Raw genomic sequence first — 50,162 nt, 5'->3', positions numbered from 1 at the left:
TGGGGTGGGTGGGAGGTTTGGGGGTGAGCGTGACCAGTTATGTTCCTATATCAGTGGGCACAGTCACGTGGTGCGCGTTGGGGGTGGCTCCGTCGACGACGGAGCCACCGCCAGTGATCTTGTGGACGGGGACGTTCGCCGGGTCGGTGCCTTCATAGGCAGCCGCACCCTGTTGCGTCAGCATCGGGTACAGGGCGCTTATCCACGTGGTCGCGTCGAGCTGCGGCTGCGCGAATGCCGTCATGAACTTCTCCGCGAGCTTCACGGCCGCGGCTTGGCTGGTGGAGTCAGCCGGCGCTGGCGTGGGGGCGTTCGGGCCGTCGTCGAGCCCATCGGTCGGGGTCGAGCGCGGCGTCTTGGTGGTGCCGTCCGGGAACGTCGCGACCGGCGTTGACACGGGCGACATCACCGGTGCGCAGCCGGTCAGGATGAGCGCAGTGAGGGCGACGCCGGCAACGCCGGCGGCGCGCTTCACAGGCCCTCCGCCACCGCGGCTGCTGCAGCGAGCCAGGCGCGGCGCGTGATCGGGTTGAGGGCGTCGTAGCGGATCTTGCCACTGTGCAGCGCCTCATCGAACGGAATGGTGACCACCCGACGCGCGATCGACGCGAACCCGTTGGCGATCTGCTGGGCGTCGCCCTTGTCCGCGCTTTTCTCCGACTGGGAGACGATCACCACGGCGTTGTCCGCGAGAGCGGCGGAGCGCTCGTCGCGCTGGGCCAGGCCATCGAGTAGGAGCGCACCTGCTTCGGCGTGCTCTCCGAGAGCGGTGGTGGCGATGACGAGCTGGTCGCTGCGGTCGATCATCTGCTGCCAGCGCTCGGCGGACTCGTCGTTGCCGGAATCAATGAAGATCAGGCGGAAGTATTTGCTCGCGACCTGGTGCAGCGCGTCGAACTCGACGCGGCTGATGCGCTGGTCGGCGGAGAGCGCCTGCGGGTTCGAGCGCAGCACGTCGTACTTGTCACCGGTCTGGTGGTGCACGAAGTGCGCCAGATCGGAGGACTGGGCGGCGGGGGAGAGTAGCCGTTCGGTCTGGGGGAGCAGGTTGTGCACAGTGGCTTCGTGCGGTCCCTGCTCGGTACGCCAGCCCAGCGTGCCTCGCGTTTCGTTGTTATCCCACGCCAGCACACCGGAGCCGCCGTAGCGGGCGAATACGGCCGACAGCAGGGCCGTCGTCGGGGTCTTGTTGGCCCCGCCCTTGCCGTTGACGATCGCGATCGTGCGCGGGCCGGGCCAGTGCTGGCTCACGGCGTGCACGTCGCGACGTTCGGCAAGCTCGGTCTCAGAGGGGGCGACCTGGACGCCGACGCGGGCGAGGACTCCGCGCCATCCCTGTGTCGCGGGCTGCTCGGGTGCTTCCTTCTCGAGGAAGGACGCGCGCGCAGCTCGCCGCTCGCTGATGGTGGCCTGCGGTACCGCTGCCTGCTGCGGCTCGGTCGCCTGCGGCGCGACAACAGTTGGCGCGGGAAACACTGCAGGAGGCGGAGGTACGCGCTCGACGTCGTATGTCGGCGGTAGCTCCGCCCGTTGCACGGTCTCCTCTGGGACTGCTGCTGGCTCAGCGGGGATGAACTCTCCGACAGCCTCAACGCTGCCGTCCGGCGAGATGATCAGCTGTCCTTGGCCCATTGCGTCCTCCGTGATGAGCATCACGGGGCGGCCGTACATGCGTGCGCGGCCGGTGACTTGGGTGAGGATCTGTTCGCGGACGTGGGTGTCGTTGTTGCCGGCGACCTCATGGTGAGTCCCCTCGATCACCAGCACACCGGTCGCATCCGGGTTCACGATCGCCCGAATGGTGGGATGAGAGGTTTCCTGCTGAGCCATGTCGCTGCCTTCCTAGTTGTCGCTGTGCCCGCTGTATCGCGCCCGTGCCCACGCGCCGAAGTCGGCCGTGAGGATCGTGTAGCCGCGGCCGATTCGCAGCGCGGGTAGGCGTTCTTCTGGGTTGTCTGAGCCGATCGCGCCGCGGATCACGTCCTCGCTGACGTTGAACACTTTGGCGGCCTCGCTCACGCTGAGCGTCGGCGGCAGGCCCTTTAGGAGGTCGTCGAGCGCGCTCATGTCAAAGTCCGACCATCTGTCCACGCGACACAGTTTAGGCGTATAGTTCGAGTTATCGGCAAGGTTCGGCAATATTCGGGTCTATCGGGCAACATCGCTGACGCTCCATCCTCGGGGGTGTGGGTGGTGATGTTTCCAGTATCCCGTTTCGTGTCACCCTTGCGGGTGATACTGGGTAGACAACTCAGTCGAGACCGAAGAAGGGGGCTCTCCGGTGACGGACTCCCAACACCCGTGGCTAGCAGGACCGGCGGTGCCTCAACACGCCCCGCCACCCGTCCGGGCTCGTCGCGAACTCCCACGCCCGGCCGCTCCTCAGCCGGGCGTTCCCGCGCCTGATCACGCTGACCGGCTCCCACGCCGGGATGTCAACCGTCCCGCACCGCTGTGGTGGCTCGGCGTTCACGGCGGCGCGGGGGAGTCCACCCTGGCCAACTTGGTCGCTGGTTCTCGCACGGCGGGCCATGCCTGGCCAATCGGTTACGACGGGGCGACGACAAACGTTGTCCTTGTCGCCCGGTCGAATGCATCGGGCCTCGCGGCCGCACAACGGGCCGCGATCGAATGGGCATCAGGAGTGATCCCGTCCGTGAATCTCGTCGGCCTCGTGATCATGGCTGACGCGCCCGGCAGGCTGCCCAAGCCGCTGAGGGAGCTGGCGCACCTGGTTTCCGGGGGAGTGCCGCACACCTGGCACATCCCCTGGGTAGAGGCATGGCGGCTTGGAGAGCCGCCCGACCTCGAGCACGCACCCAAAGACGTTCGGACGCTCATCGCCTCGGTGAGCGAACTGACCAACACGACCAGCGCCTAACCCCGGCCTGACCGAAAGGAAGCACAATGCACACGCTCCACACCGTTCTCGACACCGTGAACTCCTTCGTCCCACTCGACGTTCCCGACCCCGGGAACGGCTCGGCCCCTCCTGGATCCGAGAAGTTCATCGCCGTTATGGGCTGGGTGAAGTGGCTCGCTCTCGGCGTCGTGATCATCGGTCTGATGATCATCGGCGCGAAGCTCGCCATCGAGAGCCGCCGCGGAGAGGGCGGAGCGCACCTCGGCTCCCTCGGCATGGCAATGGCCGGCGTGATCGTCATCGCCGGCGCCGCCAGCCTCGTCGGCTTCCTCGTCAGCTGATCGAAGGGAAAAGACGCATGTCCGACAACCAGCCATCCGAGCCGAACCCGTTCACCAGCCGGCGATTCATCCTCGCTGCGGTCATTGTCGGGGTCGTCTTGCTGTGCGCGGTCGTCCTCATCGTGAGCTCAGTGATCGGCGGGCAGGCCAAGCCGAATGCGAACTCGTCGACGGCGCCGACCAGCACACCGTCACAGTCGAGCGTCAATGAGGCGGATCGCAGCGTCTGTGGACTGCCAGGCTTTGAGAAGTCGGGGACGATCACTCAAGCGCCCAAGAGCAAGTGGGAATTGGTCGGGACGGTGGCTGCCCCCACAGATCCAAAGGGGGCGGGTCCTGGAAATGTCGAGTCCTCCGGTTTCCGGAGTTGCTACGCGCACACGCCAACAGGCGCACTTTACTCGGCGGCCAACATCATTGCGATGGGTTCGGATTCGAGTCTCCGCCACGAGGTAAGCGACAAGTTGGTTCTGCCTGGGCCGGGCCGCGACGCTGCGCTGGCTTCGGAGGGCAGCACCAGCGAAACGACCGTCCGTTACCAGATCGCCGGCTTCCGGGTTTTGTCGTATGACGGTTCCCAAGCGAAGGTCGATATTGCTGTGAACGCGGCGACAGGCCAACTCGTGAGTTTCGTCGAGAACCTCGAGTGGAGCGACGGGGACTGGAAAGTCACCCTCGACAAGAACGGCAATATGCCGATCCCGCCGTCGCCGTTGCAGAGCCTCGGCGGCTACATCCCGTGGTCGGGAGCATAAATGGCTGGCTGCGACTGGCTCGACGTCGGCTGTCAGCTCGGCGGTGTCGTTTCAAAAGCCACGAATGACAGTCTCCAGCAGCTCGTGAACAACGTGCTCGAGGGCGTCGGAAAAGCGTTTGCCGCCCTTGGGTCGGTTTGGGTTCTCGTTCCCACGCCAAACCTCACAGGTGGAGGGTCAACGTCGGCGAACCACTCCGCAGAGGGCGCTGCGGGCGCGTCCGGGTTCCTGACGATCCTCCAGTGGTCGGTGTGGATCTCCCTCGCGATCTGCGTTCTATCGCTCATCGCCGGCGGTGCGCTCCTGGCAGTGAATCGGCGTCGTGGCGACGGTGAGCGGCATTTGGGCCGCCTGGGCGTAATCCTCGGCGCGGTCATCCTGATTTCCGGAGCCTCCGCGATCGTTGCGGCTCTCCTGCCCGGGATGGGATCCTCGAACGCCTCTGATGCGGTCGGCTACATCCAAGACTCGCTCTGGTGGTACACCGGCGGTCTTGCGGTGCTCTCGGTGATCATCGCGGGCGCCCGCATGGCGTGGACTCAACGTGCGCAGGCAGGCAAGGACCTGCTGCAGTCGCTGTTCACTCTCGTCGTAGTGTCGGCCGCCGGCCTGACTGGTATCGGCCTTGCCGTAGCGGCGGCCGATGGCTTCTCGACCTGGATACTCGACGGGGCGACCGGAAAGGATTTCGGCCAGAACATCACCGCAATGATCGGCATCAGCGCAACAAGCGGCATCGGTCTGATCGCCCTGCTGATCGTCGGTATCGTCGCCACCTTCTTCACCTACATTCAAGTGATCCTGATGGTGATCCGCGGCGGCATGCTCGTGCTGCTCGCCGGGATCTTCCCCATCTCTGCCGCGTTCACAAACACGGAAACGGGCCGTTCCTGGTTCAAGAAGTGCACCGGCTGGCTGATCGCGTTCATTCTCTACAAGCCGGCCGCGGCGATCGTCTACGCGGCCGCGTTCAAGCTAACCGGCGCCGACTTGTTTAAGGATGACGGCACCGGTCTGATCAAGATCCTCACCGGTCTCGCACTCATGGCGATGGCCCTCGTGGCTCTGCCCGCTCTTATGCGGTTCGTCGCGCCAATGGTGTCTCAGGTTGGCGGTGGCGGCGGTGCCGGTATGGCTCTCGCTGCGGGTGCGGGCGCAGCGGGGGCAGAGCTCGCCACCGGCGCGATCCGCAAGGCCAACACAGGCGGCGGCTCGGGCGGCGGTGGAGGCTCGACCAGCGATCCGAAAGCCACGGGCGCATCCAACACCCCCGCTTTGAAGCCCGCGCCGGCACCGACAGGTGGCGGTAGCTCGGCTGGGACGGCGGCCACTGCAGGGAAGGCGGCGGGCGCTTCCAGCGCCGGTGGCGGAGCCGCAGCGGCAGGCCCGGTCGGTGTCGGCGTGATGGCAGCCCAAAAGGGCCTCGAGGCGGGACAGAAGGCGGTCGGTGCTGTGCGCACCGCTGCAGCAGACGCGGCCGGTGACGGCGCATCAGGAAGTAACTAGGAGTGAGCATGGCGAACACGCAACCTCAGGTCCGCACCTACGGCAACTGGCGTCGGCCGACAACCCCCGGCCTTTTGGGGCTTGGGATGGTCGGAACGATCGTGCTCTTGGCGGGCTTGGTCGCGACGGTCATCACTGTCATGTTCGGCGGTCTGGTCAACGGCGTGGTCGTGTTCGCCGTCATGGCCGGCTTCCTGCTCACCGTCGCGGTGAAGGACAAGCACGGGCAGAGTGCGCTGACCCGCACGACGAACCGTCTGAACTGGATGCGCGCCCGCTCTTCCGGGTCCAACCTGTACCGCTCGGGGCCGCTGGGCCGGACCGACTGGGGCACGGCGCAGCTGCCCGGGCTTGCAGCACAATCCCGGCTGAGCGAGTACACGGACTCTTACGGACGTCCGTTCGCGATGATCTACGTGCCCTCGGCCGGTGACTACACCGTCGTGATCGGCACGGAGCCGGACGGGGCTGCTCTCGTCGATCAGGAACAGATCGACAGCTGGGTAGCCGACTGGGGCCACTGGCTGGCGAATCTGGGGGATGAGGCGGGCATCGTCGCCGCAGCTGTGACGATCGAGACGGCTCCCGACACCGGGCGTCGTCTCCGCGGCGAGGTCAACCTGAACATCGACCCGGAGGCACCGGCCTTCGCGCAAGCGATGCTCCGCGAGGTCGTGGCGAGCTACCCGTCCGGATCGGCCACCGTCCGCGCGTACGTCTCGATCACCTTCGCCGCGGCCACTCGCGCGAACGGTCGACGTCGCGACGCCGACGAGATGGGGCGCGAACTCGCCGCCCGCCTGCCCGGACTGACTCAGGCGCTGTCGGCAACCGGTGCGGGTGCTGCGCGTCCTCTGGGTGCGCAGCAGCTGTGCGAGGTCATTCGGACCGCGTATGACCCGGAGATTGCCGAGTTGATCGACGATGCGCACCAGTCGGGTGAGCCGTTCGAGCTGCGCTGGTCGGACGTAGGACCATCCGGTGCTCAGGCGAATTGGGACAGCTACCGGCACGACTCTGCTCTGTCGGTGACTTGGCAGATGACGGAAGCTCCCCGCGGCATCGTGCAGGCGAACATCCTCACTCGGTTCCTGGCGCCGCACCGCGATATCGCCCGTAAGCGGGTGACGTGGCTGTACCGCCCGATCGACGTCGCCAGGGCCGCTGCGATCGTTCAGTCCGACTTGCGGGCAGCGAGCTTCAACATGACGTCCAGCGACCGGCCCACCGCTCGCGACGTCGTGGGAACGCGCGCCGCGATGGCGACGGCCGAGGAAGAGGCGAACGGTGCCGGCCTGGTGAACTTCGGCATGGTCGTTACCGCTACGGTGACTGACCCGACGCGGGCCGCGGACGCTAAAGCGGCGATCGAGAACCTGTCAGCCACGGCCCGCCTCCGTTTGCGGGTCGTCACCGGTGCTCAGGATTCTGCGTTCGCGGCGGCGCTGCCGCTGGGAATCGTGCTTCCCAAGCACCTGAAGTTGCCGGCCGAGTTGCGAGGGGCGCTCTGATGACCACCTGGTTCAAGAAGCTCTCCCGCTCGAGCAACCGCATCGAGCGGGCCGCTGCGCAAGCTGCGGCACCGTCGCCGGTGACGCCGCGGCGTCCACCGGCTCGGGGCTACCCGGGACGCGGCCGCGGCGAGACGATGGTGATTTCCGCCGCACCGGAATGGCGCGGCACCACCGTTCAGGTGTGCGGGCTCTGGCCGTTCGGTGTCGGCACGGGTGCGCCGATGATCGGTGTGCCGCTTGGCCGGCACCTGGTCAATCGGGGCACCGTCTGCTGCGACCCGATTTCGTGGTTCCAGCGGGCGAACCTGATTTCGAACCCGTCAGCGTTCGTGCTCGGAAAGCCGGGACTCGGCAAGTCCACGATCGTGCGCCGGATGGCGACCGGCCTCGCCGGGTACGGCGTCCAGCCGCTCGTGCTGGGCGACTTGAAGCCGGACTACGTGGATCTGATCGAAGCTCTCGGCGGCCAGGTGATCCGCCTCGGCCGCGGCCGCGGGTTCTTGAACATCCTGGACCCGGGCGAAGCAAAGGAGGCCGCGCAGCTGCTCCGCGATGCGGCTCACGCCGAGCGTGAGGCTGCCGCGGAGGAAGAGACGGAGCTCGCGCAGCTGCGCGCGCTCCAAACGCCGGAAGATCCCGACCGTGCACAGCTGATCCGCGAGCGGATCGCTGCCCTGGTCGGCTCCATCACGACCCGTGCGGAGCGTGCCAAGCGCGACGACGAGCTCGCGGCGGAGGTGCTGCAGGATGCTCACGGCCGCCGCCTCACGATGGTGTCGGCGCTGCTTACGATCATGCGCAAGACGCCTCCCACGGATCGTGAGGAGACGATCGTCGACCGGGCGTTGAAGCTGCTCGACGAGCATCACGAGGGCGTTCCGGTGCTCAAGGATCTCCTTGAGCTGATCCGTCAGGCACCGCCCGAGCTGCGCGCCGTCGCGCTCGACCGTGGCGACCGCGCCCGCTATGACGCGATCACGGAGGACCTGGAAGCCTCGCTCATCGGCCTAACGACCGGCGGCCGTCTGGGTGAGCTGTTCTCCAGGCAGACCTCGACGCCGATGCGCCGTGACCGCCCCGTGGTCTACGACGTCTCGACGATCGACGACTCCGAAACGGACCTGCAGGCGGCCGTGCTGTTGGCCTGCTGGTCAGCAGGATTCGGCACCGTCAACGTGTCGAACGCTCTGGCGGATGCCGGTCTGGAACCGCGCCGCCACTACTTCGTGATCCTCGACGAGCTGTGGCGTGCACTGCGCGCTGGACGCGGCATGGTCGACCGCGTAGACGCGCTGACCCGCCTGAACCGTCAGCGCGGCGTTGGCATGGCGATGATTTCGCACACGATGAGTGACCTCATGTCGCTACCCACCGAGGAAGACCGGATGAAAGCCGCCGGGTTCGTCGAGCGATCCGGCATGGTCATCTGCGGCGGGCTTCCATCCAAGGAAATGCCGCTGCTCAACAGCGCGATCAGCATGTCCCGCGCCGAGCAAGAGATGCTTCAGGGCTGGCAGGACCCGCCCGCCTGGGACCCGATCACCGGGCAGGAGGCCGACCCTCCCGGCCGCGGCAAGTTTCTGATCAAAGTCGGTGGCCGCCCGGGCATCCCGTTGACCGTGGAGCTCACCGACGCCGAGCTTCACATCAACGACACGAACAAGCTGTGGCACGCCGTCTCCCGCACGGGCACGGTCGGCCGGGGGGTACCAGCGTGAGCCCAACGAACCGGATGAAGGAGCCGTCAGCCGCGGGTGACGGCGCCCTGGTCTGGGTGTTCATCGGAATCGTCGTGGTCCTCGTCGGCGGCCTCTGGGCGTCCGTCACGCTCGGCTCGAAGCTCGACGGAGTGAACCCCGGGCTGCCGCTGAACCCGTTCACAGTGTTCTTCGGCACGTTGAAGGGCACGTACGTGTGGCCGCCATCGGCCACCTGGATCCTCATCGTCGCCGCCGTGATCGTCGTCGCGTTCGCGATCGTCGTCATAGTGGCGATCGCCAAGCGCCGGCGGCGCCGCTCACGCGTCGACCACGCGGCCGGCCACATGGGCCGCGGCCGCGACCTCGCGGCCCTGTCGACCAAGGGCGCCAAGAGCACCGCGCAGCGGCTCGGAGTCGCTGGCTGGCTCGGTGTACCGATCGGCATCACCGTCGCCGGCCGTCGGTGGCTCTACGGCTCCCCAGAGGACATGCACGTCGACGTGTGGGGCCCACGTACCGGTAAGACGACCTCCCGGGCAATCCCTGCGATTCTCAGCGCCCCCGGCGCGGTCATCGTCACCTCGAACAAGCGTGACGTGCTTGACGCGACCCGCGACGTTCGCGCGTCGAAGGGCACCGTGTGGGCGTTCGATCCTCAGGGGATCGCCCTAGAAGCACCGTCATGGTGGTGGAATCCGCTGTCCTATGTCACCGATGAAGAACAGGCAGCGAAGTTGGCCAACCACTTCGCCTCCGGCTCCCGCGCGGGCGACGCCCGCGCGGATGCCTACTTCGACCCCGCGGGGCAGGATCTCCTGGCCGGCCTGCTCCTGGCGGCCGCGCTGGACAATCTGCCGATCACTCAGGTGTTCACCTGGACCACCAGGCCGAGCGACGAGAAGGCGATCGACATTCTCCGCGACCACGGCTACGACCAGGTGGCCGATGCGGTGGCCGGCTACGTGTTCGCTGCGCCCGATCAGCGCTCCGGCGTGTTCGGCACGGCGCAGCAGATGGCGTCGTGCTTAAAGAGTCGGAAGATCGCCGCCTGGGTAACGCCGACTGGCGGGAACTTCGGCGGCGATCGGCGGCCGCACTTCGATCCGCACGTGTTCGTGCGCAGCTCGGACACCCTCTACAGCCTCTCCAAGGAAGGGAAGGGCACCGCGGGCCCTCTCGTGACCGCGCTCACCGCTGCGACGATCGAGGCCGCGGAGCAGCTGGCAACCACGCAAGCGGGCGGCCGCCTGGCCACGCCGATGCTGGGCGTGCTCGATGAGGCGGCGAACGTCTGCCGGTGGGAGGCCCTGCCGGATCTGTACTCGCACTATGGGTCGCGCGGCATCGTCCTGATGACCATCCTGCAGTCCTGGTCTCAGGGCGTGGAGGTGTGGGGCCGCAACGGTATGCGCAAGCTGTGGTCCGCCTCGAACGTGAAGGTCTACGGCGGCGGCGTGGCCGAGACCGATTTCCTGGGCGAAATGTCGCAGCTGATCGGTGACCACGACAGGCGCACCGCCTCCGTGAGCGTTGGCCGTGGCGGACGCTCGACGTCCAACTCGATTCGTCGTGAACGCACGATGGATGTTGCCGACCTGGCCGCGCTTCCGCGCGGCCGCGCCGTGGTGTTCGCCTCGGGTGCTCCGGCGACGTTGGTTGAGACGGTCCCGTGGATGCGCGGTGACCAGGCCGACGCGGTACGCGCGTCGATCGCCGCCCATGACCCCGCCAACGGCGCTGCTGTGGATCCTAGCGCCGCCCTCAGCACGTCTGATGGTTCGGCTGGCGCGCAGGCCTGGCTCGACGCGGCTGCGTCACGAGAGGACCGGCTGTGAGCTACGAGGACGAGATGCGCGACGACGAGTTCGACGATCAAGGCACTGCGGTCAACGATGCCGGCGATGGGCCAGAGCCGGACCTGTTCTACGGCTCGGTCGACGAGTTCGTGCGCGAGTACCTGATCAAGGTGTACCGGCGTCCTGTGGGCGCTCAGGGCGGAATGAAGTGGGCTGCGCGCTGGTGGGAGTACCCCGAAGCGCTCAGCCGCCTCGACGCGCTCTGGCGCTCCTGGGAGCATCTACGGCTCGACCCTGCAACAGGGATGAGCGTCTGGTGGCGTGATCACGCCGACCACCACATGCCCGCGCTACTCAGCCCGAACGGGCCATTCGCTGCATCGGACGATCAGAACAAGCGCGGCGAGCCGCTGCCCTACGAGGCTCCGCCCGCGGGCTTGTTCCCGGACATGCGCCGATCCCACTGACCACCTTCCTGCGTGGCGGCCCGTTTGATGAGTCCGGCCTCTGTCAACAAAGTCACAGTTGCCAAGGGCGAGGTCCACAGGTGCGAGTCCCAGCCCTGGATAGTGGCGCTCTCTACACTGGCCCGGCTGTCGTCGATGTACAGAATGGAGGCGGCGGGAAGCTCGAGTTCCTGGGTGACGCGGTGGTAAATGGCTGGATCGGGCTTGGCTAGACCGAGTTCGGCTGAGAAGAACCAGTCGGTTACCCAGGGCGCCCATTCGCCCTGTCTGCAAGCGGCTGCCATCTCGATGGTCGCGTTGGAGAGGATCCCGATGCGTGTGCCAGCCTCGTGGAGTCCACGGAGTAATTCTCTCGCGTCGGCTCTGATCGTGGTCCATGATTCGGTGTCGATACGAATTAGGTCTTCGAGCGCGTCGCCGGTTGCCGGCACACCCAGGCTCTCGAGCACGTCGGTCCAGTAGGTAATTGTGTCCAGGCCGAGGTCGTACTCAAGTCGCCTCAGCCAATATGCCCGCTCGAATGACTCGGGTTCGTGCGCGACTCGCGCGGCCAGCCGCTCGATCATGCCGGTGGGGGTGGAAAGAACTTCCCCCAGGTCGAACACAACGATCCGCGGGCTCCTCTCGCCGGCTCGTTGGTCGCCAGCGGTCGGTTCAGTCATGGAACCCTCCTTCGATGCCCGCGCCGACGAGTTCCAGCGGCCGCATCGGCGTAGCTGGTGTACCGATTCCCAGCCAATAGAAGCTCTGCGTCGCGAGGGTAAGTGTGAGCTCACCGTCCGCTTCGACGGAGGGGAATTCGCCACCTCCGAAGAGATCGATCACCGGCGCCTCCTGGTCTTCGACCGGCAGATTGATGCGGACCGTGACTGGGTTGTGGGAGAAGGAGAACACGCAAAGGATGCGATCGGCATGTTCGCGATCAGCACGGGGATTCGATCGGATGAAGGCGAGAACAGAGCTGTGGTCGGTTTCGAGTACCTGGATCGAGCCCAGGCTGAATGTCGGGTGCGCTTTGCGGATGTGGATCATGTTCCGAATCCAGTGCAGGAGCGACCGTGACTGCGCGAGCTGCGATTCCACGTTGACGAGCGCGTAGTTGTAGACCAGCGATTGCACGACAGGCAGATAGAGCTTGCCGGGGTCGGTGGTGGAGAAGCCTGCGTTGCGGTCGGGGGTCCATTGCATCGGCGTGCGCGAGGAATCGCGGTCGGGCAGCCAGATGTTGTCGCCCATTCCGATTTCATCGCCGTAGTACAGGAATGGTGACCCGGGAAGGGAGAACAACAGCGCGTGGGCTAGTTCCAGTTCGGCGCGGGAGTTGTCCAGCAGCGGCGCGAGGCGTCGTCGGATGCCGACATTGACGCGCATGCGAGGGTCGTAGGCGTACCAGCCGTACATGGCGTGCCGGTACTCCTCGCTGACCATTTCGAGCGTCAGCTCGTCGTGGTTGCGCAGGAAGATCCCCCAGGCGGCACCTTCCGGCTTCGGTGTGACGTCGGACAGCACTCGTTCCAGCTCCGCTGCGGACTGCGATCGCAGTGCATAGAAGATGCGCGGCATGATCGGGAAATCGAACGCCATATGGCACTCGGGTTCTTCCTCCGAGCCGAAGTATTCAGCGACTTCGGCTGGCCATTGGTTAGCTTCCGCGATGAGCACTCGCCCTGGCTATTCCTGGTCGATCATCGCCCGTAACCGGCGCAGAACGTCGTGGGTCTCGGGTTCGCTCTCGCCGGTTCCTTCGTCGGATTCGTAGAGGTAGGGGATGGCGTCGAGTCGGAACCCGTCCACGCCGAGGTCGGCCCAGAAGCGGACCACGTCGAGTAGGGCGTCGATGACGCGTGGGTTGTCGAAGTTGAGGTCGGGTTGGTGCGAGAAGAAGCGGTGCCAGTAGAACTGCCGGCGAACGGGGTCGAAGGCCCAGTTGGAGTCTTCGTAGTCGGGGAAGATGAGCCGCACCTGACTGCGCGATTCGTCGGTGTCGCGCCAGACGTAGAAGTCGCCGTAGGGCCCGTCGGGGTCGGAACGGGATTGCTGGAACCATTCGTGTTGGTCGCTGGTGTGGTTCATCACCAGGTCGATGACGATGCGCATATTGCGTGCGTGCGCCCGGGCGATCAGCTCGCGGACATCGTCGACGGTGCCGAAGTCAGGGTGGACGGACAAGTAGTCGGAGACGTCGTAGCCGCCGTCGCGAAGCGGTGAAGGGAAGAACGGGGGAAGCCAGAGGGCGTCGATTCCGAGCCATTGGAGGTAGTCGAGTTTCGAGATGAGCCCGGCGAAGTCGCCTGTCCCGTCGCCATTGGCATCGACGAATGACCGGACCATCACTTCGTAGAAGACGGCCGATCGGTACCACTGCAGGTCGTGCTCGACGCCGGGAACGTGGGGCAGGCTCATGATGACTCCTCGCGGGTGCGACAAGACAGTCGTCTTCCAGATGGAGACGAGGTGATCGGGGGAGAGCAGATGCGGATGCCGCGCAGAGGTGCGCAGTCGCTCGCCTGCTTGTTAGAGCTGGAGGGTGCGGTGCCGGGTCGTTAGATGCGTCCGGCGATGGACCGTGCGGGCACTGGTCCGGTGGTGCGGCCGACGATCAGCTCGCCGCGCAGCAGGATGCCGCCGGCGTCGACGTGGTTGTCGTGGAGGCGGTCGTCGAGAAGCTTGACGGCCGCGGCCGCCATCGCGTCAACCGGAATCCGGTACGTCGTCAAGCCAAAGACCTCGTGGTCGAACGGTGGGACGCCGTCGTAACCGGTGATGGAGATGTCTTCAGGGACAGACAGCCCAAGCCGCCCGGCAGCCGCGATCGCGTCGAAGGCCACCCAGTCACTTGGGCACAGGATCGCGGTGACACCAGCAGTGTGCAGCGCACCGACCACTTCGGTGAGGTCCTGGTCGACTTCGATCCTCTCGAACCCGGAAAGCAGCCCTTGATGCTCGAGTTCGTCTCGCATCCAGGAGATGCGCGCCCATTGCGTTGGTGACTGTTCAGGAGACAGGGCCAACAAAGCGATGGAGCGATGGCCGAGGCTGACAACGTGGTCGATAAGGGTGCCCGCCGCTCGGGGATCCGGGACGATATATGGAACTCCCGGGTTGGAGGGCTGGCCCATCTGCCCGACGAGTACCAGCGGGACACGCGAGGCCACCTGGCGAATCGTGCGCGGATCGACGTTCGGCGCCGCTACGGCAAGGCCCGCGGTGTGCAGATCAGCCATCAGGTTCAACGAGCGCAAGTTCGCTTCGTCCGGCTGATCACCGGAGGCGAGGGACATCACCTGGTAGCCCCGCTCGCCGGCGCTCTCTTCGAACGCTCCGGCGAGGTGGGCGTAGAACGGCGAACGGGTGTGTCGCAGAAACAGTCCGAGGATTGTCGAGGAGCTCGCATTGAGACTGCGCGCGAGCTGGTTTGGCACGAAATCGAGTTGCTCGATCGCGTGCATAACCTTGTCGAGATTCTCTGGGCTCACCCCGCCCTGCCCCAATACAGCCCGCGAGGCGGTGGACTTCGAGACTCCAGCCAGAGCGGCAACGTCCCGGATCGTACTCGACCGGCGACCACGCTGCATGTCGAGGCCGGATGGCATGGACGTCATACTACCAACCCCTCTTTCCGTCCTGCGGCTGCTGCTTCATGCGTTACGCCGTTTCTGCCAGGTTGGTAGCGAATGTCGGGAACCGGGCCATGAATTCGGCATTCGATTCAAGGAGTTCGCGGGCGTACGCCGGCGAGTTGGAGGCCGTGGCGTCCACGTCGACCTCCACGATCCGGCGGACATCGCCGGGGCCTTCGATCAGGGATGCGGCGACGCGGCGGCCGCTGGCGTGTAGCTCGTCGACGAGCTCGGTAGTGAGCTGGGGCACGGGGATGTAAACGGTCGTGACCTGGAGCCGGTCTGCGTGATCGCGCCAGTTCTCGGTGACATCCGGTACATGGAGGGCGAGTCCCCGCGCCCCGCCGATCCACTCGTCGCGGAAGTCGGCCAGCGACAAGGGATCGAAGCTCGTGATCAGACACCGGTCGCGGTCCCCTACGGGTCGGTTACGGAGGAACCTGGCCAACGGACGGGCGGCGGCGGGTGCTTTGATTTCGACCTGCAACAGGGCGCTTGTCGAGTCGAGGGTCTCAGCGAACGTCGGAATGGTCTGCCCGTGGCCGAGGTCAATGCTTCGCAGCTGGTCGAAGGTGAGCCGCTCGATCGGTGTGTCGAGGAATGGTGTTTGGGCGGCGGCGGTTCGACGCACGGTGTGGTCGTGCAGGATCACGAGTTCACCGTCGACGGTTGTGCGGACGTCCAGCTCGATCTCGTCGACGCCGATTCGTTCGGCGCTGGCGAATGAGATGAGTGTGTTCTCCGGCGCGGCGGCCATGTTGCCTCGGTGTCCGCAGAGTACGAACCTACGTTCGTCAGTCATGGTGGGTTCCTTCATCGTTGAGCAAGGGTTCGAGGGCGTCGGCGAGCGGGGCGTCGGCGACGAGCAGCAGTCCGAGGCTGGGCGGTCCGCCTCGAGCACCGCGGAGGACAGCGCCGGCTTGCTTGGCGATGAGGCCAGCGGCGGCGTAGTCCCAGATCGGTAGTCGGCGCCCGGCGTGGGCGTCTGTGCGGCCTTCCGCAACGCCGCAGACGTCCAGCGCGGCCGATCCGACGAGCCGGAGATCTCGGATGCGTGGGGCGAGAGCGGCGAAATCGCGCAGGACCCGCTCACGAATTTCGAGGTCGTACGGAATGCCGGCCGAGACCAACGCTTTGTGGAGCGGCACGTCGGTGTTGACGTGCAGCTCCTGGTCGTTGCGGTGAGCGGGGTGACCGGCGGCCGCCGTGTACACGGTGCCGAGCATGGGTGCGTGAACGCAGCCAGCGAGCGAGACGCGTCGACCGTTGTCGGCTTTCACGGTGGCGGCGATCGAGACGGCATAGCTTGGCGACCCGTAGAGGTAGTTCACGGTCCCGTCGATCGGGTCGACGATCCAGGTGACGCCGCTGATTCCTTCGGCTTCTCCACCCTCTTCACCGAGCACACCGTCGTCAGGTCGTGCATCGGCAAGGCGGCGGCGGATCAGCGCCTCGACTGCGGTGTCAGCCTGGGTGACGATGTCCAGGTCGTTCGACTTCGTCGCCTGCACCTTGATGCCGCCGGCTCGCATGTCCGCTGCGAGTGCGGCCGCTTCGCCGGCGATCCCCTGGGCGAGGCCGAGGAGCTCCAGAACGTCCACGTCGCTCACTTCAGCCCACTCGTGGCGAAGCTGGAGACGAAGTTCCGTTGCAGGAGCAGGAAGATCAGGATCATCGGGAGGGCGGCCATGACGCCGGCCGACATGAGGACGTTCCAGTCGGTGACGGCGGTTCCGCGGAGCAGGGCGATGCCCGGGCCGAGGGTGAGCTGGTCGACGTCGCGGTTGACGACGATCGGCCACAGCAGTTCTTTCCATTCATTCAGGACGGTCAAGATCGCCAGAGCAATGAGCCCGCTGCGACTGACCGGCACGACGATGGTGAACAGAATGCGGGCGTGTGAGGCGCCGTCGATCCGGGCGGCCTCAATCAGTTCGCGAGGGATGCCCCGGAAGAACTGGTAGAGCAGGAACACTCCGAACACGTCGAAGATGTTCGGTAGGACGAGCGCCGCGAGCGTGTTCGTCAGGTGCAGCGCGGAAACGATCGAGAAGCTCGGGATGATGAAGATGTCGCTCGGCACCATGATCAGCGTGAGGACCACCAGGAGGATGATCCGGGCGCCGCGCACTTTGATGATGGCCAGGGCGTAGGCGGCGAGTGAGCAGATGATGAGGGTAAGGAGTGCCCGCCCGATCGATACCACGACGGTGTTTCCCAGCAGACGCAGGAACGGCAGTTTCTCGAGCACCTGCTGTACGCCGTCCAGGGTCGGCGGAGTCGGGATCACCGACGGCGGAATCTGGAGGGTTTGCGCGGTCGTCATCAGGGCAGTGATGACCATCCACGCGAACGGCGCGAGGATCACCAGCCCCACGACGACGACCATGAGGTAGGTCCACCAACGGACGCGAAGCTGCATCAGCCGTCCTCTCCATAGTGTACGAATCGGCGCTGCAGCCGGAACATGACCAGCGAAACCACGAGGATCAGCACGAACAGGACCAGCGAAATGGCCGCGGCGTATCCGCGTTGCCCGACTCCAAGGAACGCGAGCTGGTAGTAGTAATAGAGAACCGTCATCCCGAAGTTCACCGACGTCGATTGCTCCGGGGGCAGCAGCAGGTAAACGACGTCGAAGAGCTTGAGAACGCCGATGGTCGTGGTGAGGATGACGAAGAACAGTGACGGTCCGAGCAGCGGAACCGTGATGGAGAAGAACCGGCGCACCGGGCCGGCACCATCGAGCGTCGAGGCCTCATAGACCTCCGTCGGGATGTCCTGCATGCCGGCGTAGAGGATGATCGTGGGCACGCTGAACGACAGGTACACGACAGCGACGGTGACGATGACCGCTACTCCAGTGGAGCTTCCGAGCCAGCTGACGGGCGACCCACCGAGTCCTTTGATGGCCGCGTTGATGAGGCCGTACTGGGTCTGGAAGAGCCAGCCGAACGCGAAGATGATCGCGGTTGGGAGGCACACGGCCGGCAGGAACACGATCGCGCGGAACGCGGTCTCACCCCGGAATCGGCGCTGCATGAGTGTCGCGCACAGCAAGGACACGATCACGACGGCGGGGACCGCCAGGATGCAGAACTTGAAGGTGTTGACCAGCGCGACACCGAACTGGCTGTCGGAGAACAGGTCTTGGTAGTTCTGCAACCCGTTGAAAGTTGGCGGGCCGAACGCGCCGGCCTTTTGGAAGGACAGCCAGACGTTGTAGCCGAATCCGTAGAACCGGAATACGAGCAGGCCGATGAACAGGGGCGCGAGAAACAGGAACCCGACGAGCGTGTCCCGCCGGCCGAGGCCGCGGCGCTTGATGCGCCGCGACCTCGGCTGGACGCCCACGGAGGGCGCGCCCACGGGGGGCAGGGTTTTGGTTGAACTCAACGGAGCGCCTTGTCGAGGATCTGGTCGATTCCCTTAGTCGCGTCAGAGGCGGAGATGGAGCCGGACCAGTAGGGGCCCATCTCCGTGCTCTCGATCTGCGGGTTGGACGCGCGGGTGGCCGGGAACTCGGACGACGTGCGGAGGTACGTCTGCTTCTGCGCTGCGGTCAGTGCGGCGCTGAGTCCGACGATCTTGGAGTTCGCTCCTACGAACGCGTCGAGGGCGCTCTTGGCGGTGTTGGCCGGGATGCCCGCTCCGCCGGCGGCGTGCAATTCAGCACCCTTGGTGGAGGTCAGGAACTCGATCAGCTTCCACGCTGCGTCTTTGTTCTTCGAGTTGGCGTTCATGACATACGAGAGCCCGTTGGTGTCGGTGAATGCCTTCCCGTCGACCGACGGCACGCGCACTGCGTGGAAGGTGCCCTCCGGGGCGCTTGCCTGCGACAACAGGCTGAGGTTCCATGAGGGGATCTCCGCCATCGCTGCCGTGCCGGAGATGAGCGCCGTCACCGGGTTGTAGTCGGCCGAGTCGGCGATCTTGGTGATCAGGCCGTCGTCTTGCAGGCTCTTGATCATTCCGAGCGCCTTCTCGCCTTCGGGGGACGCGACCGTGGCTTTACCGGCCTTGACGACGGTCCCGCCGAGCGAGTGAATCAGGCTCGACACACCGAAGTTGAACTGGTGGTCGTAGAACAGCGGTGCGTCGGAGGTCGTCTGCTTGGCCTTGAGCTCCTTGGCGATCTTCACCATGTCGTCCCAGGTCCAGTCGTTGGTGGGGACGTCGGTGACGCCGAGCTTCTTGAACGCGGCCGTGTTGTAGACCAGGGTCCACGTGTCCTGGTCCTTCGGGATGCCGTACTGCTTGCCGTCGAACTTGTAGAGGTTCGCGATCTTGGCGGGATAGTCCGACAGTTTGACGCCGGACTGCTTGATGTACTTGTCCAGGGGCTCGAGAGCGCCGTTGGTCGCGTACTGCACCGCCAGCGAGCTCTGCCACATCACATCGGGGCCCTCGCCGGCGCCGAGGGAGGCGTCGAGCTTCGTGTAGTACTGGTCCTGCGGAACCTGCTGCAGAGACACCTTGATCTTCGGGTACTTCGCTTCGAACCCGTCGACGGCCTTCTGGACGCCCGGAGTCTGAGCGGGGTCCCAGATCATCAGGCTGAGGTTGGCAGCTTCGTCGCTACCCGTCGACGACTGCGACGAAGGTGTGGACGAACAGCCTGCAATGGCAAGAGTGAACGCGATCGCGACAGCTGTTCCGCTAACGATGCGCTTGAACCGGGTGGGGGACATTTGTTGTGGGGCCTTTCAAATCGACAGTGATTGGGACCGGTCCCGATCACAGCAGCAAACCAAGCTGCTGTCAAGTGCTCGGGACCGGTCCCACGATAGTCTCATGGAGCTAAATAGCAAATAACGATTGGGTTAACGTCTGGTATCGTCGCTGCAACGCGGGACCGGTCCCAGTAGACGGACTGGTCTGCTTTTGCCGTTTCCTGAGCGGGAACGGCCAACCCATCCGGGATCAATCCCGCAGTGGCGCACAGCTAGTCGCGGGGAGAGGAGACCAGTGATAGGAATCGACGTTCTGCTTGACCTATCCGTACGGATTGTCGTTGCCATCGCCTTGGGGGCCGCCATCGGCCTTGAACGACAGTGGCGGCTCAGGACGGCGGGCATCCGAACCAACGCCTTGGTGTCGGTCGGAGCAGCGCTCTTCGTCATCGTCGGATCGGTGAGCCTAGAGGGCAACGAGGCGACGCATGTGGTTGCAGACCCAACTCGTGTCGCCGCGCAAGTCGTTTCAGGTATCGGCTTCTTGGGCGCCGGCGTCATCCTCCGCGATGGATTCAACATCCGCGGGCTCACCACCGCGGCGACACTCTGGTGCGCCGCCGCGATCGGCTCTCTCGCAGGCGCCGGCATGGAGATATTCGCTCTCGTCGGCAGCGCCGCGATCATCGCCACCAATACTCTCCTTCGACCGGTCAGCCGAATGGTCAACCGGCGATTCGGTCACCACGATCCCGCGCAGGACAACTCCGCGGACGAAGATGAAGCCGAAAGTGACTACATGCTCGAAGTCGTCACGTCCGAGAAGAGTGAACAGCGCGTTCGGGCGCTCGTCCTCCAGACGATCGACCAGCCCGGGTACATGCTTCATTCACTGGACATCAGGCCGACCAAGGAATCACGGGTGAAGGTGCTCGCCGGCATTACCTCTCAGACCGCTGGTGACACGGCCGGCCTCCAAGCGGCGGTACAGAGAATCAGCCTCGATCCCAAAGTGGTCTCAAGTCGCTGGTGGCCGGCAGAGTCGGAAGACTGACCGGCCGAATCTGTGACGATGGTCAGATGACGCTCGAGCTGAACTGGTTGCCGAAGCACCAAGAACACGTGCTCGCCACGCTGGCTCAAGCCGATCGTCACATCGACATCGTTGCAGCGCTGCTCTATGACCACACCAAGGCAGGCACATTCGACCTCGAGAATGTGCGCATCGGGAAAGTGGTCAAGACGCGCATCACAGCGGTTCATCGATTCCGGATGCCGTTTCACGAACCGTGCCTGGGCGCCAAGTTTGATCGCTCCGACGACGTCCCTTTAGAGTTCTCGTACGAAGTCGGCGATCGCCTCTATGTCCTCGGTTGTCGTTTCGACGTGTGGGCTGAAGCGCAGGATATAGCCCCCGTGCATGTCTGCTGGGGCCCGATGCCAGGGGCAGGCCGTGGCGAGGACGCCACGCCGTAGGAGGGTTGCGGCGGCGCCGGGTACGTCGGTACCGGTTTGGCGTGGCTTCAAAGCAACGATGGCCCCCGGGGCATTTCCCGCATCACTTAACTCCCAAGCAGCAACGTCGCTTAGAGCATTCCGAAGGGCGCTGCCGATCGCCTGGAGGCGTTCTCTGATGCGCTCAGGCCCGAGTTCGAGATACTCGTCCACTGCCGTCGCGAGTCCCACGCGGCCCGCGATGAATGCTTCGCGGCTCCCCAGTCGGCTGATGGGGCGATCGTCCCCCGGCCAGTTCTCTTTGCTGAGCGCTGGCGCGACAGGACGGAGTGAGGATTGCCACGGCTCTCGCACCGCCAGGTACCCGACCCCGCGTGGTCCGCACATCCACTTGCGTCCAGTTCCGTAGATGGCTGCTGCGCCAGGCTCGATATCGATTTGGCCGAGGGCTTGCGCGGCGTCAACGATGAGGGGCACTTCATATCTGTCGCACAGCGAGGCCGCCTCCGACAGGGGTTGGACGATCGCTCGGTGAGAGGTCATCGCGACCAGATGCACTGCTGCTGGGCGGCCCAGCTGCAGCTTCGCCTCGAGCGCGTCGAGGTCGAGGACCCCGCTTGCGTCAGTGTCCAGCCAATTAATTCGCAGGCCGTAATCCCCAAACGCGGCGACGTTCGGTCCCCATTCGGAACGCGTCGCCCATACCTCGCTACCTGGTGTCAGGCGCGGAAACGCTGCTATCAATTGCGCGATGGCATTGGAGGAGCTTTCCGTGAACGTCACATCTGATGCAGTGAACCCTCCGAGGAGGCTTCCCAGGCGAGCACGCAAGAGTGCCAACTCGTCTGCCACGGAGGCTTCGGCCACGTAGCCGCCGCGGATGGATTCCTCCGCAAGGTGCTCGGCGATGCGCGTTTGCACGGCACGGCTTGTGCGACCCGCCGCCGCCGAGTCGGCGTGCAGCAATGCCGGTGGATGGCGCCTGGCTTGCCAGGCGTGTGCAAGATCGTCGTGAGGTAACACAGACAACACTCCTTCGGCCGGAAAGGCGGTCGTTCCTATCATCAGGGAGCAGCGACGAGGAATTCGACTGCATGGCTGATGACGTTCGGATCTCTCAGGATCCGCTGATGGCCGAGGCCGGTCGTGGTGAACAACTCGGCGCTAGGCCAGCTCTGCAACAGAGCAGTTGCTTCCGAGTACGGGATCTCCTTGTCTTCGCGGTCATGGATCACCAGCGTTCGAGGTCTTGTGCGGGTCACGCTTCGCGGGTCGAAGTCTGAGAGCGGCCGTCCGGCGAGTCGTTCGATGCCGGCCAGCAATCGGCTCATCGTTCGAGGCCTAATACCCACAAGCCTTGCCATTCCCCGGATGCTCGTCATCGGGTCGACACTAGGGGATACGCAAACGAGGCGTTCGAAATCAAGACCATCTCGGATTGCGACTCCGGTAATCGTCCCGCCGTAGGAGTGGGCGACTACTGCGAACGGCCGGCCGTATTGAGCCGAGACCGCTTGAAGGGTCTGGATGAATTCCACTCCGTTGCCACGGCCTCGTCCTTGCACGCTCGGGCCGGAGTCGCCGTGACCGGGCACGTCGAACGCGAGGACCTGGAAGCCAGCCTCGACGAGCGGCGCGATGAACTGGCCAAGCTGCCCGCGCCACCCGCCCCAGCCGTGCACCAGATAGACGCGGGGTCCGTTGCCCCAGGTCTCCACAACAACGCATCGGCCACCGACATCAAGTCGGGTCACGGTCCCCGCGTTCGGCCGTTCGTCTCTACGGCGGCCCGGATTACCAGGGAGGGTGCACCAGAGATCCAGTGCGATGCGTGCGCCGACTTCCGGCGCGACGCCCTCCAGCACGGCGAACGTTGTACGGAGAGCTGCCAGCTTCAGTACCGGCGCGACCTTCAGGCTGCGGCGGAGCAGGCGGTTGGCTTTGTTCATGATTCGTCCTCGGAACGAGCTGCGGCGACTTCGGTGATGCAGTCAGCGAGTGCTGCTAGGGCAGCCTGTCGACCAGTGTTGACGGCGTCGCGCAGAACGGCTTCTCCCCGCTCGGTACGGCCCACGTTCACGCTGCCAATCGGGGGACGGATTTGCAGGGTCGCCGGGTGCTCCGCCAGCAGGCGCTCTTCCTCCGCTCTCACGGCTTGCCTGTCGAGCCATGGGTCAAGCGCCCCCGGCGCGTATTTGGCGAACCATCTCGTCAAGATCAGGCGCTGGAGACGATCTGGCGCGGACACTTTCTCATCGCTCCGTCTAGTGCGAAGCGCAACGATATGGGTGGCGTCTTGCGCGAGCGCGGTTCGGATGGGGACGGGTTCGCTCACGCCCGCGTCGACGAAACGCCGGCCTTCCACCTCGATGGGTTCGCCGGCGAGTAGGGGCATCGCGGTCGAGGCACGCAGCGCGGCTTGCAGACTCTCCTGGTCATGAAATCGCCCGTAGAGGTCGGTCGCTTGGCCAGTGAGGGCGTCGGTGGCGATGGGATGAAACTCGACGGGACTAGCAAGCACCTTGGGAAAGTCCATGAGATGGATTTCGGTGTACACGGTATGGATCAGGAAGTGCGTGTCCACGACGGGCAGTCGACGCAGTGCCCGCCGAAGATCGATGGTTGTCCGCATGACGATCGGGTCCCACCAGGCGTGCACGGTGCTTTCCGCGCGACCGCTCAACAGCCAAGCCGCGCTCAGTGCTCCGGCCGAGCTGCCATAGACCGCGTCGAAAAGCGGCAACAGGCCGTGCTTCTCGATGGCGATCGTCATGCCGCTCGAGAAGGCGCCGCGAGAGCTCCCGCCTTCGATTAGCAGCACGAGTCGGGCGTCATCGTCGCGCCGTCCGGGAAGACTCTGTTTCCGCTTCCGTTCGCGCAGGAGCTGGAGGACCTGATCTGTCACACGGATACTGTAACACCGTTCTGTAACCGTGTTTCAGAAAAAAGTGGCCTGACGCATCGATAGGGGAGTCGCAGTCGCAGCCGGTGGGAGAGATACGCCTGCTGCTGTGCGGGGGGAGCGCTTCAGTTGTCTTCGACCGGGTTACTGAACCCCTGCTGGAGCGCCTTGACGCCTACGCGCCAGCGACGATCGAGCGACGCCTTGGCCGTGCCGAGCCGGCCGGAGCTTTCCTCTTCGGCCAGTCCAATCACCATGGCGAGGCTGATATGAGCGATGTCGGTCGGATTACCGACGAAAGTCCCAGCGTCGACTGCGATGCGCACGTAGCGCACGAAGATTTCCCGCACCCGGGCGCCCGCTTTGTCGTCTTCGGTCGTGGGGTCGAAATCAGCGAAAGGCCGAGAGAACATGATCTGCGCGAGGACTGGATTGGCGAGAAAGAAGGCCCGGAACGCTTCTGCCAGACGCTGCAGTGTCTCCAGCGGATCCTCGGACGCCGCTACTGCGGATAGATCGTCAGCGAGCATCCGGAATCCTTCAAAGAACACTTCGCGGATCAGGCCGCCTTTATCGCCAAAAACCTCGTAGATCGCCGGGACAGATGCGTCGGCTCGACGAGCGACCGAGCGAGCGGTCAGGCCGGCGACGCCATCCTCCGCTAGGACCGCAAGTGCGCTGGCTACACCGCGATCGTGGAGCGCATCAGTTCGTTGCTTCGTCCGGGGCACGAAATGACCTTAACACTCGCGGTCCGAGACAGGCAGGCGTCACGGAACAGCGGCTACTAGCGCCACGCGACCGTCAACAGCTTCTCCGTGAGCAGAATCCCGCCGATCACGATCAGCACAACACCTGAAACGCGACTCACCAGAAGGATCGCCGTAGGCCGGGACCGCAACAGGACCCGCGCTGCAGCACCGACGCCCGTGTATATAGCGGCGCAGTTCAAGACGTGAACAAAGCCAAGGACGGCAATTTGAAGGGCAATCGGCCACCCCGCTCCGCGAGCAGTGAACTGCGGCAGCAACGCTAAGAAGAGAAGCAGCACCTTCGGATTCAACCCACTGACGCCGGCCCCTTTTGACGCCCATCGGAACCACGAGCCGCGTTCTTCGCTCCTTGCGGCGCTTAGCACAGGCGGGCTCAGCAAGGTGAGAACGCCAAGCCAGATCAAATACAACGCTCCAGCGATAGTGATGATCGTGAGGACCACGGGCACGCTGGCCACGAGGGCGCCGACACCGGCCGCCACCAACAGGGTCAAGAGCACATGCCCTACTACAAGCCCACCTACGGCTGGCGCGACCCGAGCCCGTAACCCGCCGGCGATGGCATACGCCCAATCTGCCCCGGGAGTGAGAACGGCCAACAAAGAGACTCCCCAGAAGGCGAATATCAGACTGGCAGCCACCAAACACCTCTTCTCTCACCACCTCCGGTGAGATTAGGCGGAAACGCGCGCAATAGGCTCCCCAATATTTCCCGAACCTGGGCCATATAGGGCAATATTGCCCTCGTGGATGACATTGACCGGAAGATTCTTGCGGAACTCCAGCGAGACGGCCGCATAAGCATCACTGACCTCGCAGACCGCGTACGCCTCAGCCTGTCTCCCTGTCACCGCCGGCTGCGCGCTCTCGAGAAGTCGGGTGCGATCAGTAGCTACCGTGCCCACCTCGACGCGACCACGCTCGGGCTCACATTCGAGGCGCTCGTATTCATATCGATGCGTGACACCACACAACCAACCATCGCTGCCCTCGAAAAGGCCGTTTCTGAAATACCCAACGTGCTCATGGCTCACCGACTCTTCGGAGATCCTGACTATCTCCTCCGCGTCGTCGCCCGCGACCTATCCGCATTCGGAACGATCTACGACCAACAGTTAGCAACCCTGCCTGGAGTCCAGCGGCTCACCTCAACCCTCGTCATGAAGAACATTGTCGAAGATGGGCCGTTGCCCCTCAGCGCCATCAGCTGAGCGTCATGGCACAGTGAGTGCGGGGGGCATCTAGGAGTGGTGGTTGCGTCGAGCGCCAACCAGCTGCGGGCCTCACGCACTACGACTCTGTTCAACTGCGCGCGTCCGAGAGCGTTGAAGGTTGCCCCCGCATGCTTTCCAAGACGATGTCCACAGCTGCCTCCAAATGTGTGGTCGATTTAGTCGACCACATCACCACGACTCCACCCTCGATCGCAGAAATCAAAGCGCCCGCGACGCGATCCGCATCGATGGACGCTCGAATGTGTCCTGACGTCTGCATGGACCGGATGCCAGTCGATAAGCGCAACTGCCATCGTGCTAGGAGGGCGCGAGTGACCTGGTCGGCTCCGGGAGTGGTTCCGATCTGGCTGACCAGGGTGTGCAATGGACAGGCGCTTCCTTGAGCGCTGTAACGGGCGATCAAAGCTGATCGCCACTGCTCCCACGCATCCCAGGAGTCAAGCAGGGATAGGTACGGTTCTTGGTCTGCCAAGACGCGGTCGGCTTCCAGTTGCATGACAGCTAGGAGAAGCTGGTCTTTACCCTCCGGAAAATAGTGGAAGAGCTGACTCCTGCTTGTTTGCGAGACGGCCATCACATCGTCGAGGGTGATCTCCGTGAACTCGACGCTTCGGAGATGAGCTGCTGCTCCCTCAACAATTCGTTTCCGAGTTGCCTCGCCCTTTGCTGTCAACGCCATCCACGAAGCTTACTTCTGGACTTGTCAGTCCAGAAGCGAGGTTTCTAGCGTTCAGGACATGACGAGAAGATTCGACGGAAGAACGGCACTGGTAACGGGCTCCACCAACGGCATCGGCAAGGCGATCGCTGAAGCGTTTGCAGCAGAAGGAGCGTACGTGGTCGTTTCTGGGCGCAGCACGCAACGCGGTGGAAACGTGGTGGCGGGAATTCGCGAACGAGGTGGCCGTGCGCAGTTCGTTCCGGCGCACCTGGATGGGACCCCAGCCACGGCTCGGCAGCTTGCCAACGAGGCAGGCCTACTGCTCGGTGCGCCGATCGACATCCTTGTGAACAATGCGGGCATCTACCCGCCCCACAGCACTGCCAGCGTCGACGAGGAGCTCTTCGATCGCATCTTCGATGTCAACGTGAAGTCGGCGTTCTTCCTAACGCAGGCGGTCGTCCCTGACATGATCTCGCTCGGTTCAGGCGTGGTGATCAACCTGGGATCTTGGGTCTCACGACTGGCGGTCTCGTCCTCACCGCTGTACAGCTCGTCGAAGGCGACGATGGAGGCGCTTACGCGAGCATGGTCGGCCGAGTTCGGGCCGCAAGGCGTGCGCGTCAACGCCATCTCGCCAGGTGTTATTCATGATCCCGGAAGCGAATCGGTCGGCGGGGGGCTCATGGACGGAGCACCGGCCGGCACACCCGGAAGACCTACCGACATCGCTGCTGCTGCCGCCTTCCTCGCCTCCGATGAAGCAGCTTTCGTCCATGGTGCAACCCTCAATGTCGACGGTGGGCGGGCCAGTGTGCTTCTCTCGCGACGCTAAGAACCAGCCGTACAAGTAATCCCTCTGATCAGCAGGGGTAATGCGCGGTCTGTGGTGTTCATCCGAACGGGAGAGCGAACAAAACGGCGATAAGCCATCTTCAAGCTGACATAACGACGGTTATCAGTTATCCACCCGCCGGGGAAATTGCACCAGTCTGCCGCCGCCTCGCCGAGGGTCCGCGGGCAGTTGATCCCACAATGTCTCCACGCTGGCGATCGGAAGCTCCGACAGTGTGAGGCGATCACGGAAGAGCGCCAAGGTCTCCCCGTCGCCTTCGGCCGCGGGCGCCAAGATGCCATGATATTTCAGCTGATGGGCCGCCGCCGCGACGCGCTGGCACGCTGCATATTCCCCCACTGCTGACCTCAGGTCGGCTTCGAGGAGCCCGACCTCCGCAGCAGCACCGTCTGCCGTCAGATCGAGCACACGTGTCACCGCGACGGGAACCGTATACAGCACTCGACGCTTAACGTGCTCTGGAGGCACGCCCGCGTCTTCAACCAGGTGCCGGTAAGCCTCGATGATGGAACTGTCGACAGGGCGCCCGAGGTAGATCACCGGAAAGTTTGCACCCCACCGGCCGTGAAATCCTCCTGCGAAGGCGTCGCGACCGGGACTGGCGTGCCGGTAGAACTCACCACGAATCTCGCTCTGCCTAATTGAGGCGACACGTTCGATCGTCGAGCGCAGCGAGTCCATGGCTGTTACCGCCTAGGTCCGCCGGCGAGAGATTCGACGACTGCTAGGACGTCCTCGAATCGTCCCTCACGGATGGCATCAATAGGACGCTGATGCTCGAGCATTCGCTGCGGGCGGTGGAGCCAGATCTCGATTCCCTCGTTGTCGAAAACGTCTGAAAGTTGTTCGATCAAATACTGGAGCTCCAGCAATCGATCACGCTGGACGCCGTCCGGCTTCGTCGTGCCGGCGGCCCAATTCTGCACAGAGCGCGTTTGGACGCCAGTCACCTCTGCGATTTCGCCCAGCGTGAGCGCTTGGCGGGCGTCAGACACGACGCGACGATAAACCGGCGAAGCGGCACGTGCGGCGAGGTCAGTCATGGTGGGTTCCTTTTCTCGTCTCGGGCGCATGATCCTTCGGTGGGGTGAGCCGTGCGGATCCGGACAATCAATAGCATACGCCGGTTGCCTGTTGTACTTCCACTCTTTCTGCGTGTTACACTGCGTCTTAGGTTGCACCTTTGGTTGCGTGATTGGATACCCGATGGACCTCATCATCAGAGCAGGCCGCAATGATCACACCGTGATCGACCACTTCCTGACGCCTACCGCTGCGGGCGTGTTTGCACCATCACGCCAGCCGATCGACGCCGTTGTTGCGGACGCCTCGATTGCCGCACAACGGCCTCAGCTGCAACGGATTACCGCTGATGCTGGTGTCCCCTACCTGATAGATCCGGTGACACCTCTCCTGCAGAGCGAGCAGGCGGAGAACGACTCATGGGCGACCCTCCCATTCGCTCACCCCGAGCCGTTGGTGCCCACGGACATCAATGACTACATGCTCGACGAACTCGTCGAGCGTGTCGTTGACTTCCAGCGCAGCACGGGAGCCACCCATCTGATCCCGCCGTACTTCTACTCCAATAGGCGAGACGACGTCTGGTGGCGCGCAAACCTCGCCCTCCTGCGCCGCACTGGTCACCACCTCTCGCGCGAAGGCGTTAATCTCCCGGTCATCCCGGTGCTGGCCGTATCTCTTCGTGAGTACGGGCCAGAGATGACATGGGACCGTGGACTTGATGCGTTCCTGGCTGCCACCGGTGAGATGAATACCGAGTCAGTGGCCCTCTCTTGGTCCTGGAATAACCCGCCGCGCTCCAAGCAAGCAGCAATAGCCTTGCTTCTCGGAGCGACGGCCCACGCAGCCTCCCGTTCCTCGATCATCGGTTGGCGTGCAGGGACCTTCGGCCTCGCCCTCGCCGCCGTCGGTGCAAGCGGATATGAGACCGGGATCGGCGAACGCGAAAGCCTTCACTACGTATCGCTCGCGGCGTCGCGCCGGCCCAAGGCCGACTCGAGTCCGCCGCGCGCTCAGGCCTACACCTATTTCAGCGAGTTCGGGCGAAGCCTTCCCCGCCGAGCAGGCGAGGCCATCTTGAAGGACCCTCGTATCATGGGCTCCCTCGTGTGCAACCCCGACAACGCCTGCTGCACAGAGGGCGCGGACAGCATGATCCATCAGTGGCGCGAGCACACAGTGAGAGAGAGGCGGCGGGAGCTCACTCAGCTCGAAACGATGCCGGCGGCCAGGGGGTGGCGGCTCAACCACATCGAACAGAAAGCTGATCGTGCCGCGGTTCTTGTCGCCAGCGCAAATGAGGCGCTTTCGGAAGCAGGGGTCGATGTGCGAATTCCCACGGAGAGCTTTGCCGCCATGCAGGACGTCGCCAGCTCGATGCGGGCGAGACTGAACAGTCAGGTGGCCTAGTGGGGTGCGGCGCGACCCGGTTCCAACGTCTACGAGATCGATGCTCGAGTGAAGAGAGAAGGACCAACCATGGCTAACAACAATCGTCGCGATGTCTCACCGAACGGAGGAGATGGCTGGAAGGTCACCCGCCCCGGTGCCAAGGCGCCTACGGCAAAAGCGCCGACGCAGGGGGGCGCCGAGAAGATCGCGAAGAAGCAGGTGTCCGACGCAGGCGGCGGCCAGGTCTACATCCGCACCCCTAAGGGCGTCATCCGCGACGCCGACACCGTCAAGCCCGGCAACGAATCGCCGACCAAGGACACCAAGCATTGACCTAACCCGCATTGGGCCCGTCGATCGATATGGACTACGTGATGACGAAGAAGCGCCTCGTCCTCAACAAGCGCACCAGATCGGTCATTCGTGTAGCTGCAAGCGGGCTCGCAGCGGGAGCGTTGGCCGTCTACCTGGCGATCCCCGTTCGGATCGGAGCACCATTCGAGTGGCTTCCGTTGCTGATCGTGGTGGCGATCGGATCGATCATCGGAATCGTCGTCGCGGGGCATGCAACGATCCGACCGCGGCTCCTCGCCCTCACGTCCATCGTCTGGGTCGTGCTGGCCGCGCTAGCCTTCTGCGCACCGCGATGGATCTCGGCAGGTCGTTACGACGGAACCCTGCCCACCGCCACGGAGTGCGTCGGCGGGGCGACCTCTGTCACCCAATGGCCCATACTCGCCACCGGCGGAAAAAAGATTCTAGGCCAAGCCGAACTGATTTACTCCGGGCAATGCGGCACCGCCTGGGTCCGCGTCAGCCAAACCCCACCGGACTCCTCCAGCACGAAGTCCATCGCACGCCCGGCCGGTGATCTGCTGCCACCAGCGGCGACTCGGCCTGAAACAGATCCGTACTCCAACTTGGGCACCTTCGGACGTCAGCTCGTGGCGCCAGGGTGTGTCGTAGCCCGGGTCACGGTGAGCGAGAACGGCGCCATCGTCGGAGCATCCCGGCAAACGGTATGCCGCTGACCGCCAGTCAGTTGCGGCAAGCCGATCACGCAAGGTCACTCGCGAGCGCGCTTAGAAGCCGTCCGTAACCGACCTTGTCGTGCCAGGTGAGATCGACGGTTGACAGCTTCGCAGTAAATCTCTATCCAAGCCTTGTACGTGGCTCGCTGACGGTCTTGCGTGCGTGCGGCCGCCCACGCGAGTGCGGCCGCCACGAGCGAGATCAGGGCTACCAGCCCAACGACCAGAGCGGTTGTGCTGAGCACCTGCGTGAAATCCTCCTGGCTGATTCCGTGGATCTTGCCCGTCTTTGGGTCCACGAGGGGCACGAGTGTCGTGAAGAATCCGCCGATGACGGCGACCATGAGTGCGGTGAATACTGTTGCGCTGGTGCCCACCACCACAATGAAGGTCGTTGCTGCTGGGGTCCTGGCGCCCGCCTCTCTCATCTCGGCGCGCACACTGAGTTCGGCTAGCACCTGGGTGCGCACGTTCTGGGGTGCCCTGAGAAACGCGGTAGTGCGCGACTCCAGGTGAATGAGGTCGTTGTAGATATGCTCCTCTGCTTGCCGCTGGACTGCGTCGCCGAGAATTCGGTCACGCCACGACACGCGCTGCCTTGCCGAACGGCTGGCGTCCTCTCGCTCTCCCATCAGCGGCCAAGGTGACGTTCGCGCTGCTGTCCCGGGGCTCCAGCTGCGCGCCGAGCCCTCGGTGCCCGCTTGGGTGCGGTCGTCACAGCTTCACGCGGATGCCGGGCTTGGTCGGCCGCCGTCGTCATGCGAGCGTCGATGACCTCACGATCGGCCTTGCCCTCGAGCGATGAGGCGAACCGTTCCCGCCGCTCGGCACTGTCAAACGCCTCGGCCGCGTCCGCGCGGTTGGCGGTCGCCTCGCCACGTAGTTCGTCGCTCACGCCCCTTTCGTTCTCCGCCTCGTCTCGCAGCTGGTCGACGTCGAGCGCTCCATCGGTCTCGGCGGCCTGCTCGTCGCGTTCGTCCGCCGGTGGCTGGCGTTCCTCGGTCACTCGATCGAGCGTCTCGGCCGCGGTGATGAACGCGCCGGCTTCCGCTACGTCGATGACACTTTCCCCGCGCGAGGCGGCCGCCTCTGAGCGAGTCCGCTCTGCCCTGGCCAACGCCTCGCGTACTGCGGCGGGGTCCGCGTGAAGGTTCTGGACGTCCAGCCCATAACGGTCTCGGACTTCCTCTGCGATGCGTTCGCCGGCGCGGTCGGCCTCGGGGTCGATGCCCTGCCAGGCGGTGGCCGTCTCGTGGACGCCAGCAATCTGGTCGACGCTCGCGGCATCCCACCAGGTGCGGTCGTACACCGGCGCGAGCTCGGCCCGTGCTGCGGCACGTTCGGCATCGAACCGGGCTTGCACCTCACGGTTCTGCTGTTCCGTCTGAGCCTGTCGGGTGCGGGCGAGTTCTTCGCGGATCCGCGCGACGCGTGCGCCCAGCTGGGCCGCCACGGTGAGCGCGATCCGCAGCTGGCCGTCCAGTGCGTCCGCGATGCCGTCGTTCTCTTCGGCCATGATTGCCACCTTCCGTTATCTTCCGATGCCGCGGTCTTGCTCGGGTCCGGTCGCGGGCTTGTAGGGCTTAGCGGGTTCGATCTTTGTCGGCAGGGGTGACCCGGGACGGGGAGCGCTGAGGCCGGTCTGAGCAATGCGGACCGCCTCGGCCGTGCGCTCGTCGACGTCGACGGGCGCGGGGTTCTGATCCTTCCGGGGAACCTCGGGCAGCCGTGATGCGACGGTGGCCATCTGCGAGTTCAGGGTGCGGGAGATTTCCGCTGCGCGAGCCTCGTCCCCGATGGCCTTGTGCATGTCGATGATCGCCACGGTGAGCCGTGCGAGCTGGCGCATCAGGATCGCCTCGGCCATCGTCCCTTGACCCTGGCTGGCGGCCTGCATCAGCAGCATGGCGGCGCCGCCGGCGCTGCCCATGCTGACCTTCTTCGGCTTCGAGGTGTGCGCCTTGATCTGCGCCGACCGGGCCAGCTCACGGGAGGTTGCAGCGAGCGGTCCGGGCGTCGTCTCGACGCGCTGCGACCAGGCGGCGAACGCACCGGCCGTGTCGCGTGCGACGTGCGCCCACGCTGCCCGATCGCCCGGTGGGACGCTGCGCAGCTCGTCGCGCATTCGCCGCATGTCGTCGGAGTATTTCTGCCACAGTTCCGGGGCCGGCTCTGTCTCTTCACGCCCCGGCGCGACCGGCCGGTACTGCCAGGGGTTGCGGCTGGTGGCCTTCCACTCGTCGACCGCGCCCTGCGCCGCCTGGGGACTGTCGGGCCATCCCTCGCGGAGCCTCGGGAGGGTCAAGTCGCGGGCGAGCCGGCCGCCGCCGTACCAAACGGGAGGCGTGCCATGCTCGGTGCGCAGCGCGACCGAGTAACCAGCGACAACGTCGTCACGACCGGCCGCGAAACGGGGCCGAATGAGAACGCCGGCGCGACGTACCCGACGTACAAACTCGCCCTCGTCGATCGACGCGGCCGCCGCAGCACGCACGCTCCGTTCGAGCCGGTGCGCGTCGACCTCGACGGCGCCGGTACGGCGTGCGCGCTCCTGCTCGGCGGGCTTGATGCCCCGCTCCCCCAGGCCGTGCTCACGGCTGCTGAGCTGCTGCAGCCCGTACTCGCGCTCGAGGTCGCGGCACGTGTCCTGCGCCTTCTTGAAGTCGTTGTGGGTGCTCGCTTTGGTGCCGTCCTCGCGCACCAAAGAGACCGCGATGTGGACGTGGTCGTTGCCGTTGGTCGACAGACCGTGACGGACGGCGACCCACCGGCACTCGGCCTTGCCGCTGGCCTCGGTGAATCCCATCCGGTCCACGAAGTCTTGCGCGATCGCGCCCCACTTCTCATCGGACAGCTGGCCCTCGCCGGCTCGTAGTGACAGGGAGCAGTGCCACACATCTGCCGGCGTCGTGGTCGAGTGAACCGCGCCCGTCTCCGGGTCGGTGATGCTCTGTGTGCGCGTTACTTCGACGCCCAGCGCGACGCGCGGCTCGTCGAGGTCCTTCGCGATCGCCAGAGCCGTCTCACGATCGAGCACACCGTATCCGTGCATCGTGACGATGGCGGAGTTGCCAGCGACGAGGTGCTGTTCCTCGTGTTCGTTCGAGCGTCCGGGACCGGCCAGGTAGACCATGAGCCCACCCATCCGGCTCCCCCGGGTGATGTTCGGCATCATGAGTCGGCCAGCGTTTCAATCGCTGCGGACAGGCGCGGGACGATCGCCCGATACTCGGTCACGATCGCCTCGGCCTCGGCCGGGAACGTGCCCTCGCTGTTCGCGTACTTCGCGAGCTGGTTCGCGTTGTTCGCCAGGTTCGCAAGCAACCGGCGCACCGCGAATATCTCCACGATCGCAGCCTTGCGATCCGTGTCGGTCTGCACGTGACCGCTCATCGCGGACTCGAACAACAGGCGCGGAACGGTCACACCACGAACCGCGGCACGAGCGCGCAGCTGCGTGTCCTCTTCGGGAGTGACCGACACCTCGTAGCGCTTGGCGCGCTTCGCTGCACCGCGGGCATTGGCACGTCGAGAACGGCCGAACAGTCGGTTCTCGTTCTGCTCCGACATTGCCCCTCCCCCGTCCTTCTGGCCCAGCGCAGCGAACCCGCCTCTGGCGGGGACCATACGACCAGTATGCCGGTGCCGGACGCGACAGTCCAGCACCGCAAGCCAGTTACCCCGGGTAACTGTATAGCTTGCTCCGTATGGGGCTCCGCCCGAACGGTGCGTAAGTATCGGTGAGGCAGCACCGGGAGGGTGCCACGTTACGCCTAGTGGAGCGGTTGCGGTCCTGTTAATCTGAGGCCATGAGCGACGTACAACTGGACCCACAGGAAGCCGCCCGGAAAGCGCGGGCCATCATCGAGGCCGAGCAGAACGCGCGCGTGCGCTCTGTGGAAGAACTCGTTTCTGCCACCAACGTTTTCGACGCTGCGGAGCAGGCCGTCAAGGATGCCGCCGCCGCGCACGACAAGGCCTGGAACGCCGCCCTTGCCGCGGGATGGACTGAGAAGAACCTGCGTGAGATTGGCGCCCGTGCGCCCGGTCAGTCCGCGCCCCGCGCGCGTAAGCGCCGTGCTGCCGCTGCATCTCCCGCCCAGAGCATTGAAGGGTGAGCCTGCGGCTCCTCAGCTTTCTAGAACAGGCCCCGCCGAGCGTCGCTCGGTGGGGCCTGTTCGTTGGGCAACTCCGTTGCCTTTCGGCTAGGTGATGGTACGCACCGTTCCTCTCTGAGCAAGAGCTTTCGCGGCATATCCTCACTCGCTGCGCTCCCTCCGGTATTCCACGCTCTCTTGCTCATTCACCCCCGGCGCTGTTTCGGCAAGAGCGCCGAAAGGCAAATGGATTGAGATGAGAGAGGGAGTGGGTCATGAGCAGGATCGTCACCTTGTACGTGGAGTCCGGATCCGCAACAAGCGACAAAACCAGAGCAGCAATGGACAGTGTCGGCATCGGCTACGAGCTGGTGCCGGTAACGGTCGACGACTACCCCCTGCAGGCGGTCGGAACGTCCTACGCGACAGCACCGGTCACGGTCGTCGACGGGATCAGCTGGGACGGGTACCGGCCCGACCTGATCGCACGGCTCGCCGCAGAGCAGGCGCTTGAGGCATACGAGGTGCCTGTCGATCCGATGGACGAGCTCTACTGCGAAAGCTGCCAGTGATGAGCGCCGCATACCTCCGCCGGCACCGCGTCACCGTGCCCGCAGAGCTGCGCTCCTACACACCGGAACAGGCCGCGACCGCGACCGGGCTAACCCTCGACGATCTGCGCCGGATGCGCGAAACCGGTCAAGGACCGGCATACGTCACGATCGGCAAAAGAACCATCCGCTACATCCGCAACGACCTCGACCAATGGACGGCCGATCAGCGCTCCACAATGTCCGCCCACTCGTAGACCGGCGGCTGCGTCACCGCATCGGCGAGCACGAACCGTTCATAGACGGTCCGTGCGTCGTTGAGCGGGCGGTCAAAGTTCCTCGGAAGCCGACCCGCGATCTCCGGGAGCCGATACTGCTCCCTCGAGCCCTCGGGAAAACACAACAGAACATCCCGCCAGCGCGCCAGCCCGCCGAACTCTTCAAGGTCTTCGTCGTCGCTCACACCTGCTCCCCAATGACCGGTCGGGGTCAGTTTCAGAACGCGTGCGAACGTACTCCGCTTGACGCACAACGAATAGTCGGCAAGACGCTCGTTCGCGTCGACGGCCCCTATGGTGAGGACATGCTCGACGATCTCGATCACGCCTACCGACTGTCGTACCTGATCGGTGAGATCGTCCGGAACGACGTCTGGGCCGAGAGCGAGATGCGCTCAGTGTGGCGTGCGCTGCACGATGCCCATCTTCCCGTCGGCGAAATGCAGCGGAACTTCGGGTATCTGGTCAAGCAGGTTCGGACAGCCCTCCGACTCCCATCGATCCCCCACGACTTCCAGGTTCTCGCGCTCGAGGTCATCGAGGCCACGCACGCGGTGCATCAGATGCGCAATACGGTGGCGCACGATCTGCTGATCCAGGACCACTTCGACTCGAACCTGGTGCGCTCGATGCGAACATCGGCACCGCCGCGCCCTTTCGCGGAGCTTCAAGCCATCAGCGCGGATCTGATGACGATGGCGTGGAGGCTGCGCGGCATCTGGGTTATCGCACCTAGTTGGATAGGCGGAGCATCCGAGGATGACGGGAATACTCGTGAAAGCCTGCTGTCGTGGACGCGGGTAGCGATGGGTCACATCAGAGATGACGTCCCGAACGCCATTCTGGGCACGCCCGGCGACGCTCCCGAGCCACCTGGCGGATACCGTTAGGAACCGCGGCTAGCCCCTGCGCGCTCGGTTGAGGCGAGAGCGCGGCGGACAGTGGCCGAGCCGACTCGGAGAGTCTTGGCGATGGTGTCCCACGTCGCCGGCGGCGTCTGCGCCCGCATCTGCCGCGCGACCTCGATGCGCTCTGGCGTCATCACGGTTGGGCGGCCGCCGACACGCCCTTGGGCGCGGGCGTACTCGAGCCCGAGTCGAGTGTTCTCTCTGATGGTGTCGACACGGAGCTGGGCGAACACGGCGACGATGCCGAACAGGGCACGGCCCATTGGACTTGTGGTGTCGATCACCGGTTCGGTGAGGCTCTTGATATCGATGCCCTTGTCCTCCAGCTCATGCAGCGTCTCGATCAGGATCCGCTCCGTGCCGCCGAGACGATCCAGCCGGCGCACCAACAGCACATCCCCGGCGCGGAGGTAGTCCATGCACGCCATCCACTGCGGTCGGTCCTTGACTCTGCTCGAGTCGCCGTGGTCGACGAACACCCGTTCGGCGCCGGCCGCTTTCAGCTCGGCCTCCTGCGCCTGCGAGTTCTGTTCCCGCTTCGACACGCGCGCGTATCCGACGACAGTCATCGTCCCCTCCCCAGATCGGTGTCGTACCCCTGCGTCAGCGGTGGCGTCGGCCGTGCCGGCGCCGAGGAGATGCCACGCCCCGGAGTGGCAGGGCGTCCCATGCTCGCGAACACGCGCAGCTGCTCTAACCGCTCCGGGGTGAGCCGGCCGCCCGGTGTCGCCGGTTTCACGATCTGATCGAACATCGTGTGCAAGCCCGCGAAGTCGCGGCGCTCCATTGCATCCCGGGAGGCTTGGTCGTTCTGCGCGCCGGTGACCTCGCTCCAGTCCAGGTCATAGCCCGCGCCCGCGGCGACCTGGGTCCAAAAGATCCGTTGTGTGCGCCCGTTTCCTTCACGGAACGGGTGCAGGTAGTTCACCTGGTCGTAGTGATAGGCCAGCCGCTCAACGAACCGGTCGCGGTCTAAGCCCCGCAGCTGCTTCTCCTCCGCGAGCTCCGCGAACGCGAACCCCGCCCCGGACTCCAGCCGGGATACCGGCATGAAGAACTCCGCCTCCGCATCCGGGCCCTTACGGATATCGACGGTGCGCAGCTGGCCGGCCCAGTCGTAGACGTCCTGGAAAAGCTGGCCGTGGATCGCCTGCAGCTGTCGGAGATCGCCGGTGACCTTCACCGGTCGGATGATCATCTGGACGCGCCGCGCCTCCACCAGGTCAGCCTCAGCAGCGTCGAGGGCGCGCTGATCGCTGATGCCGAGGTTGTTGCGGAGAATGCCCGAGGCGGGCTCGAGATACGGGTCGACGAACTCAGGCAAGGCCGTAGCGGGCCCGGGTGCGACGCACCAACTCGTCGGCGTCGAACTCCCCCTCGACGAACGCTGCAGCATCCGCCCGGTACTCGGCCGTGGAAGAAAGGCCCTCCATTTCGGAGCTGTGCGCGGCGTCAGCCACTACACGCTCGCGGAGCTCGCGCTCAGCGGCGGAGATGGTGCTCGCTGTCTTAACGCTCATCGCTGCCCCTTTCGACCTCTCCATTCTACCAGACCTGCTCAAAAACCCATACGTAGCGTTGCGAGCAAAGGAGGGTTTCGGCAAGGGTTTTGAGCAGCACGCGATCCGCGAAGTTCCGCAGCACGCTCTCGCCGGTCGACGGGCTGCTCGCAAACGATCGTTTGCGAGCAGCTTTTGGGCAGAGCTCTCCTGCCGGTTGGGGGCACCTGTGATTTTTGGCTACTTCTTCCCGCCGCGGAACGCCCTGATGAGGCGCACCACACGACGGTTGACCCTGTCACTGAAAGCAGCGACCAGGATCACGACGCCGGCGACGAGCCCGAAGAACGGGAACGCGCCGACGTACTGAAGAGCCTCAGTCAGCAGTGGGGGCATCAGCCACCTCCTGTTGCGAGGTGTCGACCCAACCGGTCGACGAAGGTTGACCGCCGGACAGCAATCAACCAGTCACATGCGGCGATCCGCACAAGTGGGTGCGGAGTTCGCCGGTTAAACAACAAAACGGCCGAACCTTCCGGTTCAACCGTTTTTTGCGCACTACTAGAGCGCTCCTCACTTTACCGCGAAGGCACACAGAAAAGCAACCAGCCGCGCGAGCCGCCGCCGGCTGCCGCGCCGGGCTCCCCGTCGGAGGTGCCGGGTACGCTCGGCGCTATGTGCGGACGTTTCGCGATGGACGACAAAGTGAATGCGGCGATTACAGAGTTCGTCGAGTCGACAGGCAAGATGCCAGAGGACTGGCGACCGGGCTGGGAGCCCAGCTGGAACATCGCGCCAACCGAGAACATCCCGCTGCTCTTCGAATCCGGCAAGGGCGAGGCGAAGCCGCAGATCCGATTCGAGCCGGCTTACTGGTCCCTGGTACCGAGCTGGTCGAAGACGTTGAAGCTCAAAGCGTCCACGTTCAATGCTCGAGCTGAGGACATGGCCGAGAAGCCACTGTGGCGGGGGCCCGTGAAGTCGCACCGAGCGATCGTGCTCGCGAACGGCTACTACGAATGGCAGGGCCCCAAGGGGCACAAGATCCCGTACTTCATCCGGTACCCCGACGATCAAGTGATGGGCTTCGCGGGCCTCTACTCGTGGTGGGCCGATCCGTCCAAGGATCGCGACGACGATTCACGATGGCGGCTGACGGCCACAATTGTTACCTCCGATGCGGTGCAGACTCTTGCAGACATTCACGATCGCAACCCGGTCATCCTTCCGCAGCGGATGTGGGAGCACTGGATCGATCCGACCGTGGCCGGCGACCAAGCGCTCGTCGACGAGGCTGTCCGCGCGGGCGTGGCGGAGGCTGAGTCGCTGCGGTTCGATCAGGTGGGCCCGGTGCGCGGCGACGGGCCGGAGCTCATCGAGCCGGTCGCTTAGGCGTCGACGAGCGTCCCACCGCGGCTTCGGCCAGTGCGAGGATCGAGGCCGGCCCTCCATCGTTCGCGCTGCTCTTCGGGGGTGATGATCGTGCCGTCCGGGGCCGTCGCAGGCGTAAGGAAGTTCGGCATGCCGAGCGCCAGCGCGCAGGCGTCGAGCGCCTGCCGCAGCTCGTCGTAGTAGCCCAGCGGCCACCGGTCGCCGCGCTTAAGCACCCAATGATCAACGCGGTACATCATCAGCGTTTCGTGAGTGTCAGAGCGGGTGGCCGGCGCGTACTCGATCTGGAACTCGATGCGGTTCGCAGCGTCGTTGAGGACCAACCAGACCCTCTCCCCCGCGTGCAGCGTTTTCACGTTTCCAACCTCCCACAACATTCGAACATACCTTCGAATTGTGGTGCAATGGGGTGACACCGAGCATCTGGAGGTTCTGGTCATGAGCATCGCGCCCGCCGCAGACATTGTGCACCTCTGGATGGAGCAGGGAGCCCCGGTCCGCCTGGTGTGGGCCGCCCACCGGTACCGAGCTGTCAGCACCGAAGCTATTCGGGCTGCGGTTGACCATGACGCTCTCAGTCACCCCGCGGAGCGCCTGGTGGGCTGGGCTGTGATCGGTCGCGGCGAGCACGATCCGGCGGACGTGCGTCTGTTCCAGCTGCAGCGCCACGGCGCCGGCTGGCTCCTGGTCGACGTCGAACCGGCCTGAGCTCGTGGGCACGAACAAACGCTACGACGTCTATTCGGCGCCGCTGGCGGAGATTGCCAAGGCCGCAGAGAGGGCACCGCGGCCGATCAGCCTTCCGGACGAGATGGTGCGCGCGAGCGGTCGACGTCGAGACGAACCGCAGCCGGTCCCGGTCAAGGCTCACGTACCGGTCCATGTCGCCTATACCGACGTGCAGCTCGTCGACGCGGAGGCGTTGGCCTGGACAACGGGCGGCTTGGTGCTAATCCGTTACGTCCCGGAAGGCGGCCGCGCTCCGGTTTACGTGTGGGTTGCCGGGAACTTCGTGCACCGGAAGTGATCCGCCTGGAAACAAGAAAGCCCCGGCCGGGAGAGAGAGCGGCCGGGGCTTGGTTCTTGAGGCGCGAGGCGTCGGACGTCGCTAATCGCTGTCCTGCAGCGGCGGTATGTACTCGCCGGTGCCTGGTTGCCGGATCGGTACGTCCCACGGGGTGAGCGGCGCCGGTTGGGATTGGTTCTTGGCTCGGTGCTCGAGCACGGCCATGTAGTGCAGGTGGCGATCGACGACGTGGGCGATTGTGCCGTCCATCGCGATTAGCATGCGTTCTATGTCGTGCTCGGCGTCTTGAATCTGGCGTAGGAGCTCGTCTCGCTCCTCGAGGGCGGCGCGAACGCCGTGCACGTACAGGGCAAGGCCCTTCTGGGTGAGGCGATCCAGTCGCACTCGCCGGGCCGGTCGTTCCAGGTCCTTGCCACCGAACTCCGCCGGCGCAGGGTGGAAGTCGATCGCGCCCTCCTGCTCGGGTTCCGACCCGTCATCGACGAAGGCGCAGTGGTAGTAGTACGCCGCTTCCTGGCGCAGCTCGTGCAGCTCGAGGTACAGGTCCGCGAAGCTCTCGCGCGTGTCCTGGATACCGCCAACGATGATTTCTGCCGGTGTGTACTTGATCACGGGGATGCCCCGCTCTGGCTCATCGAAGGGGGGCGAGCGCATTGCGCCCGCCCCTGCGGCCTGTCTGCCGTCACTGGCAGGAGTCGCATTGAAGGTCCTCCATCGGGTCGATCGGGACGAGGTAGGGCTCGGGTGCAGGCTGGTAGTGCTGGTCCCCCGGCTCGTCACCATGCGCGTGTGCGTCCAGCCACATATTGGCTGCTGCAGGCTCTCCCAACGCCCGGAGGATCCCGGCCAGCGCCTCGGCCTCTCGGCATCCCAGGGTTGCGGCAACGTCGTGCGCGAGGGTCGCGTCGGAAAAGACCCCACAGAACCGGGTGACGTCTTCGGTGTCCGTAATGAGCGTGCTCATCGTTCTCTTCTCTCTCTCAACCAACCGTTTTTCTTTGCCTTCCGGCGAGAGAAATCGATAGTGAGCGGGAGCGTCGAGAGTGCCGGGACCGTGGAATACCGGAGGGAGCGCAGCGAGTGAGGATATGCCGCGAAAGCCCGGAACGGCAGGCGTGGAGCGAGCTACGGTGATCGACCGGAAAGGTCAAAGAAAGCAGAGCATTTACAGCGCCGCGTAGCGGCTCCGTTGGCGGGCGGCCTCCGTGCCGCAGCGCCCCGCTCTTAACCACTCCCCCGTGCATGCGTTCCCCCGAACGGTTGCTTTCACACTGAATTCGTAGTGATATCATAGTGATATCAGTGTGAATCCATTGTGCTTCTATATCCCGTTTTCGTCCTTGAGGATTTCAAGGCCACGCCGCAGCGCCCGTAGGGCGGTGGCGTGCTGGCTGCGCTCTTCTGCTCGCGCTACATCGGTGAGGAGCGCCGGTAGCTCGAGGTCCGGGTACCGGATGAGCAGCGTCTTGGCGACGTCGTCCGGCCATTCTGTTGCCGGCGTGGCCGGTGGCGCGGGCACCTTCTTGCGCGCCGGCCGCGCCGGCTGGGGGCTCGCCTGTGCGATCGGTGCCTCGGTGGGCCGCTCGGCAGCCTCGCCGAATGCTTCGATGGCAGCCTCGGTTGCCGGGTCGATCGTGGGCCTTCTTTTGATTGCCATTACGCCATCAACTCCGCTGCGAATTCCTGGATCTCTGCTCGGGCCTTGGGGTTGTTCCATTCCACGACGCCGAGTCCTTCACCGATGACGTCGCGGTATGCCTTGCGTTCGTAGACCACCGTCTGCAGGGGGTGAAGTGCCGGATAGTCCGACAGGTACTCCCCCGCGTCGGTGCGCTCAGTCACGCCCGGGTTGGTGGGGACCTGCGTTAGCAGGCTCCGCACAACCAGCTCCGGGTTGAAGTCGCGTACCTGTTCGACCAGCTCACTCATGTGCGGAAGCGTGTCGAGGTCGAGCTGTGACGGCCGAACAGTCACGACCATCTTGTGCGCGGCCGTCATGCCGGTGCGCATCTCTTTGCTGTCCTTGCCGGCGACGTCGACGATGACGTATCCGTAGCGGGCGTCGAGGTCGAGCAATGTCTCTCGGATGTTGCCGAGCTTTTCGATGCAGGCGATAGCGGGCGTGACGCCTGCGGCTTCACGGTCGGCGTGCCAGCGAGCGGCGGACCGCTGCGCGTCTGCATCGACGACTACGACGTCTTCGCCCTGACGGGCCAGTTCGGCCGCGAGATTGATGGCGATGGTGGATTTGCCAGCGCCGCCCTTCTGGCTCCCTACGAGGATGATCATGATTGCAGTCTACTTTCACTTTGATATCAGAACAGTAGCGAAACGCCATCAAAGCGATATCACTATGAAAGCGCTAGCAGAGTGATATCAGTTTGAAAGCATGACAGTTGGCGGGGGAGTGTGAGGGGGAGTCCCCCTCACTCGCGGCGATCCGGCTGCGATGATGGGGGAGCGGGGCCCCGACCTACTTTCTCTAGGTCGGGGCCCTTCACCGTGGCGGGGGAAGTCGCCCCGGTGTCTGTAGCGGCAGGCGCTCCACGATTGCGGGAACGGTGCCAGGCTCTCGGCCGAGTTAGTCGGCGTCGATCCGCTGCAGCGTGTCGACGATGGTCACCACGTCGGGGCTGTCGATCGTGATGGTGCTGACCAGCACGTAGCCGATTCGGGCGTGGCCGGTGAGGTCTTCCTGGCGGTAGCTGAGTTGCCGGGCACGCATGGCGGGTTCGTCGTCCTTGGTGACGTTGGTCTGGATCGTCTGGATGCTGTTGGCCATGTGTCTCTCCTGTCTGGGATGGTGGGGGAGGGCCGCCGGTTAGGCGGCGTCTTCCGTGTCGGCGGCTTCGTCGTCGGGGTCGAGAATTTCCGCGATCTGGTGGGCGGCGCGCAGGACGCGGGTCGCGGTGGACTTGATCAGGTCGGCGTCACCCTCGGACCATCCGGCGATGTAGCCGACGCTGTAGGCGCTGGTGTCGAATCCGACCAGGCCGGCGACGACGTAGGCGACGCTCTCGGCTTCGGTCTCCATCAGGCCGCGGTGCTCGAGGTATTGCGCCAGGTCCTCGGTGTGGCCCAGGATCACGTGCGCGGTCTCGTGGATCAGGGTCTTAGCGGTGTGCTCGGGGCTGAGGTCGGCGTCGATGACGACGGCCATCTCTTCCGGGTCGCTGTACCCGTTCTTCGTCCCCTGGATCGGGCGGAACTCAACGGTCCAGCCTTCCTCGACGAGGTAGGTAGAGAGAGCATCGACGATGCCGAAATCGTCGGCGCCGGCGAGCTGGGTGGTGAGGGTTCCGGCGTCCTGTGCGCCCTCGATGAGGTCGGTCTGTCCGATGTCGAACACGGAGAGGATGGGGAAGCGGGCGACGCGCTTTTCTACCTCGTCGCCGTTCTCGTCCTCCTCGGTAATCTTCTTGGTGCTGTAGCCGAAGATCCGGATGGCCTTCTCGCCCTTGCGTACCTGGCGGCCGAGCGCCTGCCACTTGCGGAATCCGGCCACCTGGGACGCCTCGGGCATCTGGGACAGGATCAGCAGAAGGTTGTTCAGTGAGTAGGCGTGGAACGCTTTCGCGAAGTCGAGGAACGCCGTCCACCGGTCGGACTCGCGCAGCTGCTCCACCTGGTCGCTGATCGAGTTGTGCAGCGCTTCGGCCTGAGCCTTCTTCTCTTCGATGGTCTTGCCGGGTCGGCGGGTCTTGGTCATTGCTCTCTCCCTGAGTGGACAACTGTTTTTTGTGCCTTCCGGCGAGAGAAATCGATAGAGAGCGGGAGCGCCGGAGCCCCGGGTCGTGGAATACCGGAGCGAGCGCAGCGAGTGAGGATATGCCGCGAAAGCCCGGGGTGTAGGCGCGGAGCGAACTACGATGACCGGCCGGAAAGGTCACAAAAGACGTCCGAAAGAGCTGTGCCGCGAAGCGGCTCCGCTTCGATCAGGTCAGGGTGGCGGCTGCGCCGCCGCGCCATTTCTGCGCCCGCTGGGCGCTGCTTTCATGGTGCTTTCAGTCTGATATCGAAGTGATATCACCGAGGAGGGCCGGCCTCCGTGCCGGGCCTGAGGGAGCGAGCGGCGGGTGCGGGGGACACCCGCCGCTCATCGTTCCCTACTCGTCGAGGTCGTTGTCGTCCTCTTCGTCGGCCAGGGGAGCACTGCTCGTCCCGGCGTTGTCGATCACGATCTGCTCGACTTCCGACAGAGCGTATCCCCAGGTGGCGAGCTGGGCCAGGTAAGCGGCCTTGGTCGCCTCGGGGTAGCGCCAGGTGCTCTTGCTGGTGACGGACTCGATGCCGCCGAGCACCACGGCGAGGCTGACGTGCTGTGCCTTGGTGGGGGACTGCTCGACGTGCGCGGCGAGCTTGTCGTCGTAGTAGCCGCCTCGCTCGATGCCGAGCAGCTGGTGGGCCAACTCGTTGCCGTTGGCCGCTGCGCTGCCCACGTCGCGGCGGTGGATGGTGAGTCCTAGCGCGATCACCTTCGCCGCATCCTTCGGCAGCGTCTTGCGGGTCAGGAACTCGGCCAGCCATTCGCGCCGCACCGTTTCCGCGGATGCCCACGCCTTGTTGTTGGCGATCAGCGTGCGCCGTTCGGCTTTCTGCTCGTCGGTCATCGGGCCGCTGTTCGAGCCCTGGCCGCTGGCTTTGGTGAAGCCTGCGGCCTTCGGGTCGCTGAGGAAGTAGCTGATGTTCGGCTCGCCGTCGAAGTAGACGCGGACGAACACGGCACGCCCTTCGGCGTTCTCGATGTGTTCCGGGGTGACCCGCTCGCCTTCGGCGGTGGTCAGCTCGCGGATGCTGATGTAGTCGGTGTCGTAGTAGCCGCGGTCACGGTCGAGGATTTCGTAGCCGCGGCCGCGCAGCTCGTCCTCGGTCTGTGCCTTCACCCGCGCCCGGGCGCGGTCGTCACGGGCGCGCTGTGCCGCGTGTGTGAACTGGGCCGGGTCGTTGATCGCGATTTCGATCAGGTCGGCGCGGGTGGCGTCGTCGTCCTCGAACTCGATCAGCGTTGCGGCCTGGTCGAGGGTCAGCTGGTGCTCCTGGATCGCGGAGGCGGCGACGGCGTTCTCCGCGACGGCCAGGCCGCTCTTGACCACGGCCTGCTTGGTGCCGGTTCGCTTGGCGATCGCGGCGGGGCTGAGTCCTTCGAATGCGAGCTGCTGGAACGCTGCAGCCCGGTCGCCATCGGTGAGGGCTTCGCGCTGGTCGTTCTCGACCATCTGCTGCACGATGCGCTCCACAGCGGCCTCGTCCGCCTCGACGATGTAGGCGGGGATGCTGGTCAGTCCGGCCTCGCGGGCTGCGAGGGTGCGTCGCTGGCCTGCCCGGACCAGAACGTTGCCCTGGGCGTCGCGTCGGGCGAGAACGGGCGTTAGAACGCCGTTCTCGCGGATGCTGGCGATGAATTCCTTGGTCAGCGGGGCGCTGGGTCGCACGTTCGCTTCGATGATGATCGCGTTGGGGTCGATGTGCTCGACGGTTCCCTGGCTTGCGGTAGTTGTGTTCACGGTTCTCTCTCCCGATCAACTGATTTTTTTGCCTGTCTGGCGAGAGAAATCGATAGAGAGCGGGAGCGCCGGAGTGCCGGGTCGTGGAATACCGGAGCGCAGCGAGGATATGCCGCGAAAGCCCGGAACGTAGGCGCGGAGCGAACTACGATGACCGGCCAGACAGACGAAAAAAGTGGCAAGGACAGCGCCGCGCAGCGGCTCGAATCAGGGTCAATCAGTCGCCGCCGGCTAGGCGGCGTCTCCGAGGTATTGCCAGCGGCTCTCTGGACTGAGAGCGCCGACTGTGACGAGTTCTCGAGCGCTTCGGTGGTCGGCTCGGCGGTCGGCGGATCGAGGGTAGCGGGGCCAGATTCGTTCGCCCGGCGCGTCGGCCTCGAATAGCGGTCGGCTCGATGCGTTTCGGCGTCGTGGACGCATCCTGGGCGAGGCGTTCATGGTGGTGAGCTCGGCTTGCCACCATGCCCATACTTCGCGTTCGGCTCGGTATCGTTCGGCTCGATCGAGAAGGGTTCCGGCGACGCCGAGGATGCGAGCTGCCTGATCTCGGAGATCTCGCTTGGCTCGGGCCCATCCTTCTCGATGCTTGATGATGAGGCGATGCCGGCGCAGGCGGCTGAGGATCCTCGTGGTGTGCCGGGTACCGGTGCCGAGGAGTCGCGCAGCGGTGTCTACGGTGAGTGTGGGGTGCTGGCGAAGGATGGCGTAGAGCTTCCCGGCGAGGTGGCCAAGGCCGGCGCGGGTGAAGAGGTCGTGTCGGCTGTCTGTTAATTCGTCCTCGAGCTGGGCTACTTGGATGGAGCGAGCGTTGTAGAGGTCGGCCGGGGGGCGGGGGTTATCTAGAGGTTGTGACCGGACTGTGCCAGAGGTTGTGGAAAGTGTGAGGGTCAAGCGCCATTCGGCGGCGTTGCCGCCGTCGGTGGTGGTGACCTTCTGCACGTATCCGTCGCGTGCGAGCCGCTGGAGGGCGTCTGCGGCCGTGGTGCGGCCGAGCCCGACCATCAGGGCGAGGTCGCGGATCGAGGCCGCTACGACCCGTTTTCCGGTCTGCAGGGTGAGGTAGGCCAGGGCGGTCAGGATGGAGCGCTCGGAGAGCGCGGCTTCCGTCCGTCCCCAGCGTCCGGGGGCGACGCGGAAGCGCGTCAGGAGGTCGTCAACGTCGCGCACGATGGCGTCGAGCTCTGTCAGGTCGCGGGGCTCTCGCGCGGCCGGGAGAGGCCGTTGTACGGCCGCGTACTGCTGCGCCTTGGCCCACTGGCGTTCGAGCCGTTCGCGAGCCTCCGCGGGGGAGCGGCGGCGGCGGGTGCCGCGGCCGGTGTTCTTGGTGCGGTAGTGCTCCATCCCAGGGGCGGTCTTGGCAGCGTGCTCAACGTCGGCCAGGGACCACCCGGCATTAGCGGCCGCCAGGAGGCACATGAACCCGGTCCATGATGGGTTGCTGCCGCCGTCGATCGTGGCCATGTGGGCGGCGCCGGAGGCGGTGAGCTGTCGGTGCGCGCGGTGTGAACGGTCGACAGGGCCGGATGGGGCGCTCTCAGCGGCTCTCAGAGCGGGTTTCCGCTCGTCGAGCACCGCTACGAGGGCGATCAGTTCGTCAGGAACGATCCTGCTGGCCGTGAGCGCGCCGAGGCTGCCTCGGATGATGGCCGAACTGGATCCGTCGCGGTGAGGCGACAGCGGCGGCCGCGCAGCGCCCTCCCGCACGTTCAGGAGCATTCCGTGGTCAAGGGTGCGATAGTTCGCGCGGGCCGCGCGGGCGAGGGTCGCCACGACGTCCGCCCGGGCTCCGCCCGGTACGGCAATCCAGATGTGGCGGCCGCCGGACCCGGATGACTGGCAGAGCACGTGTGCGATCGCCAGCTCGTCGAGGATGCGGGAGAGGGCATCGGCTTCGTCGACAGCGCGTTCCATCAGCTCGGCGTCGACGCCGTGCTTGTCCTTGCCGTCGAAGTCGAAGCAGAGCAGTCGGAATAGGCCCGCATCGTCGGCCAGGCGGATGCACCACGGCGTTGTAGGTGCCTGCGGGCCGACGCGGTGGAAGCTGGGGTAGCTGTTCTCGTCGAGGCGGCCGTAGGCGTCTCGCTTCATCACGCGCACGCGATCGCGTGGGCTGATTCGGCGGGTCAGCTCCCAGGCGTCAGCGACGTCGGCGGACACGCTCGGAGGCGTGTAGCCGTGCAAAACGTCGTATTTGCCACTATCCGGGGCTATGATGGCCTCACTCCTTGAGGATTCGTTCTTGAGGGTGCACTGAAGCCCCCGGCTGGTAACCGGGATATTCGGTGGGACTAGCTCGAACCTCGAGGCCGGCAAGCGAAGAGGGTTTGAGCTACGAAACTTGGAGGGCCCGTCGCGGAAGCGGCGGGTCCTTTCGTTTAAGCGGCTGTCGTGGTGGTTACCTCCGTGCCGTCGAGCGTGGGGGAGAGCACGGGCAGTCCGCCGCGCTCAGCTTCGAGCTGGCTTACTAGCCGCTCGAGGTAGAGGGAGAGCGAGAGCGAGCCGGAGGCCATGCCCGCGTCTCGTAGTCTCTGCTCGGTGGACTCTTCGAGCCTGACTTTCAGTTCAACAACTTTCACGCCTTTAGGGCGGCGGTTACGTTTGATACCCGCGTTGCTTCCCATCGTCATGTTGCGAGTATTTCGGGTTAACAGGCCCGTTAACGCAAGGACGCGCCGCGTGTCGCACATCATTGCGCCGTCCGTCCTCTGCTGGCCCCGCTAAGCGAGGCAGGGGCCGCTTCTACGTCGTGCGGAGCCTTCGTGCCACACAGGGTGCAGAAGTTGTACTTCAGAGACTGGGGCTTGCTGCAGTGCCGGCAGGGGGAGTCTCCGATTGCACGCTTGTCGTCGGAGGCGTCGTCGACGGTGCCGTCTGGGTTGAGGATCTGCACGAACGCGTCCGGGTGGATTCCAAGCTGGTAGGTGGCGTCGACGTCGACGACGGTCAGTCTGACCGGCCGACCGACCTGGCGGCCGATCGCGGCGCAGCGGGCAATGATTCCGGCGCGCAGTCGCGCGGTGTCGGCTGCGATCAGCGGGCGCGAGGTTCCGCTGATCGTGAGCTCACCGGAGGCGTCTTGGCGCACGATCGCGCTCAGACGCGGTTGGGTGGGGATGAAGGTCGGCATCAGTAGTTCCTGTGGCAGGTGTCGTTGCAGAGAGTCATGCCGAACAGTTCGTAGAACTTCTCGGGATCGACCCAGCCGGGTACGGCGGGGTCGAGGGGGAGCGTCGCGATCTGCGGGTTGATGTTGCCCACGACGTTGATGCGGAGGTCCAGGTGACACCCGGTGGCGGGCGCTTCGTCGCCCACGAGGGAGATCTTCTCTCCGGTGGTCACGGTGTCTCCGACCTTTACGAGACGATCGGATTGGTGGCTGTGCAGATAGGAGATTGTGTATCCGTCGGGGCTCTTGATCGAGAGGTAGAGGCGATCGGAGAGAACGACGGTGCCGGGCTGGATCGCGTAGATGGGCTTGCCGCACGGGTTCGGCCAATTCTGCAGGTCGTCTGCCGGGTGGTAGCTGCTTGCGCCTTCGGTGGGCGAGCTGCGCGGGCCGAACTTGTCAGTCATGTTGAACGGCATATCGAGCGGCATACCGAGAGCGCCGCTGCCGCATCCGGTCGAGGGGGAGGCGGTGACGCCGCTGAGGGCGGCGGTGATCTGTCCGGCCGCGTCCCAGTATTTGGCGTAGTAGTAGGGGTCGGCGTTGACCTGCACCTTGTGGGCGGCGAGCGTGGGCTCGAGGGTTTCCCAGTTGGGGACGTTCTTCAATCGTTCGAAGAAGAGCGTCGCGGATTTGAAGGGGTCCATGCGGTCCGCAAGGCTGCCCCAGCTGTCGCGCTGCTGGAACAGTCCGCGGGAGTCGGGGCCGGCTTGGTCGCCGTAGTTGAGCACGCGGAGCCCGGATTCGCCCATTGCCGTCATGACGCCGATCTGCTGCGCCTGGGCGTTGAGTCCGAGGGCTTCGGCGGCGTTCATGATGTAGGCGGCGTTCACGAGCTGGTCGTGCCCGTAACCGGCGACGGCCGCGGTGGGCACGGTGTTCTCATCGACCTTCACGCCGGCGCCGGAGGGTCCGCACGCGGCCGCGGCCGCGTTGCTGCCACCCAAGAGCAGGATGAAGCCGAACAACAGTCCGATGAAAAGAACGGGGACGAGCAACAGCGCGACTACCCCCTTGCCGCCTTGCACGTGACTACCTCCCCGGCGGTGTGATTCGGTCGACGAGCCACGGGTCGGTCGGAGCGTTGCGGGTGAGCGAGACCACGTAAGTTCCGATATCAGTCGGCACAGTCACGAGGAGCGCGTAGGCGGTGGCGACCTCCACGACGGGGCCCCCC

Annotated in this window: 60 protein-coding genes and 1 pseudogene; 21 read left to right on the top strand and 40 right to left on the bottom strand. The window is 65.0% G+C overall.

What is annotated here, in order from left to right; translation table 11 throughout:
* Positions 1–37: 37 nt before the first annotated feature.
* From ACFVWR_RS14555 to ACFVWR_RS14545, 3 genes are read right to left on the bottom strand one after another with little or no spacing between them, the layout of a single operon-like run.
* Positions 38–475: a hypothetical protein gene (locus ACFVWR_RS14555; RefSeq protein WP_387213382.1), complete on the bottom strand. Its 438-nt coding sequence runs from the start codon at positions 473–475 to the stop codon at positions 38–40.
* Complete coding sequence (locus tag ACFVWR_RS14550; RefSeq protein WP_387213379.1) at positions 472–1,830, bottom strand: MinD/ParA family protein; 1,359 nt, start codon at positions 1,828–1,830, stop codon at positions 472–474. The genes ACFVWR_RS14555 and ACFVWR_RS14550 overlap by 4 nt, the downstream gene beginning before the upstream one ends.
* A 12-nt stretch (positions 1,831–1,842) precedes the next feature.
* Positions 1,843–2,067, bottom strand: coding sequence for a hypothetical protein (locus ACFVWR_RS14545; protein ID WP_387213376.1), 225 nt, complete (start codon positions 2,065–2,067; stop codon positions 1,843–1,845).
* Between the two features lie 214 nt (positions 2,068–2,281).
* Here ACFVWR_RS14545 and ACFVWR_RS14540 point away from each other — a divergent pair, with 214 nt between their 5' ends.
* The 8 genes from ACFVWR_RS14540 to ACFVWR_RS14505 are packed head-to-tail and all read left to right on the top strand — an operon-like array spanning position 2,282 to position 10,942.
* A complete protein-coding gene (locus ACFVWR_RS14540) occupies positions 2,282–2,881 on the top strand; it encodes a DUF6668 family protein (protein ID WP_387213373.1) in 600 nt (199 codons plus the stop codon).
* A 26-nt stretch (positions 2,882–2,907) separates the two neighbouring features.
* Positions 2,908–3,204: a hypothetical protein gene (locus ACFVWR_RS14535; RefSeq protein WP_121264432.1), complete on the top strand. Its 297-nt coding sequence runs from the start codon at positions 2,908–2,910 to the stop codon at positions 3,202–3,204.
* Positions 3,205–3,221: 17 nt separating this feature from the next.
* Entirely contained in the window at positions 3,222–3,959 is a 738-nt protein-coding gene (locus ACFVWR_RS14530; RefSeq protein WP_387213369.1) for a hypothetical protein, read from the top strand.
* Positions 3,960–5,465 carry a hypothetical protein gene (locus ACFVWR_RS14525; protein WP_387213366.1) on the top strand — a complete coding sequence of 502 codons (1,506 nt, stop codon included), beginning with the start codon at positions 3,960–3,962 and terminating at the stop codon, positions 5,463–5,465.
* A gap of 8 nt (positions 5,466–5,473) precedes the next feature.
* Positions 5,474–6,976: an SCO6880 family protein gene (locus ACFVWR_RS14520; protein WP_387213363.1), complete on the top strand. Its 1,503-nt coding sequence runs from the start codon at positions 5,474–5,476 to the stop codon at positions 6,974–6,976.
* Positions 6,976–8,697, top strand: a complete 1,722-nt coding sequence (locus ACFVWR_RS14515; RefSeq protein ID WP_387213360.1) for an ATP/GTP-binding protein — start codon at positions 6,976–6,978, stop codon at positions 8,695–8,697. Before ACFVWR_RS14520 ends, ACFVWR_RS14515 begins: the two co-directional genes overlap by 1 nt.
* Positions 8,698–8,711: 14 nt before the next feature.
* Positions 8,712–10,514 carry a type IV secretory system conjugative DNA transfer family protein gene (locus ACFVWR_RS14510; protein WP_387213385.1) on the top strand — a complete coding sequence of 601 codons (1,803 nt, stop codon included), beginning with the start codon at positions 8,712–8,714 and terminating at the stop codon, positions 10,512–10,514.
* Between the two features lie 14 nt (positions 10,515–10,528).
* Entirely contained in the window at positions 10,529–10,942 is a 414-nt protein-coding gene (locus ACFVWR_RS14505) for a DUF4913 domain-containing protein (RefSeq protein ID WP_387213356.1), read from the top strand.
* On the opposite strand, the gene ACFVWR_RS14500 is transcribed toward ACFVWR_RS14505, so the two are convergent.
* The 8 genes and pseudogenes from ACFVWR_RS14500 to ACFVWR_RS14465 all read right to left on the bottom strand — a co-directional run bounded on the left by ACFVWR_RS14500 (position 10,891) and on the right by ACFVWR_RS14465 (position 19,115).
* Positions 10,891–11,604, bottom strand: coding sequence for an HAD-IA family hydrolase (locus tag ACFVWR_RS14500; RefSeq protein ID WP_387213353.1), 714 nt, complete (start codon positions 11,602–11,604; stop codon positions 10,891–10,893). The two genes, ACFVWR_RS14505 and ACFVWR_RS14500, sit on opposite strands and share 52 nt — an antisense overlap.
* Positions 11,597–13,345 (bottom strand): annotated as a pseudogene (treS, locus tag ACFVWR_RS14495) (maltose alpha-D-glucosyltransferase). The gene ACFVWR_RS14500 and the pseudogene treS overlap by 8 nt, the downstream one beginning before the upstream one ends.
* 140 nt (positions 13,346–13,485) lie before the next feature.
* Entirely contained in the window at positions 13,486–14,535 is a 1,050-nt protein-coding gene (locus ACFVWR_RS14490; protein WP_387213349.1) for a LacI family DNA-binding transcriptional regulator, read from the bottom strand.
* Between the two features lie 52 nt (positions 14,536–14,587).
* The gene (locus tag ACFVWR_RS14485; RefSeq protein WP_387213346.1) at positions 14,588–15,379 is read right to left on the bottom strand and encodes a glycerophosphodiester phosphodiesterase; all 792 of its coding nucleotides are present in this window, start codon (positions 15,377–15,379) and stop codon (positions 14,588–14,590) included.
* The gene (locus ACFVWR_RS14480) at positions 15,357–16,172 is read right to left on the bottom strand and encodes an inositol monophosphatase family protein (RefSeq protein ID WP_387213343.1); all 816 of its coding nucleotides are present in this window, start codon (positions 16,170–16,172) and stop codon (positions 15,357–15,359) included. The genes ACFVWR_RS14485 and ACFVWR_RS14480 overlap by 23 nt, the downstream gene beginning before the upstream one ends.
* Positions 16,169–16,984: a carbohydrate ABC transporter permease gene (locus ACFVWR_RS14475; RefSeq protein ID WP_387213340.1), complete on the bottom strand. Its 816-nt coding sequence runs from the start codon at positions 16,982–16,984 to the stop codon at positions 16,169–16,171. The genes ACFVWR_RS14480 and ACFVWR_RS14475 overlap by 4 nt, the downstream gene beginning before the upstream one ends.
* Positions 16,984–17,958 (bottom strand): carbohydrate ABC transporter permease, encoded by a 975-nt coding sequence (locus tag ACFVWR_RS14470; RefSeq protein ID WP_387213337.1) that lies wholly within the window; start codon positions 17,956–17,958, stop codon positions 16,984–16,986. Before ACFVWR_RS14470 ends, ACFVWR_RS14475 begins: the two co-directional genes overlap by 1 nt.
* Positions 17,955–19,115: an ABC transporter substrate-binding protein gene (locus ACFVWR_RS14465; protein ID WP_387213334.1), complete on the bottom strand. Its 1,161-nt coding sequence runs from the start codon at positions 19,113–19,115 to the stop codon at positions 17,955–17,957. Before ACFVWR_RS14465 ends, ACFVWR_RS14470 begins: the two co-directional genes overlap by 4 nt.
* A 415-nt stretch (positions 19,116–19,530) precedes the next feature.
* Here ACFVWR_RS14465 and ACFVWR_RS14460 point away from each other — a divergent pair, with 415 nt between their 5' ends.
* Positions 19,531–20,289, top strand: coding sequence for an MgtC/SapB family protein (locus ACFVWR_RS14460; RefSeq protein WP_387213331.1), 759 nt, complete (start codon positions 19,531–19,533; stop codon positions 20,287–20,289).
* A gap of 275 nt (positions 20,290–20,564) precedes the next feature.
* Here ACFVWR_RS14460 and ACFVWR_RS14455 read toward each other — a convergent pair whose 3' ends face one another.
* From ACFVWR_RS14455 to ACFVWR_RS14435, 5 genes are all read right to left on the bottom strand, one after another.
* The gene (locus tag ACFVWR_RS14455; protein WP_387213329.1) at positions 20,565–21,755 is read right to left on the bottom strand and encodes an aminotransferase class V-fold PLP-dependent enzyme; all 1,191 of its coding nucleotides are present in this window, start codon (positions 21,753–21,755) and stop codon (positions 20,565–20,567) included.
* The gene (locus tag ACFVWR_RS14450; protein WP_387213326.1) at positions 21,755–22,639 is read right to left on the bottom strand and encodes an alpha/beta fold hydrolase; all 885 of its coding nucleotides are present in this window, start codon (positions 22,637–22,639) and stop codon (positions 21,755–21,757) included. The genes ACFVWR_RS14455 and ACFVWR_RS14450 overlap by 1 nt, the downstream gene beginning before the upstream one ends.
* Positions 22,636–23,595, bottom strand: a complete 960-nt coding sequence (locus ACFVWR_RS14445) for a patatin family protein (RefSeq protein WP_387213323.1) — start codon at positions 23,593–23,595, stop codon at positions 22,636–22,638. The genes ACFVWR_RS14450 and ACFVWR_RS14445 overlap by 4 nt, the downstream gene beginning before the upstream one ends.
* A 122-nt stretch (positions 23,596–23,717) precedes the next feature.
* The gene (locus tag ACFVWR_RS14440; protein ID WP_387213320.1) at positions 23,718–24,323 is read right to left on the bottom strand and encodes a TetR/AcrR family transcriptional regulator; all 606 of its coding nucleotides are present in this window, start codon (positions 24,321–24,323) and stop codon (positions 23,718–23,720) included.
* 56 nt (positions 24,324–24,379) lie between these two features.
* Positions 24,380–25,006 carry a LysE family translocator gene (locus tag ACFVWR_RS14435; protein ID WP_387213317.1) on the bottom strand — a complete coding sequence of 209 codons (627 nt, stop codon included), beginning with the start codon at positions 25,004–25,006 and terminating at the stop codon, positions 24,380–24,382.
* 105 nt (positions 25,007–25,111) lie between these two features.
* On the opposite strand from ACFVWR_RS14435, the gene ACFVWR_RS14430 reads away from it, so the two are divergent.
* Positions 25,112–25,576, top strand: coding sequence for an Lrp/AsnC family transcriptional regulator (locus tag ACFVWR_RS14430; protein WP_387213315.1), 465 nt, complete (start codon positions 25,112–25,114; stop codon positions 25,574–25,576).
* 91 nt (positions 25,577–25,667) lie between these two features.
* Here ACFVWR_RS14430 and ACFVWR_RS14425 read toward each other — a convergent pair whose 3' ends face one another.
* Positions 25,668–26,279 (bottom strand): TetR/AcrR family transcriptional regulator, encoded by a 612-nt coding sequence (locus ACFVWR_RS14425; protein ID WP_387213313.1) that lies wholly within the window; start codon positions 26,277–26,279, stop codon positions 25,668–25,670.
* A 58-nt stretch (positions 26,280–26,337) separates the two neighbouring features.
* Here ACFVWR_RS14425 and ACFVWR_RS14420 point away from each other — a divergent pair, with 58 nt between their 5' ends.
* A complete protein-coding gene (locus ACFVWR_RS14420) occupies positions 26,338–27,096 on the top strand; it encodes an SDR family NAD(P)-dependent oxidoreductase (protein WP_387213310.1) in 759 nt (252 codons plus the stop codon).
* Positions 27,097–27,219: 123 nt separating this feature from the next.
* On the opposite strand, the gene ACFVWR_RS14415 is transcribed toward ACFVWR_RS14420, so the two are convergent.
* Complete coding sequence (locus ACFVWR_RS14415) at positions 27,220–27,798, bottom strand: RES domain-containing protein (protein ID WP_387213307.1); 579 nt, start codon at positions 27,796–27,798, stop codon at positions 27,220–27,222.
* Positions 27,799–27,803: 5 nt separating this feature from the next.
* Positions 27,804–28,160 carry an antitoxin Xre/MbcA/ParS toxin-binding domain-containing protein gene (locus ACFVWR_RS14410; protein WP_387213304.1) on the bottom strand — a complete coding sequence of 119 codons (357 nt, stop codon included), beginning with the start codon at positions 28,158–28,160 and terminating at the stop codon, positions 27,804–27,806.
* A gap of 163 nt (positions 28,161–28,323) precedes the next feature.
* Between ACFVWR_RS14410 and ACFVWR_RS14405 the strand changes: the two genes are divergently transcribed.
* From ACFVWR_RS14405 to ACFVWR_RS14395, 3 genes are all read left to right on the top strand, one after another.
* Positions 28,324–29,550 carry a hypothetical protein gene (locus ACFVWR_RS14405; RefSeq protein WP_387213301.1) on the top strand — a complete coding sequence of 409 codons (1,227 nt, stop codon included), beginning with the start codon at positions 28,324–28,326 and terminating at the stop codon, positions 29,548–29,550.
* Positions 29,551–29,619: 69 nt separating this feature from the next.
* On the top strand, positions 29,620–29,865 hold the full coding sequence (locus tag ACFVWR_RS14400) for a DUF2188 domain-containing protein (RefSeq protein WP_387213298.1): 246 nt from the start codon (positions 29,620–29,622) through the stop codon (positions 29,863–29,865).
* A gap of 41 nt (positions 29,866–29,906) precedes the next feature.
* The gene (locus ACFVWR_RS14395; RefSeq protein WP_387213296.1) at positions 29,907–30,563 is read left to right on the top strand and encodes a hypothetical protein; all 657 of its coding nucleotides are present in this window, start codon (positions 29,907–29,909) and stop codon (positions 30,561–30,563) included.
* A 35-nt stretch (positions 30,564–30,598) separates the two neighbouring features.
* On the opposite strand, the gene ACFVWR_RS14390 is transcribed toward ACFVWR_RS14395, so the two are convergent.
* From ACFVWR_RS14390 to ACFVWR_RS14375, 4 genes are read right to left on the bottom strand one after another with little or no spacing between them, the layout of a single operon-like run.
* The gene (locus tag ACFVWR_RS14390; protein ID WP_387213293.1) at positions 30,599–31,153 is read right to left on the bottom strand and encodes a hypothetical protein; all 555 of its coding nucleotides are present in this window, start codon (positions 31,151–31,153) and stop codon (positions 30,599–30,601) included.
* Between the two features lie 41 nt (positions 31,154–31,194).
* Positions 31,195–32,079 (bottom strand): hypothetical protein, encoded by an 885-nt coding sequence (locus ACFVWR_RS14385; RefSeq protein WP_387213290.1) that lies wholly within the window; start codon positions 32,077–32,079, stop codon positions 31,195–31,197.
* Between the two features lie 15 nt (positions 32,080–32,094).
* Positions 32,095–33,738 (bottom strand): relaxase/mobilization nuclease domain-containing protein, encoded by a 1,644-nt coding sequence (locus ACFVWR_RS14380; protein WP_387213287.1) that lies wholly within the window; start codon positions 33,736–33,738, stop codon positions 32,095–32,097.
* A complete protein-coding gene (locus tag ACFVWR_RS14375) occupies positions 33,735–34,190 on the bottom strand; it encodes a plasmid mobilization protein (RefSeq protein ID WP_387213284.1) in 456 nt (151 codons plus the stop codon). Before ACFVWR_RS14375 ends, ACFVWR_RS14380 begins: the two co-directional genes overlap by 4 nt.
* A 182-nt stretch (positions 34,191–34,372) precedes the next feature.
* Here ACFVWR_RS14375 and ACFVWR_RS14370 point away from each other — a divergent pair, with 182 nt between their 5' ends.
* From ACFVWR_RS14370 to ACFVWR_RS14360, 3 genes are all read left to right on the top strand, one after another.
* A complete protein-coding gene (locus tag ACFVWR_RS14370) occupies positions 34,373–34,681 on the top strand; it encodes a hypothetical protein (protein ID WP_387213281.1) in 309 nt (102 codons plus the stop codon).
* Between the two features lie 254 nt (positions 34,682–34,935).
* Complete coding sequence (locus tag ACFVWR_RS14365; protein ID WP_387213278.1) at positions 34,936–35,232, top strand: hypothetical protein; 297 nt, start codon at positions 34,936–34,938, stop codon at positions 35,230–35,232.
* Positions 35,232–35,468, top strand: coding sequence for a helix-turn-helix transcriptional regulator (locus tag ACFVWR_RS14360; RefSeq protein WP_387213275.1), 237 nt, complete (start codon positions 35,232–35,234; stop codon positions 35,466–35,468). Before ACFVWR_RS14365 ends, ACFVWR_RS14360 begins: the two co-directional genes overlap by 1 nt.
* Here the strand turns inward: ACFVWR_RS14360 and ACFVWR_RS14355 are convergent.
* On the bottom strand, positions 35,438–35,815 hold the full coding sequence (locus ACFVWR_RS14355) for a hypothetical protein (RefSeq protein ID WP_387213272.1): 378 nt from the start codon (positions 35,813–35,815) through the stop codon (positions 35,438–35,440). The genes ACFVWR_RS14360 and ACFVWR_RS14355 overlap by 31 nt on opposite strands.
* On the opposite strand from ACFVWR_RS14355, the gene ACFVWR_RS14350 reads away from it, so the two are divergent.
* The gene (locus ACFVWR_RS14350) at positions 35,795–36,379 is read left to right on the top strand and encodes a hypothetical protein (RefSeq protein WP_387213269.1); all 585 of its coding nucleotides are present in this window, start codon (positions 35,795–35,797) and stop codon (positions 36,377–36,379) included. The genes ACFVWR_RS14355 and ACFVWR_RS14350 overlap by 21 nt on opposite strands.
* Here ACFVWR_RS14350 and ACFVWR_RS14345 read toward each other — a convergent pair.
* The 4 genes from ACFVWR_RS14345 to ACFVWR_RS14330 form a co-directional block, all read right to left on the bottom strand.
* Complete coding sequence (locus ACFVWR_RS14345) at positions 36,376–36,966, bottom strand: recombinase family protein (protein WP_387213266.1); 591 nt, start codon at positions 36,964–36,966, stop codon at positions 36,376–36,378. The genes ACFVWR_RS14350 and ACFVWR_RS14345 overlap by 4 nt on opposite strands.
* On the bottom strand, positions 36,963–37,721 hold the full coding sequence (locus ACFVWR_RS14340; protein WP_387213263.1) for a Fic/DOC family protein: 759 nt from the start codon (positions 37,719–37,721) through the stop codon (positions 36,963–36,965). Before ACFVWR_RS14340 ends, ACFVWR_RS14345 begins: the two co-directional genes overlap by 4 nt.
* Positions 37,714–37,917, bottom strand: a complete 204-nt coding sequence (locus ACFVWR_RS14335; RefSeq protein WP_085370113.1) for an antitoxin VbhA family protein — start codon at positions 37,915–37,917, stop codon at positions 37,714–37,716. Before ACFVWR_RS14335 ends, ACFVWR_RS14340 begins: the two co-directional genes overlap by 8 nt.
* A gap of 219 nt (positions 37,918–38,136) precedes the next feature.
* Complete coding sequence (locus ACFVWR_RS14330; RefSeq protein ID WP_387213260.1) at positions 38,137–38,292, bottom strand: hypothetical protein; 156 nt, start codon at positions 38,290–38,292, stop codon at positions 38,137–38,139.
* Positions 38,293–38,571: 279 nt separating this feature from the next.
* Between ACFVWR_RS14330 and ACFVWR_RS14325 the strand changes: the two genes are divergently transcribed.
* On the top strand, positions 38,572–39,288 hold the full coding sequence (locus tag ACFVWR_RS14325; RefSeq protein WP_387213257.1) for an SOS response-associated peptidase: 717 nt from the start codon (positions 38,572–38,574) through the stop codon (positions 39,286–39,288).
* Here ACFVWR_RS14325 and ACFVWR_RS14320 read toward each other — a convergent pair.
* The gene (locus tag ACFVWR_RS14320; protein ID WP_387213254.1) at positions 39,285–39,644 is read right to left on the bottom strand and encodes a hypothetical protein; all 360 of its coding nucleotides are present in this window, start codon (positions 39,642–39,644) and stop codon (positions 39,285–39,287) included. The two genes, ACFVWR_RS14325 and ACFVWR_RS14320, sit on opposite strands and share 4 nt — an antisense overlap.
* 82 nt (positions 39,645–39,726) lie before the next feature.
* Between ACFVWR_RS14320 and ACFVWR_RS14315 the strand changes: the two genes are divergently transcribed.
* On the top strand, positions 39,727–39,996 hold the full coding sequence (locus ACFVWR_RS14315) for a hypothetical protein (protein ID WP_387213251.1): 270 nt from the start codon (positions 39,727–39,729) through the stop codon (positions 39,994–39,996).
* A gap of 4 nt (positions 39,997–40,000) precedes the next feature.
* Complete coding sequence (locus ACFVWR_RS14310) at positions 40,001–40,315, top strand: hypothetical protein (protein ID WP_387213248.1); 315 nt, start codon at positions 40,001–40,003, stop codon at positions 40,313–40,315.
* Positions 40,316–40,396: 81 nt separating this feature from the next.
* Here the strand turns inward: ACFVWR_RS14310 and ACFVWR_RS14305 are convergent, their stop codons facing one another.
* From ACFVWR_RS14305 to ACFVWR_RS14255, 11 genes are all read right to left on the bottom strand, one after another.
* The gene (locus tag ACFVWR_RS14305; protein ID WP_387213245.1) at positions 40,397–40,927 is read right to left on the bottom strand and encodes a hypothetical protein; all 531 of its coding nucleotides are present in this window, start codon (positions 40,925–40,927) and stop codon (positions 40,397–40,399) included.
* A gap of 70 nt (positions 40,928–40,997) precedes the next feature.
* Positions 40,998–41,279: a hypothetical protein gene (locus tag ACFVWR_RS14300; RefSeq protein ID WP_387213242.1), complete on the bottom strand. Its 282-nt coding sequence runs from the start codon at positions 41,277–41,279 to the stop codon at positions 40,998–41,000.
* A gap of 357 nt (positions 41,280–41,636) precedes the next feature.
* Complete coding sequence (locus ACFVWR_RS14295) at positions 41,637–41,972, bottom strand: hypothetical protein (RefSeq protein WP_387213239.1); 336 nt, start codon at positions 41,970–41,972, stop codon at positions 41,637–41,639.
* Positions 41,972–42,604 carry an AAA family ATPase gene (locus ACFVWR_RS14290; protein WP_387213236.1) on the bottom strand — a complete coding sequence of 211 codons (633 nt, stop codon included), beginning with the start codon at positions 42,602–42,604 and terminating at the stop codon, positions 41,972–41,974. Before ACFVWR_RS14290 ends, ACFVWR_RS14295 begins: the two co-directional genes overlap by 1 nt.
* A gap of 292 nt (positions 42,605–42,896) precedes the next feature.
* Positions 42,897–43,097 carry a hypothetical protein gene (locus ACFVWR_RS14285; protein ID WP_387213233.1) on the bottom strand — a complete coding sequence of 67 codons (201 nt, stop codon included), beginning with the start codon at positions 43,095–43,097 and terminating at the stop codon, positions 42,897–42,899.
* A gap of 39 nt (positions 43,098–43,136) precedes the next feature.
* Positions 43,137–44,024 (bottom strand): ArdC-like ssDNA-binding domain-containing protein, encoded by an 888-nt coding sequence (locus ACFVWR_RS14280; RefSeq protein ID WP_387213230.1) that lies wholly within the window; start codon positions 44,022–44,024, stop codon positions 43,137–43,139.
* A 397-nt stretch (positions 44,025–44,421) separates the two neighbouring features.
* Positions 44,422–45,819, bottom strand: coding sequence for a ParB/RepB/Spo0J family partition protein (locus ACFVWR_RS14275; protein ID WP_387213227.1), 1,398 nt, complete (start codon positions 45,817–45,819; stop codon positions 44,422–44,424).
* Positions 45,820–46,050: 231 nt separating this feature from the next.
* Positions 46,051–47,976 (bottom strand): hypothetical protein, encoded by a 1,926-nt coding sequence (locus ACFVWR_RS14270; protein ID WP_387213224.1) that lies wholly within the window; start codon positions 47,974–47,976, stop codon positions 46,051–46,053.
* A gap of 218 nt (positions 47,977–48,194) precedes the next feature.
* On the bottom strand, positions 48,195–48,329 hold the full coding sequence (locus ACFVWR_RS14265) for a hypothetical protein (RefSeq protein ID WP_387213221.1): 135 nt from the start codon (positions 48,327–48,329) through the stop codon (positions 48,195–48,197).
* 176 nt (positions 48,330–48,505) lie between these two features.
* Entirely contained in the window at positions 48,506–48,946 is a 441-nt protein-coding gene (locus ACFVWR_RS14260; protein ID WP_387213218.1) for a hypothetical protein, read from the bottom strand.
* Positions 48,946–50,013 carry a M23 family metallopeptidase gene (locus ACFVWR_RS14255; RefSeq protein WP_387213215.1) on the bottom strand — a complete coding sequence of 356 codons (1,068 nt, stop codon included), beginning with the start codon at positions 50,011–50,013 and terminating at the stop codon, positions 48,946–48,948. Before ACFVWR_RS14255 ends, ACFVWR_RS14260 begins: the two co-directional genes overlap by 1 nt.
* Positions 50,014–50,162 lie beyond the last annotated feature (149 nt).

The sequence above is a fragment of the Leifsonia sp. NPDC058292 genome, assembly GCF_042880955.1.
GTDB lineage: Bacteria > Actinomycetota > Actinomycetes > Actinomycetales > Microbacteriaceae > Leifsonia.
The sequence above is the reverse complement of the archived record's forward strand: the minus strand, read 5'-3'. Positions and strand labels throughout refer to the sequence as shown.

Bases quoted from the DNA above. Each gene is read 5' to 3' on its own strand.
- ACFVWR_RS14360 (WP_387213275.1), top strand. From the start codon at position 35,232: ATGAGCGCCGCATACCTCCGCCGGCACCGCGTCACCGTGCCCGCAGAG.
- ACFVWR_RS14350 (WP_387213269.1), top strand. From the start codon at position 35,795: ATGCTCGACGATCTCGATCACGCCTACCGACTGTCGTACCTGATCGGT.
- ACFVWR_RS14365 (WP_387213278.1), top strand. From the start codon at position 34,936: ATGAGCAGGATCGTCACCTTGTACGTGGAGTCCGGATCCGCAACAAGC.
- ACFVWR_RS14530 (WP_387213369.1), top strand. From the start codon at position 3,222: ATGTCCGACAACCAGCCATCCGAGCCGAACCCGTTCACCAGCCGGCGA.
- ACFVWR_RS14380 (WP_387213287.1), bottom strand. From the start codon at position 33,738: ATGATGCCGAACATCACCCGGGGGAGCCGGATGGGTGGGCTCATGGTC.
- ACFVWR_RS14395 (WP_387213296.1), top strand. From the start codon at position 29,907: ATGACGAAGAAGCGCCTCGTCCTCAACAAGCGCACCAGATCGGTCATT.
- ACFVWR_RS14425 (WP_387213313.1), bottom strand. From the start codon at position 26,279: ATGGCGTTGACAGCAAAGGGCGAGGCAACTCGGAAACGAATTGTTGAG.
- ACFVWR_RS14285 (WP_387213233.1), bottom strand. From the start codon at position 43,097: ATGGCCAACAGCATCCAGACGATCCAGACCAACGTCACCAAGGACGAC.
- ACFVWR_RS14265 (WP_387213221.1), bottom strand. From the start codon at position 48,329: ATGGCCTCCGGCTCGCTCTCGCTCTCCCTCTACCTCGAGCGGCTAGTA.
- ACFVWR_RS14455 (WP_387213329.1), bottom strand. From the start codon at position 21,755: ATGATAGGAACGACCGCCTTTCCGGCCGAAGGAGTGTTGTCTGTGTTA.
- ACFVWR_RS14325 (WP_387213257.1), top strand. From the start codon at position 38,572: ATGTGCGGACGTTTCGCGATGGACGACAAAGTGAATGCGGCGATTACA.
- ACFVWR_RS14500 (WP_387213353.1), bottom strand. From the start codon at position 11,604: ATGACTGAACCGACCGCTGGCGACCAACGAGCCGGCGAGAGGAGCCCG.
- ACFVWR_RS14280 (WP_387213230.1), bottom strand. From the start codon at position 44,024: ATGACCAAGACCCGCCGACCCGGCAAGACCATCGAAGAGAAGAAGGCT.
- ACFVWR_RS14485 (WP_387213346.1), bottom strand. From the start codon at position 15,379: ATGAAGGAACCCACCATGACTGACGAACGTAGGTTCGTACTCTGCGGA.
- ACFVWR_RS14295 (WP_387213239.1), bottom strand. From the start codon at position 41,972: ATGGCAATCAAAAGAAGGCCCACGATCGACCCGGCAACCGAGGCTGCC.
- ACFVWR_RS14375 (WP_387213284.1), bottom strand. From the start codon at position 34,190: ATGGTCCCCGCCAGAGGCGGGTTCGCTGCGCTGGGCCAGAAGGACGGG.
- ACFVWR_RS14410 (WP_387213304.1), bottom strand. From the start codon at position 28,160: ATGACTGACCTCGCCGCACGTGCCGCTTCGCCGGTTTATCGTCGCGTC.
- ACFVWR_RS14370 (WP_387213281.1), top strand. From the start codon at position 34,373: ATGAGCGACGTACAACTGGACCCACAGGAAGCCGCCCGGAAAGCGCGG.
- ACFVWR_RS14505 (WP_387213356.1), top strand. From the start codon at position 10,529: ATGCGCGACGACGAGTTCGACGATCAAGGCACTGCGGTCAACGATGCC.
- ACFVWR_RS14510 (WP_387213385.1), top strand. From the start codon at position 8,712: ATGAAGGAGCCGTCAGCCGCGGGTGACGGCGCCCTGGTCTGGGTGTTC.
- ACFVWR_RS14490 (WP_387213349.1), bottom strand. From the start codon at position 14,535: ATGCCATCCGGCCTCGACATGCAGCGTGGTCGCCGGTCGAGTACGATC.
- ACFVWR_RS14420 (WP_387213310.1), top strand. From the start codon at position 26,338: ATGACGAGAAGATTCGACGGAAGAACGGCACTGGTAACGGGCTCCACC.
- ACFVWR_RS14260 (WP_387213218.1), bottom strand. From the start codon at position 48,946: ATGCCGACCTTCATCCCCACCCAACCGCGTCTGAGCGCGATCGTGCGC.
- ACFVWR_RS14385 (WP_387213290.1), bottom strand. From the start codon at position 32,079: ATGGCCGAAGAGAACGACGGCATCGCGGACGCACTGGACGGCCAGCTG.
- ACFVWR_RS14545 (WP_387213376.1), bottom strand. From the start codon at position 2,067: ATGAGCGCGCTCGACGACCTCCTAAAGGGCCTGCCGCCGACGCTCAGC.
- ACFVWR_RS14525 (WP_387213366.1), top strand. From the start codon at position 3,960: ATGGCTGGCTGCGACTGGCTCGACGTCGGCTGTCAGCTCGGCGGTGTC.
- ACFVWR_RS14465 (WP_387213334.1), bottom strand. From the start codon at position 19,115: ATGATCTGGGACCCCGCTCAGACTCCGGGCGTCCAGAAGGCCGTCGAC.
- ACFVWR_RS14520 (WP_387213363.1), top strand. From the start codon at position 5,474: ATGGCGAACACGCAACCTCAGGTCCGCACCTACGGCAACTGGCGTCGG.
- ACFVWR_RS14550 (WP_387213379.1), bottom strand. From the start codon at position 1,830: ATGGCTCAGCAGGAAACCTCTCATCCCACCATTCGGGCGATCGTGAAC.
- ACFVWR_RS14330 (WP_387213260.1), bottom strand. From the start codon at position 38,292: ATGCCCCCACTGCTGACTGAGGCTCTTCAGTACGTCGGCGCGTTCCCG.
- ACFVWR_RS14315 (WP_387213251.1), top strand. From the start codon at position 39,727: ATGAGCATCGCGCCCGCCGCAGACATTGTGCACCTCTGGATGGAGCAG.
- ACFVWR_RS14300 (WP_387213242.1), bottom strand. From the start codon at position 41,279: ATGAGCACGCTCATTACGGACACCGAAGACGTCACCCGGTTCTGTGGG.
- ACFVWR_RS14400 (WP_387213298.1), top strand. From the start codon at position 29,620: ATGGCTAACAACAATCGTCGCGATGTCTCACCGAACGGAGGAGATGGC.
- ACFVWR_RS14415 (WP_387213307.1), bottom strand. From the start codon at position 27,798: ATGGACTCGCTGCGCTCGACGATCGAACGTGTCGCCTCAATTAGGCAG.
- ACFVWR_RS14450 (WP_387213326.1), bottom strand. From the start codon at position 22,639: ATGAACAAAGCCAACCGCCTGCTCCGCCGCAGCCTGAAGGTCGCGCCG.
- ACFVWR_RS14335 (WP_085370113.1), bottom strand. From the start codon at position 37,917: ATGAGCGTTAAGACAGCGAGCACCATCTCCGCCGCTGAGCGCGAGCTC.
- ACFVWR_RS14290 (WP_387213236.1), bottom strand. From the start codon at position 42,604: ATGATCATCCTCGTAGGGAGCCAGAAGGGCGGCGCTGGCAAATCCACC.
- ACFVWR_RS14475 (WP_387213340.1), bottom strand. From the start codon at position 16,984: ATGCAGCTTCGCGTCCGTTGGTGGACCTACCTCATGGTCGTCGTCGTG.
- ACFVWR_RS14405 (WP_387213301.1), top strand. From the start codon at position 28,324: ATGGACCTCATCATCAGAGCAGGCCGCAATGATCACACCGTGATCGAC.
- ACFVWR_RS14345 (WP_387213266.1), bottom strand. From the start codon at position 36,966: ATGACTGTCGTCGGATACGCGCGCGTGTCGAAGCGGGAACAGAACTCG.
- ACFVWR_RS14515 (WP_387213360.1), top strand. From the start codon at position 6,976: ATGACCACCTGGTTCAAGAAGCTCTCCCGCTCGAGCAACCGCATCGAG.
- ACFVWR_RS14535 (WP_121264432.1), top strand. From the start codon at position 2,908: ATGCACACGCTCCACACCGTTCTCGACACCGTGAACTCCTTCGTCCCA.